Origin of the sequence: Flavobacterium tistrianum, from assembly GCF_003254545.1 — a bacterium.
GTDB classification, from domain to species: domain Bacteria; phylum Bacteroidota; class Bacteroidia; order Flavobacteriales; family Flavobacteriaceae; genus Flavobacterium; species Flavobacterium tistrianum.
The window spans coordinates 1-57671 of sequence record NZ_QJRH01000056.1 but is presented as its reverse complement, the minus strand read 5'-3'; the positions used below and the strand labels follow the sequence as shown (position 1 = coordinate 57671).

At 33.3% G+C, this 57671-nt stretch carries 41 protein-coding genes and 1 pseudogene (1 of these 42 running past the window's edge); 13 read left to right on the top strand and 29 right to left on the bottom strand.

Going from position 1 to position 57671, the window contains the following annotated elements; genetic code table 11:
- The 3 genes from DMB71_RS01790 to DMB71_RS01785 all read left to right on the top strand — a co-directional run.
- A protein-coding gene (locus DMB71_RS01790) for an alkaline phosphatase (RefSeq protein ID WP_111363144.1) crosses the window boundary here: on the top strand, window positions 1-708 show its end. 1110 nt of this gene lie to the left of the window's left edge; the window shows 708 of its 1818 coding nt (coding positions 1111-1818); its start codon lies beyond the left edge, outside the window; it ends in the stop codon at window positions 706-708.
- Between the two features lie 109 nt (window positions 709-817).
- Window positions 818-1237, top strand: a complete 420-nt coding sequence (locus tag DMB71_RS22070; RefSeq protein ID WP_204251757.1) for a helix-turn-helix domain-containing protein — start codon at window positions 818-820, stop codon at window positions 1235-1237.
- Window positions 1238-1251: 14 nt separating this feature from the next.
- Complete coding sequence (locus DMB71_RS01785; RefSeq protein WP_204251756.1) at window positions 1252-2103, top strand: IS3 family transposase; 852 nt, start codon at window positions 1252-1254, stop codon at window positions 2101-2103.
- Window positions 2104-2397: 294 nt separating this feature from the next.
- On the opposite strand, the gene DMB71_RS01780 is transcribed toward DMB71_RS01785, so the two are convergent.
- The 18 genes and pseudogenes from DMB71_RS01780 to DMB71_RS01695 form a co-directional block, all read right to left on the bottom strand.
- Window positions 2398-4002: a class I SAM-dependent methyltransferase gene (locus DMB71_RS01780; protein ID WP_111363143.1), complete on the bottom strand. Its 1605-nt coding sequence runs from the start codon at window positions 4000-4002 to the stop codon at window positions 2398-2400.
- A 154-nt stretch (window positions 4003-4156) separates the two neighbouring features.
- Window positions 4157-5791: a BspA family leucine-rich repeat surface protein gene (locus tag DMB71_RS01775; RefSeq protein ID WP_111363142.1), complete on the bottom strand. Its 1635-nt coding sequence runs from the start codon at window positions 5789-5791 to the stop codon at window positions 4157-4159.
- Window positions 5792-5793: 2 nt separating this feature from the next.
- Window positions 5794-6258: a hypothetical protein gene (locus tag DMB71_RS01770; protein WP_111363141.1), complete on the bottom strand. Its 465-nt coding sequence runs from the start codon at window positions 6256-6258 to the stop codon at window positions 5794-5796.
- A 99-nt stretch (window positions 6259-6357) separates the two neighbouring features.
- On the bottom strand, window positions 6358-7350 hold the full coding sequence (locus DMB71_RS01765) for a hypothetical protein (RefSeq protein WP_162614759.1): 993 nt from the start codon (window positions 7348-7350) through the stop codon (window positions 6358-6360).
- Window positions 7347-7922 carry a hypothetical protein gene (locus DMB71_RS01760; protein ID WP_111363138.1) on the bottom strand — a complete coding sequence of 192 codons (576 nt, stop codon included), beginning with the start codon at window positions 7920-7922 and terminating at the stop codon, window positions 7347-7349. The genes DMB71_RS01765 and DMB71_RS01760 overlap by 4 nt, the downstream gene beginning before the upstream one ends.
- Window positions 7923-8008: 86 nt before the next feature.
- Window positions 8009-8926, bottom strand: a complete 918-nt coding sequence (locus DMB71_RS01755) for a DUF5977 domain-containing protein (RefSeq protein ID WP_111363136.1) — start codon at window positions 8924-8926, stop codon at window positions 8009-8011.
- A 4-nt stretch (window positions 8927-8930) separates the two neighbouring features.
- Window positions 8931-9791, bottom strand: coding sequence for a DUF5977 domain-containing protein (locus tag DMB71_RS01750; RefSeq protein WP_111363135.1), 861 nt, complete (start codon window positions 9789-9791; stop codon window positions 8931-8933).
- 64 nt (window positions 9792-9855) lie between these two features.
- On the bottom strand, window positions 9856-10224 hold the full coding sequence (locus tag DMB71_RS01745; RefSeq protein ID WP_111363133.1) for a tail fiber assembly protein: 369 nt from the start codon (window positions 10222-10224) through the stop codon (window positions 9856-9858).
- 24 nt (window positions 10225-10248) lie between these two features.
- On the bottom strand, window positions 10249-11406 hold the full coding sequence (locus tag DMB71_RS01740) for a gp53-like domain-containing protein (RefSeq protein WP_162614758.1): 1158 nt from the start codon (window positions 11404-11406) through the stop codon (window positions 10249-10251).
- 87 nt (window positions 11407-11493) lie between these two features.
- A complete protein-coding gene (locus DMB71_RS01735; protein WP_111363130.1) occupies window positions 11494-17325 on the bottom strand; it encodes a vWA domain-containing protein in 5832 nt (1943 codons plus the stop codon).
- 15 nt (window positions 17326-17340) lie between these two features.
- Entirely contained in the window at window positions 17341-24747 is a 7407-nt protein-coding gene (locus tag DMB71_RS01730; RefSeq protein WP_111363128.1) for a hypothetical protein, read from the bottom strand.
- A gap of 464 nt (window positions 24748-25211) precedes the next feature.
- The gene (locus DMB71_RS01725; RefSeq protein ID WP_111363127.1) at window positions 25212-27041 is read right to left on the bottom strand and encodes a leucine-rich repeat domain-containing protein; all 1830 of its coding nucleotides are present in this window, start codon (window positions 27039-27041) and stop codon (window positions 25212-25214) included.
- 403 nt (window positions 27042-27444) lie between these two features.
- Window positions 27445-27969, bottom strand: coding sequence for a hypothetical protein (locus DMB71_RS01720; protein WP_111363125.1), 525 nt, complete (start codon window positions 27967-27969; stop codon window positions 27445-27447).
- 18 nt (window positions 27970-27987) lie between these two features.
- Complete coding sequence (locus DMB71_RS01715) at window positions 27988-28425, bottom strand: hypothetical protein (protein ID WP_111363124.1); 438 nt, start codon at window positions 28423-28425, stop codon at window positions 27988-27990.
- A gap of 85 nt (window positions 28426-28510) precedes the next feature.
- A complete protein-coding gene (locus DMB71_RS01710) occupies window positions 28511-29059 on the bottom strand; it encodes an REP-associated tyrosine transposase (protein WP_111363122.1) in 549 nt (182 codons plus the stop codon).
- A gap of 90 nt (window positions 29060-29149) precedes the next feature.
- A complete protein-coding gene (locus tag DMB71_RS01705) occupies window positions 29150-29611 on the bottom strand; it encodes a hypothetical protein (protein ID WP_111363120.1) in 462 nt (153 codons plus the stop codon).
- A gap of 4 nt (window positions 29612-29615) precedes the next feature.
- The gene (locus DMB71_RS01700) at window positions 29616-30056 is read right to left on the bottom strand and encodes a BPS1 family protein (RefSeq protein WP_162614757.1); all 441 of its coding nucleotides are present in this window, start codon (window positions 30054-30056) and stop codon (window positions 29616-29618) included.
- Window positions 30057-30066: 10 nt separating this feature from the next.
- A pseudogene (locus tag DMB71_RS01695) lies at window positions 30067-30616 on the bottom strand (REP-associated tyrosine transposase).
- Window positions 30617-30873: 257 nt separating this feature from the next.
- Here DMB71_RS01695 and DMB71_RS01690 point away from each other — a divergent pair.
- Window positions 30874-31686: a leucine-rich repeat domain-containing protein gene (locus DMB71_RS01690; RefSeq protein ID WP_111363117.1), complete on the top strand. Its 813-nt coding sequence runs from the start codon at window positions 30874-30876 to the stop codon at window positions 31684-31686.
- A gap of 36 nt (window positions 31687-31722) precedes the next feature.
- On the opposite strand, the gene DMB71_RS01685 is transcribed toward DMB71_RS01690, so the two are convergent.
- From DMB71_RS01685 to DMB71_RS21925, 10 genes are all read right to left on the bottom strand, one after another.
- Complete coding sequence (locus DMB71_RS01685) at window positions 31723-33540, bottom strand: hypothetical protein (protein WP_111363115.1); 1818 nt, start codon at window positions 33538-33540, stop codon at window positions 31723-31725.
- A complete protein-coding gene (locus tag DMB71_RS01680; protein WP_111363114.1) occupies window positions 33537-35738 on the bottom strand; it encodes a hypothetical protein in 2202 nt (733 codons plus the stop codon). The genes DMB71_RS01685 and DMB71_RS01680 overlap by 4 nt, the downstream gene beginning before the upstream one ends.
- A 25-nt stretch (window positions 35739-35763) precedes the next feature.
- Complete coding sequence (locus DMB71_RS01675) at window positions 35764-36264, bottom strand: hypothetical protein (RefSeq protein WP_111363112.1); 501 nt, start codon at window positions 36262-36264, stop codon at window positions 35764-35766.
- A gap of 28 nt (window positions 36265-36292) precedes the next feature.
- On the bottom strand, window positions 36293-36745 hold the full coding sequence (locus DMB71_RS01670; protein ID WP_111363111.1) for a CHAP domain-containing protein: 453 nt from the start codon (window positions 36743-36745) through the stop codon (window positions 36293-36295).
- Window positions 36742-37029 (bottom strand): methyl-accepting chemotaxis protein, encoded by a 288-nt coding sequence (locus tag DMB71_RS01665; protein ID WP_111363109.1) that lies wholly within the window; start codon window positions 37027-37029, stop codon window positions 36742-36744. The genes DMB71_RS01670 and DMB71_RS01665 overlap by 4 nt, the downstream gene beginning before the upstream one ends.
- Window positions 37030-37350: 321 nt before the next feature.
- Complete coding sequence (locus DMB71_RS01660; protein WP_111363107.1) at window positions 37351-37596, bottom strand: hypothetical protein; 246 nt, start codon at window positions 37594-37596, stop codon at window positions 37351-37353.
- A gap of 412 nt (window positions 37597-38008) precedes the next feature.
- On the bottom strand, window positions 38009-38209 hold the full coding sequence (locus tag DMB71_RS01655; RefSeq protein ID WP_111363106.1) for a hypothetical protein: 201 nt from the start codon (window positions 38207-38209) through the stop codon (window positions 38009-38011).
- Between the two features lie 122 nt (window positions 38210-38331).
- Complete coding sequence (locus tag DMB71_RS01650; protein ID WP_111363104.1) at window positions 38332-39048, bottom strand: DUF3164 family protein; 717 nt, start codon at window positions 39046-39048, stop codon at window positions 38332-38334.
- Window positions 39049-39060: 12 nt separating this feature from the next.
- Window positions 39061-39336 carry a hypothetical protein gene (locus DMB71_RS01645; protein ID WP_111363103.1) on the bottom strand — a complete coding sequence of 92 codons (276 nt, stop codon included), beginning with the start codon at window positions 39334-39336 and terminating at the stop codon, window positions 39061-39063.
- A complete protein-coding gene (locus tag DMB71_RS21925) occupies window positions 39329-39466 on the bottom strand; it encodes a hypothetical protein (protein ID WP_162614756.1) in 138 nt (45 codons plus the stop codon). Before DMB71_RS21925 ends, DMB71_RS01645 begins: the two co-directional genes overlap by 8 nt.
- A 305-nt stretch (window positions 39467-39771) precedes the next feature.
- Here DMB71_RS21925 and DMB71_RS01640 point away from each other — a divergent pair, with 305 nt between their 5' ends.
- The 9 genes from DMB71_RS01640 to DMB71_RS01600 all read left to right on the top strand — a co-directional run bounded on the left by DMB71_RS01640 (window position 39772) and on the right by DMB71_RS01600 (window position 56312).
- Entirely contained in the window at window positions 39772-40455 is a 684-nt protein-coding gene (locus tag DMB71_RS01640) for a S24 family peptidase (RefSeq protein WP_239452903.1), read from the top strand.
- Between the two features lie 337 nt (window positions 40456-40792).
- Window positions 40793-41803: a LacI family DNA-binding transcriptional regulator gene (locus tag DMB71_RS01635; protein WP_111363101.1), complete on the top strand. Its 1011-nt coding sequence runs from the start codon at window positions 40793-40795 to the stop codon at window positions 41801-41803.
- Between the two features lie 198 nt (window positions 41804-42001).
- Complete coding sequence (locus tag DMB71_RS01630; protein WP_111363100.1) at window positions 42002-45094, top strand: SusC/RagA family TonB-linked outer membrane protein; 3093 nt, start codon at window positions 42002-42004, stop codon at window positions 45092-45094.
- A gap of 12 nt (window positions 45095-45106) precedes the next feature.
- Window positions 45107-46621 (top strand): SusD/RagB family nutrient-binding outer membrane lipoprotein, encoded by a 1515-nt coding sequence (locus DMB71_RS01625; RefSeq protein WP_111363098.1) that lies wholly within the window; start codon window positions 45107-45109, stop codon window positions 46619-46621.
- Window positions 46622-47100: 479 nt separating this feature from the next.
- Window positions 47101-49047, top strand: coding sequence for a beta-mannosidase (locus DMB71_RS01620; protein WP_239452902.1), 1947 nt, complete (start codon window positions 47101-47103; stop codon window positions 49045-49047).
- A gap of 99 nt (window positions 49048-49146) precedes the next feature.
- Window positions 49147-51408, top strand: coding sequence for a GH92 family glycosyl hydrolase (locus tag DMB71_RS01615; protein WP_111363094.1), 2262 nt, complete (start codon window positions 49147-49149; stop codon window positions 51406-51408).
- Window positions 51409-51609: 201 nt separating this feature from the next.
- Window positions 51610-53895, top strand: a complete 2286-nt coding sequence (locus DMB71_RS01610) for a GH92 family glycosyl hydrolase (RefSeq protein ID WP_111363093.1) — start codon at window positions 51610-51612, stop codon at window positions 53893-53895.
- 5 nt (window positions 53896-53900) lie between these two features.
- Window positions 53901-55364 (top strand): glycoside hydrolase family 125 protein, encoded by a 1464-nt coding sequence (locus tag DMB71_RS01605; protein WP_111363091.1) that lies wholly within the window; start codon window positions 53901-53903, stop codon window positions 55362-55364.
- Window positions 55365-55412: 48 nt separating this feature from the next.
- Window positions 55413-56312: an ROK family protein gene (locus DMB71_RS01600; protein ID WP_111363089.1), complete on the top strand. Its 900-nt coding sequence runs from the start codon at window positions 55413-55415 to the stop codon at window positions 56310-56312.
- A gap of 125 nt (window positions 56313-56437) precedes the next feature.
- Here the strand turns inward: DMB71_RS01600 and DMB71_RS01595 are convergent, their stop codons facing one another.
- The gene (locus tag DMB71_RS01595) at window positions 56438-57406 is read right to left on the bottom strand and encodes a hypothetical protein (RefSeq protein ID WP_111363088.1); all 969 of its coding nucleotides are present in this window, start codon (window positions 57404-57406) and stop codon (window positions 56438-56440) included.
- Window positions 57407-57671: the final 265 nt, after the last annotated feature.

Genomic DNA, 57671 nt, shown 5'->3' with positions numbered 1-57671 from the left:
ATTTCTGCCGGAAATATTACAGATGCAACTCCAGCGGCATTTTATGCACATCAGCCAGAAAGAAGTTTAAGCGAACCAATTGCTAATGATTTCCTTTCGAGTCCATCAGATATTTTAATTGGAGGAGGACAAAAAGAATTTATTTCCAGGAAAGATGGTAAAGATTTGTCTAAAACTCTAATCGAAAAAGGATATGTTTTCTCGGATAAATTCTCGAGTTTAGATACCATTAAAAATAGCAAATTTGTAGTTTTAGAAGATGCAGCTGTAGTTTCTATGAAAAATGGGAGAGGAGATTTTTTGACTAAATCTTTAGCGAAAGCGACAACTACTTTTTCAAAAACAAAGAATCCATTTTTTATTATGGCGGAAGGCGCTCAAATCGATTACGGCGGACACCAAAACAATGTAGAATATGTGGTAAGAGAGATGCTTGATTTTGACAAATTGGTTGGTCAAGCAATGGAATTTGTAGATAAAAACCCAGAAACTTTATTAATCGTAACCGCAGATCACGAAACAGGAGGATTATCTCTTATCGATGGAAGTATCGAAAAAGGCTACGTTCATGGAAGTTTCAGCACGAACGATCACACGGCAATTCCCGTTCCTGTTTTTGCTTACGGTCCAGGTTCTGAAAAATTTATGGGAGTTTACCAGAATACAGCGATTTATGACAAGATTATGGAGTTGATTGGAGGGAAATGATTTGTTTTCAATTGATATAAAATTCAAAAAGGAGCATCTGAAAAGACAGCTCCTTTTTCATTTCAGAAATTGTCTCGTCCTGAAATAGCGATACACAAAAAAGCATCGTATGGATAATTACACAAAACGCACCCAAAAAGATTACACACTTAGCTTTAAACTTGGTGTTGTTAAAGAGGTCGAATCTGGGATTTTCTCAGTAACCTCCGCTCAAAGACACTATGGAATCCAAGGCCGTTCCACGGTTGTAAATTGGCTCAGAAAATATGGTAACTTTGATTGGGAAAATCAAACGCCATCAAATATGCCAAAGACACCTGAACAAAGAATTATGGAGCTTGAGGCCAAGGTAAAACTTTTGGAAAAACAAAAAGCCCATCTTGAAAAACAAAACCATATCTCTGACTCTAAAGCTATTATTTTTGATATGATGATAGATCTGGCTGAAAAGGAATATAATATTGATATTCGAAAAAACTCACCACCCGAACAATCCAATCTTTCAGAGAAGAAAGGCAGTAAAGCATAAGCTTCATCTGTGGCTTGTTCGGGATAAACAGACAGGTTTATTATCGGATTATCAAACGTACCAAGTTTAGGAGAAACCTGGCAGAACAGGTTGTAGAACTTGTCAATGGACAGCGTGCGTTACAGCCTCGGCTTGGTACGCGCAAACTATACCATATTCTGAATCTAAAGTTAAAAACCTTAAAGGTAGGCAGGGATAAGTTCTTCAGTATTTTAAAAGCAAATCATTTGCTGATAAAGCCAAAAAGGAGCTATCATGTTACCACATGGTCGCATCATCGTTTTAGAAAACATCCTAATCTCATAAAAGAGTTAGATATAAAAAGACCTGAACAAGTATGGGTATCAGACATTACCTATATCGGCAAACGTGAGAAACCTTGCTATTTAAGTTTAATAACAGATGCTTATTCAAAAAAGATTATGGGCTATGAAGTGTCTGATTCTCTTAATACACAAGGATGCGTCAATGCTTTAAAAATGGCACAGAAGAACAGGGTGTTTAGAACCGAACCATTGATACATCACTCAGACAGGGGAATACAATACTGCTCAGATGAGTATCAGTATTTTTTAAAGAAATATAGCATAAAATGCAGTATGACACAAAATTCTGATCCTTATGAAAATGCCGTAGCTGAAAGAATAAATGGAATATTAAAACAGGAGTTTAGGATTAACTCTTATCATCTTGATCTATATTTAATGAAAAAAATGGTCGCTGAAACTATTAATAAATATAATCAAATTAGACCGCATTGGTCAAACTATATGCTGACTCCTAATCAAATGCATTTGCAAAGCACTATTAAAATGAAAACCTATAAAACAAAAAACAGAAGTAACTTGAAAGCTACTTCTGTCTAAAAAATGTATTTTTATTATTATTAATCCTGTATCGGTATTCTAGGACTAGTCAAATATATCGTTTCGCTGGAGCTTTTTAATGGTTGTCTTTGAATTTTTTTCTATAAATATATCGCTTTTCCACAGCTTGAAAACGTTTTTCAAATCCCAATGAAACATTATATTAACTTTAAATTGTGTCTTAGAAAAGTCCCAGAGGGACGAAATATTTATAGAAATAGAATTGCGGTTTAAGAAAGAGCCCCAGCGGGGTGAAATATATTATTTCGGCTAATTTTAAATGTTACATTTTATTTATTTTCCTTTCAACAAATTAATGCTAACAGTTGCTGTATTTGCATCTGGAAATCGTTTAAAAATAGATTTATCCGGAAATAATCCTGCTTCTGCCGCGATTGCATTAAAAACATCAATTTCAACAATATACTGGCCAGAAAAACCATGTGTGGCATCATAAGCTGTTGCTGGAGTTCTGCCTAAATTATTGGCCGTAAGGATAGGATTTATGGTATGAAGTTCAATCAGAAGGAGACCAAATTTCCGGACGTACGGAGACCATTTTTGAAGATGCTCCAAAAGATTATCTTCAACCAGATTATTGCTAATTCTTTTTCCTCTATAAGCAAACGCACCTGTTGAGGTGCTGACTCTGTTTGCGTTAATATGTTTCGGATCTTGCCATATTCTATTATGATCTAGAAATGTCCTCACATTTAGAAGATCTTTCAAATCGATATTATAATTTTCTTTCAAATCATTGGCTAGCAAATCAGGACGTCCTATATCGCCCCAAATTACTTTTGCCCAAATATCTGCATTTATCAGATTGGCTCGGGTTACTTTTAGGGCAGTTTGGTTATAATCAACTCCAACTATAAATAGCGGATATTCGTCGAGCATTTTTCCTCTTAAAGTTTGTCTGTCGATTACTTCAAAAATATGCTGTAAGAAAGCGCCATTTCCGCACCCCATGTCTAGAATTCCTTTAGGCTGTTCATCAATAGGAAGATTAAAAAGCTTGATCAGAATTTCGTCAACTACTTTAAAATAAGTGTCGTGAGCGCCACCGCTTCCCCAAACATTCATTTCACGATCCACATGAAGTTCGCTTTCGCCTTCAGCCGTTCTCAAAATATCTGGATTGCCAAAAATTAATTCTTCGATTTTAGCAAATGTCGGTAAATAAGAAACTGTAACGCCGTATGCGCTGGCTCTTTTGGCAAAAAACAAACCAGCTTCAGTAAACTGATAATTACCATTTTTTTCCAGAAACCACCCCAGATGAACAAAAAAGTCTAAAATCTTTTTAAAATTTTCTGGTGATTTATGAAACTCTTCGGGTCTGAAAGAAGTTTCCATAAAATATTTATGAAACATTCCATTCATTGCCAATCTAACAATTGTTGGACCGATCAGATAACCTTCAATATGTTTTAAAATCTGTTCCTGAATACTGTTTTTCAGAGGGTCTTCTGAAGGTTCAATTCCGTATCTTTTTTTATATTTTTCAAAAATAATATTGAGTTTTTCAAACGGCGTATCTTCAAATAAACGTGGATGAAAATGGATAGATAACTGAAGCAATTCAACAACATCTTCGTAGAGATAAAATAATGAAAATGCTGTTTTTGTTTTCTCGTTTACTGAAATTGTGATTTCCTGCTTTTGGTTATCAACTTCATAATCCAGAAATCCCTGAGAAGCCAAAACTCTCAGTGCGACATTCAAATAACCTTCGTTGGCTTTAAAAGCAGTAGTAAGCTCAGATAACGTGAGCTTTTCTTTGCTTAATATAAATTCTAAAACTGATTTATTTTTGAATGCTACTGCTACTGGAGCAGTTACTAATCCGTCAAGATGTCTGAAAATGGAACCTAAAAGCTGTGATTTATCGTTCATAATACAAGGGTGAAGGTTAGTTTAAAAATAGTGATTTTTTTGATTGATTGTTATATGCTGCTTTTAGCTTTAGAAAAAGAGTATAATTAGAATAAAATAAAACCTTCAACAAAGTTGAAGGTTTTATTCTTTGAAAAAAGTATTTTATCAGGGATTAAATTCCACCATCAGTAATAACCCAATTATTAGGAGAGCCAGTTAACAAAGCTCTTCCTGCGCTTGATGCTGATGTATATTTCGTTGCTCCAAATGTTATTGTAATAGGAGTTTTTACTGGTCTTGAACTCCATCCATTATAAATAGCATCTAAATTTGAAGCTGAGAATGTTGTTGAAGTTTTTCCTGACATGAAATTAGAGAAATTAGATACGTTAGATACATTCCAATTTCCTATATCTTGATTAAAATTTGTGGCACCAGTAAACATACTTGACATATTAGTAACTGCACCCACATTCCAATTTCCAATTGGTTGATTGAAATCTTCATTATTAGAAAACATACCAGTCATATTTGTAACTGCTGCGGTATTCCAATTACTAATATCTTGATTAAATTTGGCATAACTAAACATTTGTAACATAGTTGTAACTGCTGACACGTTCCAACTACTGATATTTTGATTAAACGGAGTACCAACAAATAAATTAGACATATCGACGGGACTATTTGTTTTTATTTGCCAATTTTGAATATCTGGACTTCCACCATTATTAAATGCTGAATAATTAAGCATACCGCCAAAATTAGTTACATTAGATACATTCCAATTTCCAATATTTTGATCAAAATTCGTAGCGCCACCAAACATATTAGACATATTTGTAACAGATGAAACATTCCATGTGCCTATATCTTGATTAAAATTGCGAGCTGTGTAAAACATAGTGGACATATTTGTAACTGCTGAAACATTCCAATTTCCAATTGGCTGATTAAATCCACTTGCACCATGAAACATGTTTCTCATATCAACAGAACCATTTGTTTTTATTTGCCAATTTTGAATATCTGGACTCCCACCATTATTAAATGTTGTAGCATTAACAAACATAAGTCCAAAAAATGCACAAGCAGATACATTCCATGCACCAATATTTTGATTGAAATTTGTAGCATTACTAAACATACTAGCCATATTTATAACTCTTGAAGTGTTCCAATTTCCTAAAGGTTGATTAAATAAAAGACAGCCACTAAACATTACACTCATATCAGTAACAGAAACAGTATTCCACGAATCTATTAATGAATTAAAGTTGCTACAGCCATTAAACATTTGCGACATATTTATAACCAATGAGGTATCCCATTCATTAATTCTGTTTATAGTTGTTAATGTTGTGCAACTAACAAAACATCCTACTAAATTTGTTGTTCCAGTTAAGTTTAAAACGTCTTTAACCAATGCTAAATTTAGGTTAGCACAACCATTAAATTGATTCGTAATATTTCCTAGTTTTAAAATGCCCCACGATTGAACAGATAATATTTTCAACCTATCTCCAGTATTATTAAACTGCCATCCTGTACAAGTTCCGTTTATTTTTATTGTATAATCTCCCGCTGTCGCATAAGTATGAGTAGCTTGGGTTTGATTCCAAGCAGTAATTTTATTAGAGCTTCCGTCACCCCAATCAACCGTGAAGTTGTATGTTCCTGATGCAACTAATGGAAGTTTTATCTGTGTAGAACTACTAGATCCAGTAGAGGTATTACTGGTTCTCCAAGTAGAAACAAAAGAGTTTTTGCTTCTCCCGAAAACTGTATTTTGAATTAAACTTCCCATAATTATACTCCTAATAATAAAATGCTATTTGTTGCTCCCCTTTTTGTAAAAGTAAAAATCTGTTTTTCGGCTGTTACAGATGGAGTTCCAAAAAGCCATGTATGGGGTGCTGTAATAACCCAAGTTACAATTACTCCTGGCAATGTAATCCCGTTAAAAATGAAACTTTGTGGCAATGAAGCAGGAACTGTAATTGTACAGTTGGCTGTAAAAAGTACAGTTTTGCCATGCCAGTTAGACGGAATGGTTTGGCTTGAACCGATTTCTAGTTGGTTCGAAACATCCTGCTTATTTGATAAGTCGATATCTCCGTTTCCAAGAATTGATTCTCCATTAATTGTTTTAAAATCTAAAGCAGATGTTATATCACTAAACTCCAGTGTACCACTGGAGTTTGTTATTAAAATTTTATCGCTTTGATTTGTTTCTAGATCAGCGACTTTTATTCTGTTGTGGTTTGTATCCATTTTCGTATTTTTTATCTAAAAAGTGTAAAAGTGTTTTTTTTTTTATTATGGATGAACAGGCTTACAGCACAGTTTACTATAATAATCTATTTTATGGTATTAAAATGAAGTCCCAGTCCAGCCTCTTGATTGTAAAACTGAAAGACCTGAATTATTGTTTGGAGGATTAGGAGTTTTTCCAATTGCGAGATTTCCATTTAATATTCCGTCATCAATGCAATAATTTATGATTTTATCTTTGATTATTGAGGTGAAGCTGTTAAGCCCTATGTTAACATTTTTAAACTTAGATGTGCCAGTTCTATTAATATTTAGCATTCCTCGATTATTCCATGCATTAAGGTTTTCTAATAAAGGACAATTATCAATTGTAATAATTGAGATGTCAATTTCATATATTTCTAAGTATGTTAGCATGGGACAATTTATTAGCATTAAATTATTAATGTTAGTTTTTACTTGTTTAATTGCAAATCTTGAAAGTTTTGTATGTGTAATAGGAAAAAGAAATTCAAATTTATCAAGAGGATTTCCTATATACAGTTCAGTTAAATTTTGGAAAGCAGTCAGTAAAAAATTAATATCTGTCACTTTGGTTCCAACAACATTTAATACCTTAAACTTATTTGTTGACTGAGTATCATTAGGAAGTAAATCACTGGTAAAATTTGAATTCCCAGAAAAGTTATATCCAACTGTATTTGTTAGAAGTTGTTTTTCTTTCCAAATGCATGTTCTAATATCATTATTGCTTAAATCGCAAACTGAACTCCAAGTTCCTCTAATTCTAGATAAATTTATCATTGTGATATTTTTACCTGGCAGATTTATATAAGTTGTTAGTAAATCTTTTACAGATAGGTAGTAGCCAATTTCTTCAGAAATGGTATTGTTTTCTAAATTAAAACTTTGTGTGTCAGTTTGCAATCCCTCATAATAAACCAAATTTGATGATAAGCCTATAAGTTTAACCCGTACTGAGCTTGCTGACATTATAGGTAAATATATTGTAAAAATGGGAGTATTTGATTTTGTTTTGAAGTAGAGATAATAGCTTCGTTTACGAGAAAAAATCGTTTTTCTTTGTCTCATAATCCATAAATTGAAATTTTATTACTATCATTAGCTCTTTGGACAAAAGAAAAAATACTATCTGAAGGAATTGGATTTCCAGTATATGTCCCATACCATCCCTTAGGTGCCATTATTACAGTGTTTATTGTAAAAGATGGATCCACGATGCCTTCAAAATTGAAACCAGTTCTTAATCCGGTTGGCGGAACAGTTATAGTTACATTAGCAGTGAAGATAACTAGTTTACCATGCCAAGAGTCCTGAACCAATCCAGATGCACTAACGAAAATTTGATTATTTAAATCCTGTTTGCCACTAATGTCCTGATTTACCTGCGCGCCATCTTCAATCCTTTCAAGCTTTGCTATTTCTGTAGCGGTGATTAAGCGTTCACCCTCAATTTTATCAACTTTGTTAGATAAGTCAATATCACCATTTCCAAGAATTGATTCTCCATTGACTGTTTTAAAATCTAATGTTGAAGCTATATCACCAAACTCCAATTCACCGTTAGAGTTTGTAATTAAAATTTTATTTTTCTGATTTGTTTCCAAATCAGAAACTTTTATTCTGTTGTGATTTGTGCTCATTTTTGTGGTATTTTTTATTATTTTTTTTCGGAAGGGAAATAATCTTTTGGGGTTTTATGCCCCAAAGATTATTAGTTGATGCAATTTTATAAGGAATTTATGGTTATAGAGACCTCCTTATAAGTAGATGCGTTGCCACTAGGGTCTATTGCGCGAAGTCTGTAGGTGTATGTTCCGTTCGATAAAACTTTATCACTATAAAAAGTGTCCGGATTTGTTTTCAAAACTACAAAAGAACCGTAGAAGCCACGGGAAAGCTCATAGTTTATGGGACTATTCTCATCTTCTGAAGGAGTCCATTCAAGATGCACATTATCTGAACCAACAGGAACACACCAGAAATTAGCAGGTACTGTTGGCGCAGTTGTATCTGCTGCCGCTGCATTTATAGTTGCAGTTATTGTATTAGATGTAGATGAATTTCCAGCAGTGTCTTTTGCTTTAACATAAAAATTATAACTTGTGTTTGAAGCTAATCCTGTTACATCGTACTGAAGAATACTGGTTGTAGTTGAGGTTAAAAAAACGTTATTTTGGTATATTTCATAACCAACAATCCCTAGATTGTCCGTCGCAGCAGTCCAAGATAATTTTAATGAATTTGAAGTGATTGAAGATGCCGTTAAAACACTAGCACTTGGAGGAATTGTATCAAGTATGCATGTTCCCATATTATTAGCATAAATATGTGCATTAGCATCTAACCAAGCAATTGCTTGATTATTTGCGTCTAATACACTTTCGCTTGAGACAAACTGATTTGGATAAGCTGTAAGTATGACATCACTACCTAAATATCCAGCCCCACAATTGTTTCTAGTTGCAGTCTTAGTTTGTATGGTATTATAGAAACGAGCACTTGGCGGACACTCTACTTCATCTTTAAATGGAGCAATATAATCTGGATCTGTTTTTACATTTGGTTTTGTGTCTCCTGTTGAAGTGCCATCATCTGTATAATAGCGCTCTAATGTTTCATAAAATTTATATCCTGTATTTCCCATATTTTTAATAATTTATTACAACATTTGCAGTTGAGAGGTTGCTAGAATAATTAATGTAGCCAATATTGCTAACTTGGTCTATAGTTAAGCGCTTTCCTTGTATTGAGACATTTTTTGAAAAATTCAACTGTTGAACTTGCTGTCCGTTGTTATTTACAATGTCCTTGCCTGCTTTCTCCATAGTTCCACCAAGGTAGGTTGTGATTTCTACATCGATGTTTCCAGTGTTTTTTGAATCCCACCAGACCCCAGCCATTCTTACTTGGATGTCATTTAAAGTAGAGTAATCCTCTTTTATTTTTTTGAAATTTATAAGACAGGTTTCAACACCAGTTTTATCCGTTTCATCCCCACCCCACATTACATAAGAATTTTGAGCCAAAGCACTTGCAGGAACTTCACTACCAAGTCCAAATCCGACCCATTTATTGTCTAAAGTATTGATGCCAGTATTTACAAAACCTGTAAAAGTATCTAGGTCAGTACCTGCACCAAATGCCCATTTGTATTTAATGATCATGTAATCGAATGGTGATAATGTTGTAGTTGGTTCTAATACACAAGAAGGATTTTCTCCTCGCCATGCAGTAGCTCTAATAGTGCAAGTTCCAATATTATTTGCATAAGCTTGCGCATTTGAGTTTAACCAAGATTCTGCTTGTTGGTCTGCATCTGCGACACTTATAGTTGAAATAAATTTATTAGCAGGAGATGTTAAAGTAACTAGGTTTCCAGATGTCCCATAGGAGCAATCATTCTTTTTTACAGCTAAAGTCTTTTCAGAATTATAGTAAACCAATGTTCCTTCTTCAGGAACATATTGGGCTATATAAGCAAAAGGTTTGTATGTTGAGTTTTCTTCCATATTTTTTTAATAAATAATAATTATTTGATTTTGCGCTCATTGAAGAGTCATAATTGAGTATTCATTACATAGGGCTTACCGGCCAAACAATTGTTGCTGTATCTTCTAAATCGGTTAAATCTCTTAACTCCTGTCTGTAATTCTTCCAAGCTTCTTTTTTTTCATCAGAAAGAGGTGAGTCTTCTACTTGGGTCCAATCACTTTCAGCTAATAGTCCATTTCTAGTAATTCTTAAGCTTGCTAAAAGATCTTCTTTGTTTTGGACAAAAGGAGAAAAAGCATGTTTGCCTTCAATTACTTTATATTTTTTTGACAACGCTTGCTGCCATTCTTCTTCAGTTAACTCAATATTAGGTTGAGGAATGTTTTCGTGAATTTCTTTAACATAAAAACCTGTATATTCTCCGTTTTCGTTATATGTTGCTTTATACATAATTTTAATTTTTTTAGTTTATGGTTAATATCCAATTGCGAACATGTAGCCTTCGTTGGCATCGATAAGGGCATAATAAGTGCTCTGTGTAACATTAGCTACGTGATTGTATCCTCTGCTTCCTGAATTTGTTCTTATAGTTGATACCATAACACTCAAAGCACCATGTGGCCAGGTTAAAGGGAAAGTGTATGTATTAGCATTACTCATTAAATGAGCCCATTGTAGTATTAATCCGTTGCTGAATTTTTGATAACCGCCAGTAAAAGGAATTACGCCAATAGAGTGTCCAGCATCATAATCAGAGCCAGGAGAGGTAGAAACGGAGCCATCTGCCATTAAAAACTGACTTGAAGTTCCGCCTGTTTTAATAAAGCTTTTACCTTCAACTGTTTCTGTAAAAGTTTTATTTCCGCCAATGGTTTGAGCTGTAGTTAAATCGACATATTTAGTGTTTAATTCCAAATCAGATAAAGTAACAGTGCTTTTGTACCAATAATCGACTTCGATGTTACGGTTGCTTATTACTGCCGAAAATGTAATAATACCATTGTTGTAATCCACAGCATAATCTTTGCCTTGACCTTCTCTAAGTAGTTGGCCATTTTTATAGATTCTGATGCTATCTTTTACAGGGATTTCTTTTAAAGTGATTTTGTCATTAGTGAAAGTATCCTCGTCAAAATTTTCTTTATAAGGAATAGATAAACTTCCAAGAATTGGATTAGAGCCACTTTCCTCAGAGTCAGTATCTGAATTTTTAGACCAATAATTTATTTCAATATTTCGACTAATTATTGGATCAGTAAAAGTTAGTACACCACTATCGTAGTTTAGATTATAATCATCAATTTCTTTTAATAGTTGTCCGTTTTTATAGACTTTGGCACTGTCTGCAATGGGAGAAGAATCCAGTTGAATTGATGATCCTGAAAAGTTATCCTGAAATTCTTTGAAGGGAATATAACAATTACCGGCAATAATTCCAGCATTTTGAAATGCTGCTTTTAAAAGTGCTGGAGTGATATAATGCTGATTATCTGTTCCTTTCTCGACCATTTGTAAATCGGCCTTGTCATCATTTCCGTGAACAAAATTGTCAAAAATTTCTACGAAGTCAAGGTGTGATGGAATATCTCCATCTTTGAATTTGTTGTAAAAGTCGTTTCTAAGTGTTGCCATTTTATTTAGTTTTATTTCTTTGCTTTTAAATGTTTTAATTAGCCTGAAATAAATACCAACGATTTGATTCATTGGTATTTATTAATTTTAAAGAGTTAGGATTTTTTCATCACTGCTTAACATTCCAGATGAGTTTTCTGAGATTACTTTAAAATGATGGTAGATTCTATTTCCATTTTCATTTTTGATAATCAATTCATCTGTCTTTAATTTTGTCTGCATAAGCGGTAAGGCAGGATTTTCGAGATTTGTTGAAATTTCATCAATTTTCTCCCAGCTACCTTGACTATTCATTTTATACAAATGATATTTTCCATTGTATACTTTTTTATTCCAGTTGAAAACAACAGGTTTTAAGATTTCTCCATTTGTTCCTGTTGGAGTTGCTGTTACTTCTAAAAGAGGAGACTCAGGTGAAACACTATCAACAATAACCGTTGCTGTAATTTTTGATGGCTGAGATGGTGCATAATCAGTATTTATAATTGGATTTTCTGTTGTCGATTCTGGATCTGCATACTCAATTTGTTTGGAAACCGTAATTCTATAGAAAAGACCATCTCCAAATGGAACTTCTTCCAAATCTTCTAAATCATCATAAACCGTCCAGACATTTTCAAAATCTGCAGATAAAGTATCTTCATCAATTACAATTTCTTTAGCTAGTTTCATCGTTCTGATAGACTGAGCATCAAGCATTGTTGTAGCGCGATAGACATTAATTTTTCTGATTTTATATTCTGGCTGATACGCATTTAATTCAATCTGAACAGCAGGCTTAATTCCTAATACTTCATTTTCAAGAATTGGCATAATTCTTTTAATTTCGGGAGTTTTAGGTGGAGTAGAAGCTACTAGTTTTACAGGTCCTAAAACATCACTGAATTCTCCAAAATTCATCTTAATGTCCATTTCGCGAACAGCGTAGAAATAGATGTTTTGAGAGTTTCCATCTAGATTAAAATCGGTAAATTGTACTCTGTTTTGGCTCTCATTTACAACTTTCATCATTGGAGCAATATCAAAATCAGCATCGGTTGGTTTTAAAGCATTTCCATTTTTATCTTTAATGGTTTGTTTTTTATTAACAGGCTTATAGTTATTGCCTTTAATGTATTCATAAATAACAGGCACTTCCGTTAAAGGAACAAAGGCATTATAAATGGCTTGTTCAATAAAATAAACAGCTAACATTGGTTCTTTAACTTTTTTTGAAATTAAAACCTTATTTAATGATGTAATAGAAGTTATTGTTTCCTCATCTGTATCTTGTGTTTGATTATGCCATTTGATAAAGTCATTGATTAGTTCTATTAATTCATCATTGTCAGGCATTGGAAACTGATAATTTTCTTCAGATTCATTTTTTGGAAAAACGTCATATTGGCCTCTTATGGTAAGCTCATTAAAATTTAAAAAGTCCACCCATCGTCTGTTGAAATCAATTTCATCATTTCCTCCCAATTTGTTCAATTCTTCACGAATTGTACTTACAGTTGTTGGCTTGTATAAAACATTCAGCAAATCTTCATCATTAGCTCTGTAATGCAATAGTCCATAAGGTTTTCGCTCTTCATTATATTTAGTCGTAAAAGTGAAAGTCGAACGATTGTAAAAATCTGGTCGAGTTGCATACAAACTACCTCCAATGATCTCTTCGGGCTTTTCAGTCTTTTCAACTTTGACCGCATACATTGGACAAGGAATGCTAATTTTTGATTTGTAACAGATAGCTGGCTTTGAATGTGTGCTGATTCCGAAACTAGAGTAGTGCGTACTTTCATTTTCTCTTGGCTGAATATTTTCTTTTGTAATTCCCGAAACAGGATCTGCATACAAATAAACCTTGTAACTAGGATAGTAGTTAACACACTGAGACACATAATCATTAGGGTAACTTGACGAGCCATTTTTTATGCGAGGGCCATCTTCTGCGCCTAAAATTTCATCATAGTCCTCAGCCATTGTTTGTGTGGCGTAATCACCAAGTTTAAAATCAGGATCATCAATATATAAGGCTAGATTTCCTGTTGTACCGATGTTCTCAGTTTTATAAACTTTAAACTCTTTTCTCGATTTTACTGGGACAGGATTTCCTTCTTTAAAAGCGCTTTTTGTAAACAATCTCACAATACCATTTGACCATTCTACAGAGTTTTCTTTCTCAGATTTAAATTGAGTATGCTGAGGTAAACTAAAGTTTCTGAAAATAATTTTATATAAACCTAAATGTTTTCTTTCAGTATTCAACGGAATCAGATTACCTTCTTCATCCAGTTTATACTCTCCTTTTCCATCCATTTCATATGAGTCCTCAAAAACTCTTTCAATTACAGCATTCTCCCAAACCCCTCTTGTTTTTTCGACTTGCAGGTTCTCTCCGTTTTCATTGGTGTGATCTATAACTTCACGATGAATAGCATTTAAGCTTTCAGGATATTGAACTGTAAAATCAATTTGAGGCTGGTGCCAATTAGAAATGGTCTGCATGTTTTGCACCAGTGTACATAATCTGCTTTCAGGATATTTAATGTCTAGAATTTGTTCCGAATCGATTGTTGCATCTCCATCAGCATGAAGTTTGTCGGTTACTTCTTTTTTCAGTACTTCAATTAGAGCATAATCAAAAACATCATTAGAATTTGCATCTTTTTTAAGTGTGACTTCGATATTTTGAATGATATAATTTTGATCTCCAATAGTCAAAATTCCCCCAGCAAATCTTGTTTTATTAGCATGATCTAATCCAATTTTAATCTCCTGGCCACTACTGATAATTTTATACTCTCTTATTTTTACAATTGCAGTAAGGTTATTGACAGTATCGTTGTCAATAATTTCAATTTCACCATATTCAACTTCCGGAAGTCCGTCTTTGTAGTACAGTTTAAAATGATCTGCAAGTATTTCTTCAGTATCAGGAAAAATAGAATTCTTATCGGTTTCTGCATCTTTAACCGATATTTCTTTTGGAACAGGATAGCTTAACAATTCTTGAGCAGAATAATAATCAAACATAATTCTGACTAATGTTTTGTCTGCTCCGGCAATCTTGCCTAATAATTGTTGCTCTGATTGAGAAGTAAACAATAACGGATTTTCTTCTGTAACCAAAAGAGCATTCATATTGCTCGGAGGCATTAAATTATTGGCTGGTTTAATGTCAGATTTAATGCTTATTTGACGTCCAGATGCTGCTCTCGAGAAAATATTAATTCCGTATCCTTGATAGATATAGGTGTTTTCACCTGTTTTTTCCTGAATAGCATTTAAAACTGATTTTCCAGATTCAGGAATATTAATTGGAACGGTTTCAAATTCGGATTCTTTTAGATTTTGATTGACACTATTATACTCGACATCATGCGATAGTTCTGGATTTTTCCATGTTGTTTCAGAGGCAATTTTATGATCAATCCCTAAATAAACAGGGAAGGTAAAAGTGCTTCCATCATACTCTAAAGAAGATTTGAAAAAGTCATTTTTTGAATTAGGATTGACAGTATCATAATCCATTACATCATCCATAAATAAACTCACAAATCGTTTCTTTCCATCAAAACTGTAACCTTCAGGATCTGTAATTCTGTTATTTGGATTTTCGTCCGAATCAACATTTAATCCAGGAACAATTTTACTTAACTGAACAGGAAGAGGCATACGTTCTGTATCTACAGAAGTTGGAACACTCATTGAAAGATGTTGCATTTCTTTTCCTTCTATGCCATCTTCTAAACTTCCAAAAGTGGTATATTCTGTTAAATAAACATATTCGCCATTGTAAACTTCGTCATCAAGATCTAAACAGCCCAAGCCCAACATACGCGCAACGTGATAATCGTTTGCGGCAATGTTTAAGATGTCCAGATATGATATTTCGGTTAAATTATCAGCGTATTGCTGTACTTCTCCATCTTTTGGATCATTGATAGGGATACGATCGCCAAAAGTAATTTCTTTTTCTGCTTTTGGATTTCCTGATTTACTTAACTCAATATATTCCAGTACAATATCTTTGATATTTTCATCCGTAATATCATTTGCAACAGTTGGCCTGTTCCATTTTGCTTTGTAATTTTTAATGTTTACATATTCGCCATCATTGTATTTTAACCATTTTCCGTGAACAGCATTTAACTTTGGTTCCAGTTGTTCGAAAACTTTAAAATCATCTGTGGCAAGACCATATTTTCCTTTTAGAATCCAGTCTCCGTTAGTATTAGCATTAGTAATGAAATCAGAATAGAACTCAAATTGAATGGAGTTTAAAAGGCAATAATTGGCTTTAAATCGAATACTTCTTCCATTTTCAGCAACTACGCGAATCTTATTGTTTAATTGCGCAGAAGTATATGTTTTACGAATGCTGACGTTTTTAGCAGCTGTGATTTTGTTTTCAGCAACCGATAAAGTTTCGAGTTTTACGCTTTTTGAAGTATTTGAAGATGAAAAATCTAGTTCGGCAGCAAAGAATAAATCGGTTTTGGTTTCAATCTCAATCAAAGCATTTCCATAAGCTTGCATAAAAGCAACTGGATTTGTCAACGGATCAATGCTGATTTTAATAGCTTTATATTTCTTGTCGTCTTTAAAATTAACATAAACAGATCTTTGCGGATTTGCCGTTTTATAAATCCAAAGCGCTTTTTTGTTGTCAACAACATTCGGACTTTGGGTCAAATCTACCATTTGGCTGATTTTTGTATAAGGTGCTCTGTAGACCTTTACAAAGTCATCAGTTTTATTAAAACTAGAGTTTGAATTTTGTCCAGTATATAAATTACCTTTAGGAAGATGATTTTCTCCTAACTTGCCATTCAGCATCCATCGAAGATGAATTCCTTTTGTACTGTCAAGACCTCTTGAACCAGCGGCAGCAATTTGTAAATAAGATGATTGCAGATTTGTTTTTTCTGAAGAAATATCAATAATTGATGATTCTCTGCCAACATTAAAATCAATTTTAATTCCTAAAGGATTAAAAATATTGCCCAGTGAAACAAGAGAAGAAAAATGACCAAGAGATACAGCTTTTCCTTCAATTCGAATTGGAACTTCAACTTCGGATTTTCCTTGAATAGTTACCGAGTTGTCAAGCTTAAAAATAAGTCCGTTTAGATTTTTTTCTTTATGGATTTTTGTTCCACCACTTAAAGTTAGTGGAACACGGCTTTTATTTTTTAGAATTAAAGTTCCACATGGTTTACTAATTCTAATGCCTTTTCTTAAAGCAGGATAAACTAAATTATCATCAATAACGCTGACGCTAGGAAAACAGCCAATTTGTAAATCTGATAAATTAGTAGCAAGTCTGTTTAATTCAATTCCTAAAGTACTGAAATCGGGAACTCTGATATAATCTGAATCTAATGCAGAAGTCTGATCATTTTTTAAAATTGGTGTTCTTCCTAAAAAGTTTGTCAGAGGTGTTGCTAGTTCTTCAATAGTATCAAAAGAGCTTGTCACTCCGTAGACAAAAACTTTCGAGCTAAGATTTAACTCAGTAAACAGATTTTTTAAAAACTCAGAATTATTAACTTGCAGACCGTCAGTAACTACAAAAACGATATCTGGAGTAACAGATAAATTTTTAGCAACATTTAAACCAGAAGCCCAATAATCTGATTGTATGCTTTCATTTCCAAGACCATATAAATCAATCCAATCAATAAAGTCCTGACTATTACTTGAAATTTTTTTCTGGATAACGTTATCGGGTCTAACAGCAGTATCGCTGTTAGACATTCCGATTAACGAAAGTGTAATATTACTTTGTGCCTGAGAATTGATAAATGAAGTTAGCCCGTCGCGGATTTGCTGTGCTTCGTTTCCATTGATCGAACCAGATTCGTCGACTACAATTGCTACATAAGTGGCACAGCCCGAGAGCTGGCTTTCCTGAAGATTTATAGAACTCATTTTTTTCTTATTTTTTTAAAGATTTGTATTGTATAATGGCAGTATCTGCGTATCAATTGTGTTTGTTAAAGGACCACTTCCTTCATTATTCCACATTTTGTATTTAAACCTGATTTTCAAGTTTTCTATTCCATAAATGATTTTGCTGCTGTGCATAATCAAAACTTGTGAGTAATCTTTTGAATGCAGTACACTGTATCCAGATATTGGATTTTCTAATTCATCTAAAACAGAAATAGTATCTTGAATTTCCTCTAAAGGCATTTTTGGAATATTAAATGGCTCTGGGTTTCGAACTAAAAGTGCTATTGTTGCTCCAGTATTCGTGTTAATAATTCTATTTACCTCAGTACCCTGTGCAGGATCAAGAGGAGAAAGTTTTAGGACTCCTTCGATCGCACGATCAAATAAATGCTGATATTTTGTAGCCATTGAATCGCTCAATGCATTTGTAGCATTATCAGTTTTAGGAGCGATTAAATAATGCAGAGCATCAATACGTTCCTGATCCAGATTAACATTCACATCATATAAGGCTTCTTTAGTTTTTTCTTCATCAACAAAATAACTTTGAACCTGTTCTTTAAAATCTTTGTAGCGTGAAGTTTGGAATCCAAATTGATGCACTAGGATATTTTTGCTTTCGCTTGAAATTCCTATTTGAGCACCATCAAAGAAGTTATTTACCAGAACGGTGTACAGTTTAGAAGGTTTTAAATTGGTTAAAGTTGTTTTGTATTTTAATGATTTTGGTTTTAAAGGCTTTCCTAACTCCAGAGTGCATCGGGTTTTAGAAGGATCTTCAATAAAATTATTTAACATTCTTACGCCTAATGGAATTCTAGGATCATTATCATCAGTCCATTCTTGGCTATTATCTTTTTGTATTGATTGTGGATAAGCGATTTCTTCTTCACCTTCTTCCAATGGTTTTATCGGATATTCAATAAGCAGATCAGTCAGCGGGTCTTTGATGAAAAGATTTAGTTTTCCTTCAATTTCAGGTTTTCCAGTTCCATAAGGAGCCCAATCTTTAAACATGTGAGAAGTATAAGTACTCGTAAAGAATAAAGAAATGTCACACTGTTCATTGCCATAGAATGAAGGTTTAGATTGTAGCAAGCTTCCATCTGCATTCGGATAAGAACGGTTATAATCTAGATAACTTCTTAATGATGTCAGCGGAGATTTAGACAATGCTGTCAATTCATTTTTCGCCGGCGGATTTTGAGGATCAATTGCTTCAGGATCCTTAACTGGGAAGTGTCCAATCGGGCCAAGGGTTTTAAAACCGTAATAATATTTAAATTCTGCAGGACTCTTTTTACTATCATCAACTGTATCTGTTAAAGTAAAATCTAAACAATATGTTGTATTTGGCCTCCAGATTGGCTGCACTGTTGTCTCAATCGCATTTTTCATCGCTTGTAATTGCTCAGCTACGGCAGGAATATCCAAAATCGTTTTATTATGATAATACTCTTCTTTGCTAAACCAGTCTATACGTTGAATATAAGTGGAGTAATCAAGTTCTGGATCTTCAGAATTCTCTAGATTTGAACAAATAACAGCATCAGTTGTAATTATGTTTGATTTTTTAATACTTCTTCTAAAATCTAATCCGTTGATTAAATCCAATATTGTATAATTGACACTTCCATTTGTCAAAACAGCTGTCGATGAAGTAACAGAAACTTGCTCAGCAGAATGTAAAGAACAGTTATTAAACGCATCGCTAAACAATGAAAAATAAACGCCCTTTTCTTTTGGTTTGCTAGAAAGCATCAAGATTTCATTTACAGACGGTTCGTTTTGAATTTGAATGATTGAAGCATCAGCAACATTTGTTTCTCTTTTAATTAATCTTGCTTGTGTTAGAGCTTCATTAAAAACAAACAGATAATGTGTATTGTATGCGATAATTGAATGATCATTTAAGGTTTGATTTGACAAATAAATTGACGAATCAAAAATGGTGTCGTTTTTTACCAAGACAATAGTGTTTCCATCAATTTGCGCAAAAGCATATTTACCATTCGATAGTTTTACTGAAAGCAACGTCTTATTATTCGCAATTATGGCATCGACAATTTCAACTATTTCATTTGTAGGAATTACTTTTGTATCCGTTACAGAAATTACTTTTGATACATTGTTGACGCTTAAATGAATAACTTTTTTATCCTTAGTAATTAAACTAAATTCATTCTCATTATGCTGTAGAACTTTAACTGCTTCTCCGTTAACTTTAGAACGATACATCACAGTTCGGTCACTTCCTTTTATCCAGCTCATTTGAGTTTCATTGGATAATGTATTAATCCAAAGAAGATCATTATTGGCTAATGGCAGAACTTTGTTATAGCCTAAAGAGTAAGTATTCAAATATTGCGTTCCTAGAATCGGATTTAGTTCTTCATCCATTTCAACAATTGCTGTTGCAGCAATAGGAGAGGTACATCCTACAATAAAATCAAGATCGATTGTTGCTTCTCCAATTCCTTTGCATTGTTCTGCATTCAAAGCTTGGGTTACAACTAAGTTGCCATTTACAACCTGAAGAGAAGTTACAATTCCGCTAATTAAACGCTCTCTGATAATAGTTCCATCAGAATTGACTTGTAATAGAATAGTAGTTTTAGCATCCTCTTTTGGATGGAATGTTATTACGTACGAATCATTAAATTTAATTACCTGATCAAAATCGTATAAAGCTTTTCCATTATAACCATAATAATGAGTAAAAGTCAATGCATTTGGATTACTTTCGGCATTAGGATTTTCATTACCAGCATCCAATTTGAGATTTGCCAATTCAGCCATAAGAGAAGTGTATTTGGCAATCTTTACAGGGTCTGTTAATGTAATTTCAGTATTTCCGGTTAATTCGCCATATGTATCGTCAAATAATGCTGCAATTTCATTTCTGATTTCTTTAATACGTTTTGCATTTGCTGAAACGGGACTAATTACAATTTTATCTATTTTTTTCTTCTGACCATCAATTTCCTCAGTATATAAGGTTATTGCATTTGAAAATTCCGCTTTCGAATAAGTTTGTTCTGGTGAAAATACATCTGTCTTGGTTTTGTTAAATCCTACAGGCATATATGATACTAATTTGTCGCCATCATTAAACTTGGCAGTATAAGCTGTAATTTTTACTTCTTTTGCCTGAGTTGTAAGCCTTAATTCAGGATCGATAGCAGATTCTGGGAAAATAATTTCTAATTCGTTTTCGTTTTTAAACGCTAAAGATCTGCGGTATCCAAAATTATTTTGATCAGCAGTAATACTCATAAAATCACCGCCTTCCATAGTGTAGTTGCCAACAATTAAAGGAAGTTCTCCAATAAGTCTAAAAAACAATCCGTTAATTTTGTCAGCTTCATATTGCATAGGCACATAGTAACGCTTTCCAATTTGTTTGTTAAGGAAATCCATATGCTGTTTGTCAATTTCTGTTGAAGCACAGAACAATTTTGTAGATGTAATTCCCAATTGTTCAGGAATATGCCATCCAGGTTCTGCCGCACTTAAAAACGAGAACGGGTTTGTCGCCAATACTCGGATAGAATCATACTGATCAATAGCTTTCTGCCAATGTGCCCAAGGCAAATCTTTTACCTGATTACGAGTTTCTTCTTTGTTTTCTACAACAGCTTCAAAAGGGTTGTAATCTACCCATGCAGCGCCATTCCATGATTTTAAGTTGATCGATTTAATTCCGTATTCATGCTTAACCTGACGTATTTTTCTACCCGCTTTTGTAGTTCCTTCAGGAGGCATCATATCAGTATAATTTTTAGCTTCACCCGTATACCCTCCGACTTTTTTATTTAATTCGGTGCTAGGAACCAGTCCTTTAGCCATTTTAATGTCGATATAAGTATCTAAAGGAATAATTGAAGTAATGAGCTCTTGTTTAGGCATTCCTTGATTATCAAATTTTGTTGGGTCATAATCTTTTTCTCCAGCAGATTTGAAATAATCCAAAGCAAATGCTTGATTGGTTAGCATATGAACTCCTTTGACATTTTCTAATGTTCTATTATCTTCACCATCTCCAGCAGTTCCTTTTGGAAGAGGGCTGTACGGCGTACGATCAACAACTCTGTTAATGTCCCATTGAAGTTCAACTGTAAAGTTTTTACGTACTTTAATCATGGCAATTCTTACACGAACGCTTAATTCTAATTTGGCATAAATCAAGAACGGTTTAAATGACTCTACAGAGAATATCGTGTCTAAAGCAATTTCAACATTAATAATCCAAAGTTTAATTTGGATTCCTCCACCAGCGCTAATGTAACCACCCATTTGAGGGCGTTTGAATGAGATTTTCCCACCCATTTCTAAGTAAGCCCATAATTTAACTTTGGCTGGACCAAAACTCTGCTGTAATTTAAAATCTAATCTTGCTCCAGCTTCGATACCTTGCGCAGAAATCATGATAAAAGATTTTGCTGTAAATAAGGTTAAAACTTCTGCTGTAATTGGATCTTTTTTAGAACCCAGATTTACATACCAAGGCTTCTGATTCTTAAAGAAGAATCCGGCTTCTAACAACGCATGAAGTTTTATAATTTGTCCGCTGTCTTTCGGAATGCTGAAATCTGCTCCAGCTGCTAATTCTAATGAATCGTCTCCAAAGGCAACCATGGCAAAGAATGGCGGATTGCTAGGATCATCTTCAATTAATCCTAATCTTGAAGAAATAACATTTAGTCCCGCCTCAATATAAAAGAGAGTAGGCAGAGACAATAAAAGCATGGCTCTCAACGACAATACATGCCCACCATCTGCAACTGTTCCAAAAGTGGCTCCAGCTCCAATAGAAAACGGAGAATTGTACTGCATAGAGTCTGGAGGCCCGCTGAATTTTTTAATATTGATACCCGGTTTCGGATGTTTGTAATATTTATACCATGAATCGTCTTTTGTTAATCCTACAGCTTGTTTGGTGGCCACATATCTAAATCCTAATAAACCTCTAAAGGCATTAATGGCTAAAAATCCAAGAGGAATAGGAACGGGAAGATCAATACTGGCATCAATTAAAAATGCAGGATATTTGGGCATAAAACGCATGCCAACACTTCCTGAAATTTTAGCTTTTGGCAATTTTAATGAAACTTCACCCACAAACTCTTTATTAATACCAGGTTGAGGAAGCGAAAGCATTCCGTTAATAATTGCCAGTACGGGTTTGTCAGTTGTTGCGGGAATGATTAAATCGACTTCGATAGTTTGTATTCTTAAAAAGGAATCTTTTTTAAGACCGTTTTCGGAGTTCTGATCAGTAGAGTAATAAAATTTAACCCCTTCACCACGGGCATCAAGCGCAAGCGGATTAATACTGATTGCACCATCAAATCCCCAGAAATTATATTTACGCCCGTTAATTTGGGTAGAACCAAAGTTGATGTTCGTAACCGCCATTTGAACTGGACCTAAATTAACCGAAAGACTAACAGGGATAGGAATAGACCCTCCCTCAACTTCAATATTTCCATCGCTGTATACACGCAGTTTTTCAACTTCAAATCCTTTTCCTTTTAATAAACTTCCCATTAAAGTTCCTTTAGGAAAAGAAATATAACAAGACGTTCCTAAATAGTAATCTTCATCCTGTTTTCCGAGTTCGAAACTGTTAAAATCGATATTTACAAGGTCAAATAGATTTGCCTTTAGTTTATTATCTTTTGGGAAAGAGGCAGTAAGGTTAAAATCTCCGTCATCATTTAGGTGTCCTTCAAGGTTAACTTTTAATGGATCTCCATTTTTTTCTTTAAGTTTCGGAATTTCTAAAGCACCTTTAATGTTAGAGTTCGTAACTTTATTTTGTTTGAAAGTAATATCAAATTTATTAAAGCCTACTTTGAATCCTTTTTTCTCAGAACCAATAGTTTTCCAAAGCGTATTATCGTAAAGTTCTGCCAGAAAGCTTTGATAATCTTTAGCATCAGTAAAAACATAAGTGGTCGAGTCATTAATAGTTGTTAACGATAACGGATAATCAAATGCATAAGGCAAATTTTTACTGTTCAATTCTTGCAAAAAGACAAGTAAAGAAGAATAATCAGCAATTTCTTTTTTATTGGCCACACCATTTTGTTCGTTTTTTTCGAACATGGTGATTGGATAATTAAAATTGAATTTGTCGTTGAAATAACTAAAAGCACCATCTGTACTCGGAACTGTTTCCAGATAGATATTTCCAGAAAGCCCACCTGTACCAATTAACAAATCTGAAGCACCAATTTGTAATGTAGGAGCTGTGCTTCCTGGAGTTTTAGGAATCTCATTAAACCATTTTGAAGGAAGGGTTACAGAAACAGCACGAGCATAAACTCCAACGAAATCATTTGGGCGTCCGTCAGCATCGGCTTCTGGGATATTGGTTTTCTTGCTTAAATCGACTTTTAAAGTGTCTAATTGAAGAAGTAAACCCGTATTGCCAATCATGGCAGTTTTAGGCTCAAGCGATCCTCCCATTTCTAACTGATAGCCAATGCCTTCTTCAGTATCAGCATACAATTGCGCTTGACCAAATAAAAACATTGATTTTTCAGTTCCAGTACCATAATTAGAACCATTAGGTTCGACAGGTTTTAAGATATTTCTAGGAAACTCAATACCGGCACTTAAAGCTAAAGTTGCTTTCGCCTTTGGAGTAATAATTCTTTTAATGTGAGCTTCGATTCCATCTGGAGCTACAATGTTGTAGAAATCTTGTAATTTTTGCTTGATTTCGTCTAAAGTAAAACCTTCTTTAGCGATATAAGTTCCGAATAGTAATAGCGGAATCGATTTTGTAATTACAGCACTGTTTTTGATGAGGTCAATAATACCGCCAATAGATTGTTCTACATTTGTTGGAAATTCTAGATTAGTATTTTGAAGCGCATTAATATCTTCTAAAAGCTGTTCGTATTTTGTTTTTCCTTCTTGAGCTTCAACAAACATATTCATCATATGGGCTATAACCTGTTCTTCGCTGATGCGGAAAACCTGAAGACCCACAGCATAAAAATCCTCCATAGAAAAAGAGAAACTGCTTGAACTGAATGTTTTTAAGAAAGCCAGAATTTCCCACTGATATTCTAATGTAATGGGAAATGATGATATAGAAGAATCATCGTCTTTTAGATTTGGATTTAATACCAAACCCATACCAAAAGGAAGAGGCAAAGCCAGTTTTTTGCTCGATATAATATCAAGACTATAAAAGGCAGAATCACCACGATATCCTTTTGAATATTGTAAGTTTTTGTAGTGAATTTTATCAAAAATGGAATTCAAACCATCTTCGACAAACGATAAGAATTCTGGTAAATCGTCTACAGTAATTATCTCGGACAATCTCGGATAATATCTCGCTGTAGGAATTGGAACCGCAGGAATTGGATTAGTTGGCATATTCTTATTTTGTTTTTGACTTTAATTTTGTTCGTATTCAGAATGATTAAATTGTAGTTAGATTGAACCAATCTTTGGGGTGCAAACGCATAATTTTTTCAGGGATTTTTCTAAGCAGTTGGAACAATTTATTCGGTTAGTATTTTTTTCAAAAGACTTTGTTTATAAGAGGTTTTTATTCTCTTTTTTTCTTTTGACAGTGTAAAGATGAGCTTAAAAATGGAGCTTAAAAAAGAGCTGCTTAGTGGTTTGACATGGATGTTCTGGGGCTTTACAGATGTGTAAAGTGAGAAGACAAAATTTTCAAATTTGCTTAGAGTAAGAAGTAACCAAAAACTTGGTTTTTTCGGTTTTCGTGTCCTTAAAAAGTGAAGAAAAATAATATAAGATTACTCATATAATAATATTAAAACATATATGAGTAATCAGAATTTTAGATTAAGTTTTTTAAACTAGAAAAGTTTTTAAAGAGAATATGGAGTTTTAAGAGTTGTCCAATTTAATTCTTTTAAAAGAGATTCTGTCTTAGTTCCATTAATAGATCCCGCAGTATTACCAGCATACAAAATTCCGTTTTCATATCTACTTTCACACCAATCAATATTAGTGTTCCATGAAGTTGTAGTAGTAGGATTGTTTTCAAGACTTAAAACAACTAATTCACTTGGTAACCATTCTGGTTTGAAATTAACAATTTTGTTATTACTAAGAATCAATTCACTTAAATTATCATTCAAGTTTTTTGGATTAAAATTGATAATCTTATTATTTTGTAACATTAAAACCTTTAGATATTCTGCAAAATGTAAAGGATCAAAAATTTCTATATTGTTATCATTTAATTCTAATCTTTTTAGTCTTACTGGTAAAGATTGTGGGTCAAAATCACTCATTCCGTTGTGAGACAATTTTAAAACTTCAATTTCATCTGGTAAACCATACATTGGATCAAATCTTGAATATTCATTATTTGAAAGATCTAATAAACGAAGGTTTTTGTGTTGAACCGCATCGGTTTCAAAATCCGATAGTTTATTCCCAGATAGAAGCAATGTTTCTAAGTTTTCAGGAATGTCTATCTGGAATTTACCTAACAAATTGTTGTTCAGGTTAAGCGTTTTTAAATTTAATGGCATGTGCACATTATCTTCGATTAATTCGATGGAATTTCCTTCTAAATTCAAGTCTGTAATTGAATCTGGAAGATCATAATTAGGTAAAAATTCTGTTAATTGATTACCATTGAGATATAATTTTTTTAATGAGTTTGGTAACGGTTTTGATAGATTGAATGCATTAATATTGTTATTACTCAAAATCAAATCATTCAAGATTTGAGAAAGGTTGCTTGTGTCAAAATGAGTTAAATTGTTATCAGACAGGTCAAGTTCAGTAAGGTATTCCAGATCATACATATAGAAATTTTCAAGTTGTGTATTGGATAATCTAATTTCAGTAATAAATTTGTTATCGATACCGTAAAATGCAGCACTATTATGATCAATTTGAACGCTTTTAAAAATTGCCGAATTTTTAGATTCAAAATATGAATTCCAATCTACAATACTATTTTTATCATTAATGCCTAATGATGCTGTAGCTTCATCTAGATCAGAAAAAGATAGATACATACATCCTGGAGTATTTCTGACAACTGCAACGAAAGAAATTCCAGTAGCACCACCTAAAGGTGTGCTATAGTAATCTCCAACTTTCAAATTTGAGGCCATTGCAAGAGCATTATTTTCAAACTCTCCTTTTAATTCAATATCAGATTTTCCAAAACCAATTTTACTTCTAATACCTCCATGAGTTTCCCATAATTGACCATTTGAATCACGTTCAATCGCTCCATTTTGAGGTATGGTTGTTAGTGTGCCATTTGGTATAATTAAAGAAGGGCTTGTCGTAGTAGCTGGAGCGAAATTAACCTTATTAGTAAAATTCCAAGCTCCAGAAATAGTTTGAGTTTGAGATTTAATCCATTGCCACCAATTAAAAAGCTTAGCACGGCTAATTACTTTACTGTCTTCAGAAACAGCAGTGTTAATCTGCGTTTCTGCATCAGACGCAAGATTTACAGTTTTATTATCAATCATATCCTTCAATACTTTCCCTTGTCTGGCATCTAAAGATTTTCCTTCTGTTGTACAATCTAAGGCATTATAATTTTCTTCTTGAAGATTGTTTACATCACTAAATTCTAATTCACCATTCTGATTTGTTTTTAAAATTTTGTTTGGCTGATTTGTTTCTAAGTCCGCCACTCTGATTCTGTTGTGATTTGTACTCATTTTTAATTAATTTTTACGGGTTTTTAAATAATTTATAGACTTTTAATCGGGCTTATAGGGGATTACCGTAATTCATTCAGATATATAAGACACTTACAAACAGTTGTTGATTTTGGATGATTGCAAGTAATCTGAATGTTTAAAAATTGTGTTAGTGGCGTCACAATAGGGTTTTGTTTTACAGAGCTGTAAAACAAAGAAATAAGTTTTGCATTGGCTTAGATATAGCCGATAGTAGAGCAGGGAAACTAATAATTTTAAGTTTCCAGAGTTTTTAAAATGTATTTTTTTCTTGATTTTAAGAGATATGGTTTTCTCTTTTGATTTTAAAACAACTCAAAGTTTTTTGGTCTTTGAGTTGTTGTTATTTTTTGTAAATCTATTTTAGTATAAGACAGGGGGACTAAAATTCACTTTTTAATTGAGCAACGTATTGACTTTCTGTTAAATTGAAATCATTAGGTTCCAAGACCAAAGTAAATGTTATATTATTCAAGGTAATTAAATAGTATATATCTGATGTTGGCCATCTTTTATATTGTAGTGGATTGGCTTTTATTGCGGTAAATGCCTGACCAATTATGGTTTTATAATTATCCCCTGCATGACATTGTTCTTTAAAATTCTTTAGCTCTATTAAAAAATCTCTCAAGCCTAAGGTAGACACTTCGTATCTTTCTACTTTGTCAAAGTCTCCGTACCGAGATATTGTAGTATCTGAAGATACATAAAATAAATCTGTACCCCAATTCAAATAATCTAACTGTCCTGCAATAACCGCATTTAATTCGTCTAAAGTTTCTGTTATATGGTTTAAATTCATATCTGATAAAGCTGATGCCTGATTTAAATCTGAAGTACTTACTCCAATCATTACTGCTCTATTTATTGAATATTTTGTTACGAGTATCTGATATTCATAAATCATAATATATTGTTTAAATGTTTAATTATTTTTTGGAATTACTGTTCCGTAAGGTAATGCTCGACTAGGCATTATTGTTGGGGGATTTATTAGTTCTAAACCTATACAAATATGAAGTTCTACTCCTTCACTACTCCAGCCTTGCCATGTATTTGAAGGTCTTCCAGGACTACGATGTGGAATCCAGTCACTCAAAGTTAAATTGTGTCTGGCATACGTTATTTCAACAAGAACCTTATCTTCATTCATCCCCGTAAAAATAGTTGTTTTATTCGAATTAGATTTTTTAACCCATGTTTTTATAGGGTTTCCATTAGTATCTAGATAAAGGCTTTCTACACCATCTACTTTTTTTGTAACATAACCCCACATCCATACTTCACAATCTTTTACTCCTACGCCTGGAATTTCTGTTCCATCTTTTATGGCTGTTTGTATATTTGCATTTACAGTAGGCAAAGGGCCAGGATAGTATTTTTTACCCCCAGGTAATGTAGCTTCCCCCTGCTAGCGCGAGCGTCTCGCTCGTGCACACACAGGAAAGTCAATTAATATCAATTTCTAAAACAGTTTGATCGTTATCTCCATAATTTCTGGCAGAGCTGTATTTCCAATCTACAGGATTAGTTACAAAACCAGTTTCGAGAGGGTTATTATGAATATAGTTTAACTTTTGCTCAAAAACTTTTAAAGACCAGATTTCAATAGGTTTGTTGTTTTGCTGCCAAAACTGCCTGAATTTTACATTGCTGTTTTTCTTTCCAGCTCTTTCAAACATCCAGAGCATCCATTCTTTTCTGCTTTCTTGCGGATTCTCTTCAATTGCTTTGAGCATTTTTCTAGAGGTAAAACCTTTAAAATCTCTAATAAGGCCAGAAGGATCTCCATTTTCAGATCTGAAAATTAAATGAACGTGACTTGGCATTATGCAATAACCATAAATCTCCATTCCCTTGTTCTTTCTGCAGTAGTCTAATGATTCTACAATGCTCCCAAAATACTCTTCTCTTGTAAAAACATCTATCCAGTATACCGTAGCAAAACTTATAAAGTAAGCTCCAGTTTTATCTCCAAATTTGTATTTTCTGCTCATTTATTATTTTTGAGCTAATGTAAGAAATACTTTGCGTTCACGAGCGAGACGCTCGCGCCAGCGGGGAGCGCGATCGGGTTAATTCATATTTTAATACTTATAATTAACATCCATATCATAATTATTTGATGCCCATGTACCTTGTAACATTTGAATTAAAACCTCTATTATTTTAATTAATTCTGCTACAGGAAACGGATTTCTACTGTATAAATGCTTAAAATCTTTATCGTTAGTTTGAATTGATTGTAATTCAGAAACTGATATAAAAGCCCCTTTATTCTGTAAAGTTATTTTAACATTTTGCAAAATTTGAATCATCGTCTGTTCTTCTTCTGTACTTACTAAAATTCTTTTCCAAGGAAGAGTTAAATAACCACTTGAAATACCATTAATTATACCTTCATGTCCCATAATAAATAAATTTTTATTTATAAAAGCGTATTGAGGTTTTTCAAGTTCTTTATGAATATAGTATATCATTAATTGCATAAATTCTTCTGCAATATTGAAACCTTTATCATTTTGGTATTGAATAAATGCTGATGCCATATTATTAGTAGTTTAATTTTATTAATTTATCAATGTATTGATTATGATTTTGTATAATAAACTGATCTATTTGATTTTTTAAAAAATTTGGATTAGAATTCACTGCTAATGAAATTTGATCAAAATATTTATAATCTATTACTACATAATCTAAGGGCGGAGTTTTATTAATCTTATTAAAGTGTACAGTAATTGACTTTTTAAATTCTTCAAACCAATAGTTCACAGAATCTATTCCATTCTTTGTCCAAGGAATAATTACATTTTGACCTATTCCCATTGTATCATAACTAAGACCAGTAATATCATCAATTAAGTCTCCTGCTTCATGTTTCAAAGAAGCTCTAAGTTTTTTATTTAATTTTAATTCAAGTTCAATATAATTATCAACTTCATTTAATCTAATATAATTCCCCCTGCTAGCGCGAGCGTCTCGCTCGTGCACACACAGGAAGTCAATTAATATCAATTTCTAAAACAGTTTGATCGTTATCGCCATAATTTCTAGCAGAGCTGTATTTCCAATCTACAGGATTAGTTACAAAACCAGTTTCGAGAGGGTTATTATGAATATAGTTTAACTTTTGCTCACAAACTTTTAAAAGACCAGATTTCAATAGGTTTGTTGTTTTGCTGCCAAAATTGCCTGAATTTTACATTGCTGTTTTTCTTTCCGGCTCTTTCAAACATCCAGAGCATCCATTCTTTTCTGCTTTCTTGCGGATTTTCTTCAATTGCTTTGAGTATTTTTCGAGAAGTAAAACCTTTAAAATCTCTTATTAGACCAGAAGGGTCTCCATTTTCAGATCTGAAAATTAAATGGATGTGGCTTGGCATTATGCAGTAGCCATAAATCTCCATTCCCTTGTTCTTTCTGCAATAGTCTAATGATTCTACAATGCACCCAAAATACTCTTCTCTTGTAAAAACATCTATCCAATATACCGTAGCAAAACTTATAAAGTAAGCTCCAGTTTTATCTCCAAATTTGTATTTTCTGCTCATTTATTATTTTTGAGCTAATGTAAGAAAAACTTTGCGTTCACGAGCGGGACGCTCGCGCCAGCAGGGGACATTTTTTCAAATAATACTCACCAATCTTTGCGGGCACGGATTGCAAATCCGCGCTATCGTTGCTGAGATAAATCTGCGCGATCGGGTATAAGGTAATTTATATTTTCTTGAAAAAACTTACAAATATGTTGTTCTAAAATGATTTAATTTATAAACTTGCATACAATAATTAAGATCTTAAAGAAATAATGGTAAAAAATATATTTACAGCCCAAAAGAAGGCTAATAAAGTTTTAACGCGGATAATAATCTTTTCTGTATTGGTTGTAATAAGTAATATGAGTTATAGTTGTTTTAAAAAAAATGACCCACCTCCAGTATACGCCGAAATACCAGATGCAAATTTTAAAGCTTATTTAAAGACAATAGCTCCATTGGCTTTTACTCCTGATGGTAAATTCATTTCAAATCATTCTTCTGTTGCTTCTTATGATGGAACAATAAGTGTTAGAAGAAGGAATATTACATCTTTATCGGGAATCGAATATTTTACATCTTTGAGTACATTGGATTGCTTTGATAATAAAATTGCAACTTTAAATCTGAGTAAAAATAAGGCTTTGACAAAAATTTATTGTACTCATAATAAATTAACGCAACTAGATTTAAGTAAGAATACAAATTTAACAGAATTAAATTGCAGTAATAATCAACTGAAAACTCTTGATCTAAGTAAAAACTATAATTTGACTGATCTTATTTGCTATAATAATTTAATCACAACTCTTAAGTTTGAGAATAATGAAGTTTTGAGGAACATTCACTGTGCCTATAATAAACTTGCTGTTTTAGATGTAACTAAAAATAAAGCATTAATTGAGCTTAATTGTATTAATAACTTACGTAATACTATTGTTATTATTAACCCTAATAAATTATCGAGACTTTATATAGATAGTTTCATCATATGTAATCATCCTAGTATTAAGATTTTCAAAGACCGAGGCGGTAATTTATTTGGTACTTTTTCTGAAATACTCCCTTCATTTACTTGCCAATAAAACTAAAAAATGATGAGTTAGTAGCATTTTTACTTTTTAATTTATTTGTAAATTTTGATTTTTTAGATATTTGTATCGGTTAAATTCTTTTTCTATTTGATCAATATGTTCACTCATAATATTAAATGCGTCAATATTATCATTTGGAAATTGAACAGACATAAAAGATCTAAAATCATCTCTAACGCCCTTTAGTGAAAGTATGTTCTCGAATTCAGTAAGAACTTTAATTTTGTTTTTTATAGTTTTTGCTTCTGAAATAGCATTTTTTATTCCATTTGCCCCATATATAGATGATAGCAAATTATAATAACTTAAAAGCTCTTGCCCTAATCTATATGGATGATCTGATGTTGATTTTGATTCGTCATATTTTTTGATTTGATCCTGAAGTCCAGCACCTAATGTATTATTAATTATTGTAAAACCTAATCCTAAGGACTCATAAATAATCTCGCTTAAAAAAACAGCTTGATAAAGTTTTAAAATAGGGAATATAACTCCTGCCATTGTGGCTCCTCTTTCCAGGAGATTAATTATATTTTGTGTATCTTCATTTTGATCTATTAACCATTTAAGGGCAAAGGCCGGTATAGGCATAATATCCCCATAGGGTAAATTTAGGCCATTAAATTCTTGGTTAATTATAGCAGGTGATACATAAATAACATCATCATAATTTAAAATGGCTCCATTAGTCCCTACGCTATTTGCATGGCGTTTATATTCTATTCTGTTCCAATATGGGTCATGTCGATATTGCACCGCTGATTTTACATTTATTGAAAATTCTTCTGTTATTTCAATACTATATTTACTTCCTAATCGAAAAGGACCTGTGCCTTTTTCTTTATTTTCGTTAAGGTCATAATAAGTAAAGTATCTCATTTCCCATGTTCCTTTTTCATAAAGACCAATAGGAAATAATAAATTTTCTTCAAAGCTATTTTTAAGTTCCGAAAGGTCTTTCGTCCAATAAAATGAACTAATTAATGCTTTTAGTAATATATCATAAAGTTTGCTAGGTAGTTTTTCTTTATAAATTTGCAGATTAGTTTTTCCTGATGAAGACTCTCTTGTAAACATGTAATGATATAAATTAACACCATCTTCTTTACTTATATTAGTAACAAGAAAAGCAAAAAGTTCATATTCATCAACTTTATTTGTTCCTTCAATACCGTCGATAATAATTGGCCAGTATAAGGAATAAACCATATAATCTAAGATTTTTTTTCTATCTTCAAAAGAAAGTTCATATTGATATATTCTAGGATCGTATAAACTCAGCCAATAAAAATTACCTAAAATAGCTTGATCTTTAGCCGTATTGAATCTTACTTTCCATTGAGACGATGATTCATTTAAAAAGCTGTTAAAAGCAGGAACACTAAATTCATCTACTATAATATTCATGGAGTAGCTACGTGTATCTCTTTTATCAACATCCATTGAAGCATCACTATACCATTCTGAATATTTTTGATGATTATAGTGCGAAGGAAAAACATATCTTTTATAATTTTGTCCGTCTTTTATATAGTCATTAATGATTGCAGGAGTCATCAATCCATTTGGATCGTCAATGAGCTCAAAATTTGAAGAATTAGAATTCGGTTTTTTATAAAAATAAAGTTGAAGTGTTTTTTGTTTTAAGTTGGAACTATAGCTTTTGGCATAATCAACTATAATGCTTTCAAATTTAAAACTATAGTTACCTGATAATTGGACATATTCATTTTCAATTTCTTTATCTTGATCAATATCAGCGTTAATATTAAAATAGATTGCTGATTTTCGTAGCGTAAAATATTTTATAAGTTCTAGCTGTCTTGCTATTTTCTTTGCATTCATATTATATCTGTTGTATTAATGATACTGCCTGTAATAGATTTTTCTTCATATTCAGTGTAGCTTGCGGTAGTTAAGAAATTATGGCTTATTCCATATACATAGATTGGAACGGAAGGCATCATGACAGATAGTTTTCCGTTGTTATTTTCAAAAACAACTCCAAGAGAATATTTGAGATAATTTGTATTCATTTCTAAACTAGAAGCTGAATTTTCAGTATTTTCTTTTAAATAGAAGTTAATGTTTGATGAATTATATGGTACAATTTCCCTTAAGATATTTAATTCTTCCTTGGTTAAACCTAAATTATAATAATCGAAATCTAGATCTTCTTTAAGATTTAAGGACAATATTTTAATATCTGTGTCCAAATCATTAATAATGTAATGTTTTAAGTTGTAATCTTTAGAACCATATAATGAAGAAAAGTAATTTGAATAATCCGTTAAACTAGAGTCAATATCTGCTTTTTTAGCAAATACTCCTTGTGCAAATACTTCTGTTTTATGTATAGAGAATTCATCCAAAGTTTCAATTTTCTTAGCAATAAATAATACTTTTTCTTTACTAAAAGTTTCTATGCTAGAGTCAGAATTTGCAACATCTTTTTTTCCCTCCTGAAAAACTACGAGACCATTTAATACAGATTCATTCATATAATTAGAGAACCCTTTATAATTGATTAAAGATTCTCTATTAAAAGAAGCTGTTAAGAAGTTTTGACTATTATTAAAAACAGGTACAATCGTTAAGTTTGGAAAAATATTATTGTATAAAGAATGTCTTTTTTTATCGCTCCAAATAGTATAGTTATTTGCAGAAGAAAAATCCAATTCTTTTCCAATATATGTAAATCTGATTAAGGAACTAATATTCTTTTTTTGTCCGCCTTCATTACTATTAGGGACTTTAAACGATATTGTTTTAGTAAAAGTTGAATCTAAACTATTATTTTCTAAATCTAAAAGATTTTCTTTAATTACAAAGTCTCTTTCGGATTCAGTACTAATAGAACCCGTTAAAATATATAACGAAATTTCTTCATAACTTAGAGAGGCAGTTAATGCTATAGATATGTCGTTATAATCATTTGAGTTTAACTGATTGTTGTCAAAAACTAAAATTGGCCAGTTTAAATTTCCATAATTTGTTTCAATTAAATTATCACATGTTCCTATTTTAATATTGCTATAATTTGTTTCTGATAATTTATAATTATTGTAAAAGTTATAAGAGCGATGTCTGTTGCTTTGAATGTATACATAAACTTTATTTTTATTAAAGAAATTAAAAAGTAAATCAGTATAAATTGCTGTTCCAGCTTTTGAAATAATTTCGTTTGAAGAAATAGTTGTTTCAACTTTGCCTTCATTAGCGAATAATCCATAAAAAGCTGCAATATCAATAAATTGAGTGCTTTGCTCACGTTGTAATTTTTTAATAAAATCTGTTGAACCATCTACTGTAATTTCTGCAAAAGGTTTACGGGCATATTCTAAATTGAAAGTAAATTCAGTATTGTCAAAATCATGTTTGTAATCGCCGTAATTTAGAACAACATCAATTCCGCATATGCCTTCAGCGAAATTTCCTAATGATTTTCCAATATCGATTAGAGGTAATTCGAAATCGTCTTTTTCATCAAAAGTATCGCCAGCGGCAACAAATTTTGATTCTTTGAAAAAGAAGTCAGAAAGAGGTATTAATAAAGTTCCATTAGTGGCATCATCCTCTTTTTCTTTCTCATAGCCAATAAATTTAGCTGTGAAAGGAGGAACAGGAATAGGTGTTGTTGTTTCTCCTTCTTTTTTTACACGATCTTTATGAAAAGCGTTGAAATCCTCGTTTATCTTATTAATAAAATCAGAAGTTGAACTGCTTTTAGCAATAATTAATGGCTCGGAATCAGTTGTGAAAAAATCGCTTTTCTGTAAACCTCTGTAAACAAAATATTTGATGTTCAGTCCAGGAAAAGGCTGGTTGTAAGGACGAAGAAATAGATTCACTTTATCAGGATTGCCAGTTTGAGGCTGAACCAAAACAACTCCTTTGCAGATCGAAAAGGCCTTTTTAGGTGCGTCTAAAGAAAATCTAGAAGTCAGGTTAAAAACAGTTTCAGATTGAGGTCCAAAGCCCTGAGCTGACAACTGTGCGGGAAAACCTCCCGACTCTATAAAAAAATGGGATTTTGCGGACATATTTTAAGTATTAGTAATAAAAGTTTTATTTAAACCATTCAGATTTATAGATTTTGGAGATGAATCTTCCAAGTAAAAAGAGGAGGATGAGAAGCAGTAATCTTCCTAACCATATTTGTACTTTTTGCCAAAAAGTGAGATAGTTGGTAAATTGGGTAATTGTGATTGTTTTTTCTTGAACATCTTTAACCTGTTTCGATTTCCAATGTGCATAGAGTTCTTGTTCTTTGAGGTTGCAGTCTACTTGAAGTTTATTGTTATCAAGTCGAACCTTTGGGCTTTTTAATGTACGCCCTGGCTCGGCCTGAATAACATTTTTAAGAATTACTTTTCCATTAAGGCATTCTAATAATGCATTGTAGGAGCTGCTGTCTTTTGCGATTTTAAAGATGGTATCGTGTAAAGTTTCTGTAATGGTTATAGTCTGAATCTTGTTTTCATTTTGCACTGGTTTTGGACTTCGGCACGAAATCATGATCAGGATAATGAAAGGTGAAAAAACAAGATATTTTAGTTTTTTTGTCATAATTAAAATTGGTTTTTAAGTTTTGGTTTTAGAGGCGTAAAAAGCCTTTAACTGTTTTTATGTCACGTTTTCTTCTGGCTACTTTATAGCCTTCGCGTCCGCCAGAATCATTGGTGTTTCCTTCGATGGTATAAATCGTATTTCCGGCAATCTTTTCGACAAATCCAGCGTGACCTGTGCCGTTATTAAAGTCTAGAATGAAAACATCTCCAGGCTGAGGTGTCTTTTTTACCAAAAGCGGTCTTGAGTTGTATTGATCCAAAACGCCCCCAGTTTTCTTTAAAGGGTTCTTAGCGTTCATTTGGGCGGCGGCGTTCTGTGTGCACCAATAAATAAAAGCCATGCACCAGGCGTATCCTTTACCAAGTCCGACACTTCGTAGATAAATTTCGACTTCAGGGCCTGAATTGCTGTTTCTTGGTATTTCTTCGACACCAATCTGTGCCGTTGCGATTTCGATCGTTTTTTGAGCTAGTGTCATGAGCTTTTTCCGTTTAATTGTTTAAAATTTTGTAGTTCGTCAACCAATTGTTGGTTGATTAGCATGAGTTCTTTATGCTGTATTTCCATTTTTTTTATGGTTTCTGTCGCAGCGGTAAGTCGTGCGGTAATGTCGTCTAGAAGATCACGGTAATATTTTACAGCGCTTACGGCATTGTCGAGTTCGGCCGCGCGGTCTTCTGCCAATGATTTTCGCATAGAGAAAAACCAAGTAATAAAAGCGGCAAAAAATGCGGTTAGAGTGGGGTATAAAAACTGCTCCATTGAATGTGTTTAAAGTTGAAATGTTGGGTTTAAAAATTGTTTTTTGAAAGACAACTTGAGAGTTGTTTTAGAAAGGAATTTTATCTGGATTTTTTTCCAGTTTCGGGGTTCATTTATTTCCTTTTTCGATTGCAAAGATTGGGTGAAAAAAGCCCTAAAAAAAATGAATGCAAGGTCTGCGAACATTTGTATTCTAGGGCTTTACAGAGTTGTAAGGAAAGCGAACAGAAGTCGGTTTAGATGATGTAAATGTTACATCTTTGCATCACAAAAAGGATGTTTTTGAAGATAAAAAAAGAATGATTTTTTCTTTTATATGTATTAAAAAGACCTTTCCTGATTGCTCATAAGTTCTTCGATTTTTTTTAGTTCAGAAGTGATAGGTGTACATAGAATTTCATACAAAGTAGTTCTCGAAATCGGGTAAACCGGATATACGTATTTACGCCACACAACAGTGGTCGGAATATCTTCCGTTTTGTGTTTTTGATATAGTTCTTTAATGAGTTTGTAACGCATTAATTTATTTTTTTGAATTCCGAGACTTCTGTTTGAAGATATAGGCATGAGAGATAATATTTTGAATGATAGAAAAAAGAAAAGTTTTAAGAAGAACGAAGTTTTAAAAGAGTTACTAATAAGTTGGATTTTTACAATGACATGATATTTAAGACAGCCAAACCATTTGATCATTTTTTAATGAATGGTTTTACTTCCCGATGCCATTTTTATATTGTACCTCGTTCTGAGGTTGTATTTGTTAAAGGTTTTATTTAACAATTTAGGTCAGCAAACCCCGCATGACAATCCTGTTTCCAAAACCTTTTAGGTCTGGATTCCAATAGAAAGAATGAGTTTTGGCTGTTTATTATAAGGGCAGAAATCGCCCGTTTATCGGTTCCTGATTCTCTTCATATAGAAGAAGAAACAGGAACCATTTTTATTTAGCTGCTTTTTCGGTTGCAGTTTGGAGGTCGTTTTAGCCTTTGTAAGTGGCTGTTGTGTGTTTTTTGAATCTCGGATTTTTGATTACAGTACTTTCGTACTGATTAAAAGCCAGACGCTCTTTGTGAGATAAGTCATTGTTGCAGTTCCAGTTTCCGAGACCGTCTTTAAAGATGGTATGTTCGTTTACTTTGTAGCTTTCATGATCTGTAATTGGCTTTATTTTTACGCTCATTTAAATATTGTTTAAAAGTTGTTTTTAATTTGAAATAAAACCATTCTCTAAATAAAAGAATAGGCTTTAAATTGGTCAGAATTAACAAAATAGTTAATAATAGCGAAAGATAAACGTCGAGATTAAGCTGCATGATTTTGTTCGTTTTGCTGGTTAAAGAAATCAAAAGCATATCCTTGTAAAAAATCTACAGAAGACATGGATAACGGAATATTGGTTCTTACACCATTTTCGTCAATTCGGCAAGCTTCAATAAACCAGCTCGAACGGACAGGTTTAAAAGCCGAAGCAATAATCTCTACACCATCTGTAAATTCTTCATTATTAAACTCCTTTGTCAGTTTTTGAAGTTCTAAAACTCTAGAACCTTTTAGATTTCCTTTGGCATCTTTTTTTAAGAGATTGAAAACAATTTTGACTAACGAAGCAGTTTCTTTACTAGTAGAAAGAGACGAAATATAATTCTGTACTTTTTCGATTCCAATAGTTACTGTGTCGTCCCAACCTTCATTAATGCGGTATCCTATCGTGATTTCTTCTTTGTCATTAGAAAAAGTGTGTGACATTTGTTTCTCTTTAAAACCATAAACTTGATTTTTTAAATCCAGAATAGTTTCAAACAGCCTGAAAGTTTCAGTTTTGGCATTTTGCATCATTTCAGAAGTTTCCTGTAATCTCGAAAGTGCTTTTGGAATTGTCTCCGCAACAAGTTTTTTATAAGCATCTCTTTCTTCGTTTTTCTTGTTTTCAACTCGTTGAAGCGCTTCTTTTAATTGTTGAGCAGAAAATTGAGTTAAATCCATAACAGGTTTAAAATGATTTGCAGTTGTAGTGTTCATAATAATTGGCTTTTAGTAAATTAATATTTCTTCTTTAAATGGATCTGCGTAATAAGGTTTGAAATTGTGGTATAAAGCAAGTTTCGAAACCTCTTTTATTTTATTTTCAATATTTGGCGAAACAGGACGTGGAGAAGCAGTTTCGTCTTCCAAAATGTGCATGAGTTGAAAGCGTTCCTGATTGATGCAGATTCTCTCGCCAGCTGTAAAAGTTTTGGTTCTTTCTGAACAATACTGAAGTGTCAGATATAATAATGCAATACGTTCTTCGATTTGTGTTTTATTCATGATTTTTCTTTAATTGATTTTTTAATTTATTAATGTCAGATTCTATTAAATTCCTCTCGGAACTGTTGGGATTTTCGATTAGCCAATTTTCCAGTTCCCGAATTTTTTCCTTGATTTGATTTGCTTCCATATTTTATAGTTTTTAAGTAGGGATTACTAGTTTTTTTATTTTAATGATTAATATTACATTTTAATCGTAGTTTTATTCCTATTAGTCGTAGTGACTAGTTTTTTGCTTTTTTTACTACTTAATAAGTGTGTAACTTTTTGTTATTCAATGATTTGTTGTTGTATTGTGATTTGTTGTTCAAAAGCTTGATTCTTAAAATTGTTAAAATTTCTGTTGTTTTTAAAATTTATTTTTCTTTACTTTGCAAATATAATGTAAAATAATACATTAAAACAAATTTTTAACGTAAAAAAATACGTCTTTTTATGGGGTCAACTGAAAGAATGCGCGAATACCTTGATTATAAAGGGATAAGTAAATATAAGTTCTGTAATGATTTAGGCTTTTCTAATAAGTTTTTAGATAATAGCAGTAATATGGGAACAGATAAGGCATGTAAAATTTTACACTACTATCCAGAAATAAATTCTGAATGGCTTTTAACAGGAAATGGACCTATGATTAAAGAGGACAATACGAGTGTCATGATCATGAAAAATGATAGAAAAACGGCCGATACAATTCATGTAAATCAAGAGATTCCACTGTATGATTTAGAAGCTGTTGCTGGATTAAGAGAGCTTTTTAATAGTGGTGAACCGCAAAGAGTTTTGGATACCATAAAAATTCCAAATCTGCCAAAATGTGATGGAGCAATTTCGGTTACAGGAGATAGTATGTATCCATTATTGAAATCAGGAGATATTGTTTTGTACAAAGAAACTGAATTCGAGAATATCTTTTTTGGAGAAATGTATCTTTTGAGCGTAAAATTGAATGATTGGGAGGAATATATTACGGTAAAATATGTCCAGAAATCTGATCAAGGTTCGGAATATGTAAAATTGGTAAGCCAGAATTCGCATCATCAGTCAAAAGATATCCATATTTCAAAAATATCAGCATTGGCACTTATAAAAGCCAGTATCAGGATTAATACAATGATGTAAACTGTTTTAGTTTTTAAAATAAAAAAAAAGGGTCTTTAAATTTGATATTTAGAGGCTTTTTTTGGTTTTTTTTTGAATTGTTTTCTCTGTAAGCGAGATTAAAAATCTTTAAAAACTCCATCAAAATTCAGCTAAAAGCGCATAAAAACCATAAAATTTACATTAAAAGTCAGAATGACAATAACTAGGTAAAATATAGTATTTACTGAATTTTTCATTTTATTTTGGCATTAAAAAAGAGATTTATTGAAAAAAAATTTTACTAAAACGTTTTTGTAAGCTTCAGTTGCATATATTTGCGATGTACTTAAATATTCAACAATAAATTTTTTGCTAGATGAAAAAGATTACAATTAGAGATATTGCTAAACAAGCAGAAGTTTCTATTTCTACTGTGTCTTTTGTAATCAATGGAAAAGGCGAAAAAATGGCTATTAGTCCAACGGTAATCAAAAAGGTTCAAGATGTAGCACAAAAACTGCAATATAAGCCGAGTATGATTGCAAGCAGTTTGCGAACAGGAAAAACAAGATCAATCGGACTTATTGTAGAAGATATTTCCAATCAGTTTTTTGCAGATTTGGCTAGAGTTATAGAAGACGAAGCAAAAAATATAGATTACAGAGTTTTTTATTGCAGTACAGGCGATGATAATAATCGTTCAGAAGAATTGGTGCAAAGTCTTTTGCAGGCAAATGTTGAAGGTTTTATAATTACACCAACTCGAAATTTAGAGAAAACAATTGGTCAGCTTTTAAAACTTCAAAAGCCAGTGGTTTTAATCGATAGATATTTCGCCAATCAAAAAGTAAGTCACGTTCTAATGGACAATTATGAAGGATCTTACTCGGCTACTAAATTTTTAATTGGCAAAGGAAAAAAGAATATTGCCGTTGTGAATAATGAGTCTGGAATGGTTCAGATGAAGTTAAGAGAAAAAGGATATGTAGATGCATTAAAAGAAGAAGGAATCTATAACGAAAATTATACACTTCATTTAGATTATCATATAAGTGAACAAAATAGAATCGATGCTATTATAAACTTTTTCAAAAAAAATAAAGAAATAGATGCGGTTCTTTTTTCGGCCAACTATCTTGGACTTGCAGGACTTCAAGCTTTCAGGGCCCTGAAATATAAAATTCCTGAAGACGTTTCTGTTATAAGCTTTGATGATCATGACAGCTTCAAATTGCATACGCCTACAATCTCAGTCATTGCGCAGCCCATTGAAGAAATTGCTGTCAAATCGATACAGCTGTTAATGAGTCAGATGACAAACTTTGAAGATTTCAAAATTGAAAAAGTTCTCAAGAGAGGAACTTTAATTATCAGGGAATCTGTTTAAAAATTGAATTAAAAAGTTGAGGCTTTTTTTTAGCCATTTCACTAAAACGATTTAGTAAGAATAAAAATACAGTAGTAATTCAAAAAGCTACTTACCGAGATATTGCAAACAGAGTACAATTTTTTATTAATTATTTAAAAACAAACAACAGATCAAATCAACAAAACAAAATCAAAACCAATAACCAAAAAAACGCTTATGAGACGAATATTAGCAGTGTTAGGAGTGATATTGCTTAGCAGTTTGAGTGCTGCCGCGCAAAATCGATTAATAACCGGAATAATTACAGATGCAGAAAACAAGGGAATTGTCGGTGCATCAATCGAAGTTCAGGGAAAACCATTTAGTTCTATTACAGACGCTGAAGGTCGATTTAGAATGAATGTTCCTGAAGGTAAAGTTACCCTTAAAGTATCTTCTATAGGGTTTCAGTCACAATCAGTGGCAGTTCAAGAAAAAGATACAAGAGTTGCAGTTACGTTAGTTGAAACTACGCAGGAATTAAAAGATGTTGTTGTAACTTCATTTGGAGTTAAAAAACAAAAGAAAAGTTTAGGTTACGCAGTTGGAGAACTAAAAGGCGAGGATCTGACAAAAAATAAAGAAATTAACTTAGGAAACGCTCTTCAAGGCAAAATTGCTGGGGTAAACGTTTCGGCGCCAGTTACAGGGCCTTCAGGTTCTAGCCGTGTGGTAATTCGTGGAGCAACTTCTGCATCAGGATTAAATCAGCCGTTGTATGTTGTTGACGGAATTCCGATTGACAATACGCAACAGGGAAATGCCGGAATGTGGGGTGGTGCTGATAAAGGAGACGGTATGTCGTCTTTTAACCCAGACGATATCGCCTCTATGTCAGTTCTTAAAGGTAGTGCTGCTTCTGCTCTTTATGGGTACAGAGGATCAAATGGTGTTATCTTAATTACAACTAAAAAAGGTAAAAACGGAACAGGAATTGGAGTAGATTTCAATACAAATTCTTCTTTTAATACGCCTGCAAGCCTTTTAAAATGGCAGGATCAATATGGTGCCGGAGCTCCAAATGCTAGCGGTGTGCCAACCAGATTTACCAATTTACAGGAACTTAGAGATTCATATTATTTTTCTTGGGGAGATAAATACGACGGAACACCATCTTTATCTCTTGATGGTAAGACAAGACCTTATCAGCCTTACGGAAAAAATAATGTTGAGAATTTCTACAGAACTGGATATTCTTTCAGCAATACTTTAGCAATTTCTGGAGGAAATGAATCAACAAATTTCAGATTGTCTTTCGGAAATACTAAAGACGAATCTATTATGCCAGAAACTACTTTCGGAAGAAACAACGTGGCTTTGAGCTTAAACTCGGCTCCAAATAAAAGAATTAGCATTGAGAGTAACGCTCAGTACATTTCAGAGAAAAGCCATAACCGTCCATACTTAAATGACTCGCCAAGAAACCCGTCTTTCCCGACTACTTTCATGACTACAGGTTCAGATATCAGATGGTTAAGCAATCCTTATGATGCTAACGGAGGAGAAGAAGACTTTTTGGGAGCAAACGTATATCACACAAATCCTTATTTTGCGACAAAATCTCCTTTAAATGATGACCTTAGAAAGCGTTTTATCGGTTCGGCAAAAGTAAACTATAACATTACAGACAAAATTTATGCTAAAGCTGTTATTGGTATTGATGATGTTAATTATGAATATACTGAAATTGAGCCTACTGGAATAAATTATAACCCAGGCGGATCTATCGAAAACAGAATCGAAACTCGTTCTGAAGTAAATGCTTCTGGTTTCTTAGGCTACAAAGGAGATATTGCTAAAGATTTTTCATTGGACGCTTTTATTGGAGCAAACCGTCAGCATAACAGATACAGCGGAATCAAAATGAAAGGAAACAACTTTATTGTTCCGTTCAAATATTTCTACGGAAATACACAACCTGATAAAACTGAAAAATTATTCTCAGAAAGCGAAGTAAATTCTCTTTTCTATTCTGCAGATATTGGATACAAAGATTTTTTATTCTTGAGTTTAACAGGTCGTGAAGACTGGTTCTCAACATTAGATCCTGCAAACAACAGTACTTTCTATCCTTCTGTAAGTTCAAGTTTCATTTATTCTGAAGTTATCGGTCTTCCTGAGTGGATGTCATATGGTAAGGTTAGAGTAGGTTGGGGTAACGTTGGAGGAGCATTGCCAGAAGCTTATGCTTTAGCATTGACTTACACTACTCCAGACGGACAGACAGATTCGTTAGGGCAGCCAATTTTGGGTGTAAATGGAGAAACAATTCCAAACAGAACTTTGAAGCCTTATAATGTAAGTACAATTGAGTTTGGTTTCGAAAATACATTCTTCAATAACAGAGTAAGTACAGATTTGACTTTCTACAGCAAAAAAACTACAAATGATATTACAGATGCTGACGTTTCTCAAGCTTCAGGATATAGAACTACAAAAATCAACGTTGGAGAAATCCTAAACAAAGGGGTGGAGTTTGCGGTTAATGTGAAAGCAGTTAAAACACCAAGTTTTTCTTGGAACGTAGGTTACAATTTTGCTTATAACCATAGTGAAGTGTTGAATCTTTCTGATAAAATTACGACGAAAACATTAGAAGGAAATAGAGATGGAAGAGCTAATGTAGTTTTAGAAAAAGGACAGCCTTTTGGAGTGATCAAAGCTTATGATTATTTAAGAGATGCTAATGGAAATATAGTGCTTGGTACGGACGGAAAATTTTTAAGAGGAAATTTAATCATTGCAGGACAAGGTGTTGCGCCAACATCAATGGGACTTTCAAATGATTTCTCTTATAAAAACTTTACACTTTCTGTTTTTGTTGATGCTAAATTTGGAGGAGAAATTTATTCGGCTACAAATCAGTTAGGAACACGTTACGGATTATCTGAAATTACACTTCCAGGTCGTGAAGGCGGTGTTCAAGTAAGCGGGACAGACGTTAACGGAAATCCAGTTAATACAAACGTTTCGGCTTACAATTACTGGAGAAGTTACAGTGATGTAACCTCAAACTTTGTCTACGACGCTGATTTTGTTAAGCTTAGAGCAATCTCATTTGCTTATAATTTCCCAAAAGCATACTTGCAAAAAACACCATTCCAGTCTGTTAGTTTAGCATTTTCTGCTCATAATTTATGGACTATTTATGACAAAGTTCCAAACATCGATCCTGAGTCAAATTACTCAAACAGTAATGCTCAAGGTATGGAGAGAGCTTCTATGCCATTGACAAGAAACTATGGTTTTTCGCTTAATGTCAAATTCTAATTCTTAAAAAAGATGAAAAATAGATATATCAAAATATTTTGTGTCGCAATTGTTGGTGCTTTGACATTAGCTTCATGCGATAAAGGATTCGAAGAAATGAATAAGAATCCAAATGCTTTAACAGATCCAGCTGTAAAATCAATGTTTACGCTTGCTGAGATTTATGTAGACGGGCAAGATTTTTCTAATACAAGAGGAAACAACTTATACGCAGCGCAAATCGTGCAGCAGTTTTCTTCACTTGGAGGTCCAGGTTCAAAATACACGTATTCTTCTGAATATTCAGCAGCACTTTTTGGTGAAACATACGGAAAAGGATTAAATCAGATTTTCCAGTTATTATCTGTAGTAGAGAATACACCAGAGAATTCAAATATGATTCAAGCTTGTAGAATCATGAAAGTTTTCTTGTTCCAAAAATTAACGGATACTTATGGTGAAGTTCCTTATTTTGAAGCTGGAAAAGGATACAACGGAAACGTGTTTTCTCCAAAATATGATACGCAAGAAGCCATCTACAATGATCTTCTAAAAGAATTGGACGAAGCTGGAACTGCACTTGATGCAGGAAAACCATTTGTTGGAAACGCCGATTTGTATTACCAAAGTGATGTTACAAGATGGAAGAAATTGGCAAACTCTTTAATGCTAAGAGTAGCAATGCGTTTGTCTAAAGTAAATCCTGCAAAAGCAAAAGAATTTGTAGAAAAAGCATATGCAAAAGGAGTTTTTACTTCAAATGATGACAGTTTGGTTTTAAAACATGATGCAGGTCCTGCAGGAGTTAAAACCAATCCGATTACGTCTTCATGGGTTAGAAACGATTTGAATGGAGGAGAATCTAACATTAAATTCAGTAAAACGTTTATCGATATGTTGAAAAACACAAACGATCCTCGTTTAAGAATTTATGCAAAACTTGAAGCTACAGGAGACAACAACCCAGCAAGTCAGCAAGGTTTGGCAAATGATGCAAAAGAATTTCCTGGAGGAGACAAAAAAAAGTTCTCAGACCCAAATACATCTACAGTATTGCGTTTAGATGCACCAACATTAATTATGTCTTATGCTGAGGTTCAGTTTTTATTGGCAGAAGCTGCAGTAAAAGGATGGAACGTTGGCGGATCGGCTCAAACGTATTATGAAAATGGAGTAAGAGCGGCTATGAATATTTTAACGATTTTTGGAGATAAAGTGCCTGCGGTTACCCCAGCAGAATACAACACTTATATTACAACGTATCCATTTAAATCTGCAGGAACAGAAGCGCAAAAAATCGAACAGATTATCACTCAAAAATGGATTGTATTGTTATTCAACGGTTTTGAAGCATTCTCAGAATACAGAAGAACAGGTTATCCAGTTTTAGTTCCTGTTAATGATCCAACTGGAGAAACACAAGGAACAATTCCGAGAAGATTAATTTATGATCAGTCAGAACTTATCACAAATGAGGCTAATTATAAAGCAGCAATTCAACGTCAAGGTTTAGATTTAATGACCACAAGAATCTGGTGGGATAAATAATTTTTAAATTGGTTGGTTAGTTAAGATAAGTCGGGTACTGAGCATACCCGGCTTATTTTTAAAATCAGTTAATTGATGGTCTGAAAAGCAAATATTTGAAAAGTTATTTTACAGATTCAAATACCCTTTTTTTCGCATAAAACAAATTTTGGTTCTGCTGAAAAAGATGGATTTTATTTTCTGTATTTTAAAAATTTCAAAAATACTATACTTAAAGTTTATTTCAATTATTTGAGTTTAAAAACAATCCATACCAAAATCAAATAAAGTATAAGGCAGTGGTAAAGAAGATATTTCTAGTTGTATTTTAGAGTTACTGACAAAGAATAAATTCTCAAGAGAAGGAATGGTGCGGTCAGTTCTTTCCTTCTCTAAAACTGCCCAATTACTTACCTTTTTTAGTAATTTTAGAAGGTATTAATATAGTACTCCGTAAAATGAATTATCAAAAAAAACTTCATTGGCTAATATGTCTACTTGTGGCAACTTTTACGTCAACAGCTTTTGCACAAAGTGTTGATTTAAAAAATAATTGGACCTATCGTGAAGAAAAAACACAAAAATGGTATTCGGCTACTGTACCAGGAGAAATTCATACCGATTTGTTAAATAGCAAATTAATACCAGATCCATTTTACAGAGATAACGAGAAAAAACTGCAATGGATTGAACGCAAAAACTGGGAATATAAAACTGCTTTTCAGGTTTCGGCTAATATGCTGAAAAAGAAAAATACAGAATTGGTTTTTGACGGATTAGATACTTATGCATCAGTTTATGTAAACAATAAGCTGGTTTTAAAAGCCGATAATATGTTCCGTCAATGGCGAGTTGACGTTAAAAAAGTTTTGAAATCAGGAAATAACGATTTGCGAATCGTATTTCAATCAGCACAAAATGTAGTCGATTCATTGGCAAAAAAAGATTATCCATTTGTAATTCCAGACAATCCTCGCGCTTATGTACGTAAAGCGCAATACCATTTTGGATGGGATTGGGGACCAAAATTCACCACTTGCGGAATTTGGAAAACGCCAAGATTTGAAGCTTATGATGAAAAAGAACCTGAGAAACCTTATGTTTTAAATCGAAAAATTGAATTAATACAAGATAAAGACAGTCTTGGGCGCTCTTTTTATTTTAAAATTGACGGAAAACCGGTTTACATGAAAGGTGCAAATTATATTCCATCAGATGCTTTTCTTTCGAGAGTAACCAAAAAAGAATACGAGAAAATAGTTTTATCTGCCAAAGAAGCCAATATGAATATGCTTCGCGTTTGGGGCGGAGGCATTTATGAAGACGATTATTTCTACGATTTATGCGATAAATACGGTATAAATGTCTGGCAGGATTTTATGTTCGCTGGTACAATGGTTCCGGGAGACGATGCTTTTTTTGATAATGTTAAAAAAGAAGTCCAGTATCAGGTAAAGAGATTGCGTCATCATTCAAGCATTGTTTTATGGTGTGGAAATAATGAATCTGACGAAGCTTTTAAAAATTGGGGCTGGATGAAAAGTTTCAAAATTTCAAAACAAGATTCAATCCGTTTGTGGAAAGATTACACGCGTTTATTTCACGATAGTATTCCAAAATGGGTAAAAGAAGTCGATGGCAAACGTCCGTATCTGAGCTCTTCACCATTATACCATTGGTCAAAAGCAAAAAGCGTAACCGAAGGAGATAGCCATTATTGGGGAATTTGGTGGGGATTAGAAGATATTGAAGCCGTTCAGAAAAAGACAGGACGTTTTGTGAGCGAATACGGAATGCTGTCTTTACCAAATTATAATTCAATTGAAAGTTTCACTTCGCCAGAAGATCGACAATTATATTCAGATATACTAAAAGTACATTTAAAAGCAGGCAAAGGTTTTGAAAAATTAGATTACTATCTCGCCAAATATTTTATCGATGAATCTAAAATAAAAAAGATGAATTTGGAAGATTATGCCTATTTGAGCCAGTGTCTGCATTATTATTCCATAAAAAATATTGTCGGCACACATCGTGCTAAAGCGCCTTATAATATGGGGACTTTAGTTTGGCAGTTAAATGACTGTTGGCCCGTAGCTAGTTGGAGCATTACAGATTACAATAATCGACAGCCAAAAGCTGCTTGGTATGCCATAAAAGAAGCATACAGAGACGACATAAAACCAGAAATTGATTTTACGCATCCGAAAGATTTGCCATTAGAAGACCCAAAAATCAGTTGGGAAATAAAAGGTAATCAAGTAATTGTAAAAGCTCAGAAAACGGCAAAATATGTTTGCATTTCGATGAAAGGCTATAGCGGAAAATGGAGTGATAATTATTTTGATCTAAAAGCGGGAGAAGAAAAAACAATTTCGTTTGAAGGGAAAATAGCGAAGCCAGAGATTAAGATTTATTCCTTGTATGAGGTTTTGGAAAGGCACTAAGGTTCTAAGGTGCTGAGGTTCTAAGTTGCAAAGGGACAAAGGTTTTTCGTAGAGACGCACTTTAGTGCGTCTAACACACAGAATAAAAAATTAAAATATATGAGAATAGCATTTAGCGGTTTTTTGGCTTTAGGTTTACTTTTTGCCAATCCAGCAATTTCACAGCAAAAAAAGGGAAAACAAATAGATGTAAATTACATGCAATATGTAGATCCGCTTATTGGTTCGGCGGGACACGGCCACGTATTTGTGGGCGCGAATGTTCCTTTTGGGGCCGTACAGTTGGGACCGGTAAATATTTTTGAAGGCTGGGACTGGTGTAGCGGTTACAATTATGCCAGCAATACTATTTTAGGATTTACGCACACTCATTTGAGCGGAACAGGAATTGGAGATTTGAATGATATTCTTGTACTTCCTGTCAGCGGAAAAGTAGGTTTGACCAAAGGAACAAAAGAAGATATGGTAAACGGTTACGGTTCCTATTTCTCTCATAAAAATGAAGTTGTAAAACCTGGATATTACAGCGTTTTATTGGATAAATATAAAATCAAAGCTGAATTAACGGCCAGCGAAAGAGTTGGTTTTCATAAATATACTTTTGAAAACACCAATGATTCACACATTTTGATTGATCTTGCAGACGGAATCGGTTGGGACAGACCGGTAAAAACTTTCATTAAAAAAGTAAGCGAAAACAAAATTGAAGGTTATCGCTATTCTGCAGGCTGGGCAGCAGATCAGCGCATTTATTTTGCAATGGAATTCTCTGAACCAATCGCAAATATGATGGTTTATGACAGTACAACCGTAGTTAAAGGAACAGAAGGAGAAGGCTTAAAAATAAAAGCTGTTTTAGATTTTAAAACTTTAAAAAATAAACAAATTCTAGTAAAAGTCGGAATTTCGCCAGTTAGCACAGAAAATGCATCCGCCAATATAAAAGCAGAAATTCCGAATTGGGATTTTAATGCAGTTGTGAAATTAGCAAATTCAAAATGGAACAAGGAACTAAATAAAGTTCAAATAAAAGCAGACGACAAAACAATGAAGGTTTTCTATACTTCATTGTATCACACGATGTTTGCACCTTCCATTTTTAATGATGCTAACGGAGATTATTTAGGAACAGATAAAAAGGTTTACGAAAAAGCCAATTTTACCAATTACACGACTTTTTCACTTTGGGATACCTACCGCGGACTGCATCCATTATACACCATTACGCAGCCAGAAAAAATCAATGATATTGTAAAATCGTTTTTAGCTATTTACGAACAACAAGGCAGATTACCAGTTTGGCATTTAATGGGTAACGAAACCAATACAATGAATGGGAATCATTCTATTGCCGTTATTGTCGATGCATATTTAAAAGGATATCGAGATTATGATACCAATTTAGCATACGAAGCGATAAAAAAAACGGCAATGCAAACCCGCGACGGAATGGATTATGTTCAGAAACTAGAATATATCCCAGCTGATAAATTATTAGAATCTGTTGGAAATGCTTTAGAATATGCAATCGATGATTACTGTATCGCTTTAATGGCAAAAGCTTTAAACAAAACAGAAGATTATAATTACTTTACCAAAAGAGCCAATTTATACAAACAGTATTTTGATAAAGAAACCACTTTTATGCGCGGTAAATTGACAAATGGAAATTGGAGAACGCCATTTAATCCGCTTTCTTCAGCGCATCGTAAAGACGATTATGTTGAAGGAAATGCTTGGCAATACACTTGGCTGGTTCCGCAAGATCCGTACGGTTTGATCGATTTATTTGGAAGCGAAGATAAATTTATCGCAAAACTGGATTCGCTGTTCTTACTGACTGACAAAGTAGAAGGAGAAGATGTTTCGCCAGACATCAGCGGTTTAATAGGCCAGTACGCTCATGGAAATGAGCCAAATCATCATATTCCATATTTGTATGCGTATGTTGGACAGCCTTGGAAAACAGCAAAATTAATTCGAGAAATCGACGAGAAATTCTATTCAACAAAACCTGACGGATTGTGCGGTAATGAAGATTTAGGACAAATGTCGGCTTGGTACGTTTTATCTTCTATGGGATTCTATTCGGTTAATCCAGCAAACGGAATTTATGTTTTAGGAAGTCCATTGGTAAACAATGCTGTGATTCATTATAAAAAAGGAATTTCATTTACTATAAATGCCATTAATAACAGTGCTTCAAATATTTATATTCAAAAAGCAGAATATAACGGAAAACCCTATGCAAAATCATACATCACACAAGAAATGATTGTAAAAGGCGGAGAACTAAAATTGTATATGGGAAGTAAGCCATCAGCGACGTTTGGAGTGAAAAAAGAAGATAGACCTCAATAATTTAAGATTTAAGAGTTCTGATTTTAGATTTCCTAACAGGTTTTTAAAACCTGTTAGGTATAATTTAAAGTTTAAGATTTATGGTCACTTTGTCAAAGTTTTAAACTTTGACAAAGTTTAGACAGTTAGAGATTCGAATTTTATAAAAAAAAATAAATACCTAACAGGTTTTAAAAACCTGTTAGGATAGCAACATAGAGTATGAAAATAAAAAGTTTAATTTTTTTAGGAATAGTACAGTCCTGTCTTTTTCTAAATGCACAGGTAAAAGCCTTAGATCCTGTAGAATATGTAAACCCATTAATGGGAACGCAATCTTTGCATAATCTTTCAGACGGAAATACGTATCCCGCAATCTGCAGACCATGGGGAATGAATTTCTGGACGCCGCAAACAGGTAAAATGGGAGACGGATGGGCGTACACTTACACCGCAGAAAAAATTAAAGGATTTAAACAAACACATCAACCATCGCCTTGGATGAACGATTACGGACAGTTTTCGATTATGCCGGTTACAGGTAAATTGGCTTTCGCCGAAGATGAAAGAGCAAGCTGGTTCAGCCATAAAGCTGAGGTTTCAAAACCCTATTATTACAGCGTTTATCTTGCTGATCATGATGTGACAACCGAAATTACAACAACAGAAAGGGCAGCTCATTTTCAGATTACATTTCCTGAAAATGATAAATCTTCTATCGTAATCGACGCATTCGATAAAGGTTCTTACATCAAAATAATTCCTTCAGAAAATAAAATAATAGGTTATACAACGCGCAACAGTGGCGGAGTTCCTGAAAATTTCAAGAACTATTTTGTGCTAATTTTTGATAAACCATTCGCAGTAAATTCAACTTGGATTGATAAAGTTCTGACGGCTGATAAATTAGAAGCAAATGGAAATCATGTAGGAGCTGTTGTTGGATTTAAAACCAAAAAAGGAGAAAAAGTAAATGTTAGAGTAGCATCTTCTTTTATAAGTCAGGAGCAAGCTGAATTAAATCTGAAAACCGAATTAGGCACATCAACTTTTGAAGAAACCGTTTCACAATCTAAAGCAGAATGGAATAAAGTTTTAGGAAAAATTGCCGTTGAAGACACTAATACAGATCAGCTAAAGACCTTTTATTCCTGTTTATACCGTACAGTTTGTTTTCCTCAAAAACAATATGAAATTGATAAAGATGGAAAAGTTGTGCACTATAGTCCGTACAATGGGAAGATTCTTCCGGGATATATGTACGCAGGAACAGGATTTTGGGATACTTTCCGAGCCTTATATCCTTTGCTAAATTTGGTTTATCCGTCTATTAATAAAGAAATGCAGGAAGGATTGATAAATGATTATAAAGAAGGCGGATTTCTACCAGAATGGTCAAGTCCAGGTTTTAGAAATGTAATGGTCGGAAATAATTCGGCTTCTGTAGTTTCAGATGCCTATGCAAAGGGATTACGCGGATATGACATCAATATTTTATACGAAGCTTTATTGCATGGTGCGAACAACGAAGGTCCGATGGATGCTGTTGGAAGAAAAGGAGTTCAGTATTATAATACTTTAGGATATGTTCCGTATGATGTGAAAATCAACGAAAATGCAGCGCGAACACTAGAATATGCTTACGATGATTTTGCGATTTGGAAATTGGCAAAAGCATTAAATCGTCCGAAAAAAGAAATCAGTCTATATGAAAAACGAATGCTGAATTACAAAAAGCTTTACAATCCAGAAATACGATTGATGAGCGGACGAAATAAAGACGGCAGTTTTCCAGCCAATTTTAATCCGTTTAAATGGGGAGATGCTTTTACTGAAGGAAATAGCTGGCATTACAGCTGGAGCGTTTTTCACGACATTCAAGGTTTAATTGATTTAATGGGCGGAGAAAAGAATTTCACAGCAAAATTAGATGCCGTATTCACAATGCCTCCGGTTTTTGATGACAGTTATTATGGAACCGTTATTCATGAAATCCGTGAAATGCAGATTATGAATATGGGACAATATGCTCATGGAAATCAGCCGATTCAACACATGATTTATTTGTATAATTATGCAGGTGAGCCTTGGAAAACGCAATATTGGTCAAGAGAAGTGATGAACCGTTTGTACAAACCAACTCCAGATGGTTATTGCGGAGACGAAGATAACGGACAAACTTCTGCATGGTATATTTTTTCAGCAATGGGATTTTATCCAGTTTGTCCAGCGACAGACGAATATGTTTTGGGAGCGCCTTTGTTTAAGAAAACAACTTTACAGTTAGAAAACGGAAAACAGCTTATTATCGATGCACCGAATAATTCAGAAACAAACAAATATGTAAACGAATTGAAATGGGATAATGCTTCTCATTCTAAAAATTACATCAACCATTTTGATGTATTAAAAGGAGGTGAACTAAATTTCGATATGACAAGTTCTCCAAATTTTAAAAGAGGCACAACAAAAGAAGCATACCCATATTCTTATTCAACTTCAAAATAAAATATATGCAGTCACGTAGAAAATTTATAAAAAACGCAGGTATTTTTTCGGCAGGATTATTGGCACTTCAAACGGAAGCTTTCGGATTTAAATCAGATGCTTTTCCGTTTCCGCTAAAAGATTTTGTTTCTAAAAGACCTCCTTTTGCGGAAAGAAAATTTACTAGTAAAGCAATTGAAGCGGCTATTGTACGCATTAAAAAACAAATTGCCAATCCAGAATTGGCATGGATATTCGAAAATTGTTTTCCAAATACACTAGATACAACAGTAGATTTTGAAATTATTGACGGAAAACCAGATACGTATGTAATTACAGGAGACATTGATGCCATGTGGCTTAGAGACAGTACAGCACAGATTTGGCCGTATATTCCGTTTGTAAAAGAAGATCCAAAACTGGCAGAATTGGTAAAAGGTGTTATTAATCGTCAAGCGAAATGTATTCTGCTAGACCCGTATGCAAATGCTTTTTATAAAGATTTTACAAAGGAAAGTGAATGGAAACACGACCTTACCAAAATGCAGCCCGGAATTCATGAAAGAAAATGGGAAATTGACAGTTTGTGTTATCCCGTTCGATTAGCGCACGGATATTGGAAAGAAACAGGAGATATCAGTTTATTTGATGCCAAATGGAAAGAAGCCATGCTTTTAATCCTGCAGACTTTTAAAGAACAGCAGCGAATGGATGGCAAGGGCGGCCCTTATAGTTTTCAACGTCAGACGGCTTGGGCGACAGATGGTGTTCCTTTAGGCGGTTATGGCTATCCAGTAAAGCCTTGCGGATTAATCGTTTCGACTTTCCGACCAAGCGATGATTCTACTTTATTCGGTTATCTGATTCCGAGTAATATGTTCGCTATTGAAATATTAGGCTATCTGATCGAGATTTTTTCTCTTCCAGCTTTAAAAGATAATGATTTGGTTGCTAAAGCCACAAAATTAAGAGATGAGGTTCAAAAGGGATTAGAAGATCACGGAATTATCAATCATCCTAAATTCGGAAAAATTATAGCTTTTGAAGTAAACGGATACGGAAGTTTTCACATGATGGACGATGCCAATGTACCGTCTCTGTTATCATTGCCATATTTAGGCGCGATTGCTCCAAACGATCCGCTATATCTTAACACCAGAAAAGTAGTGCTGTCAGAGAATAATCCATTTTTCTATAAAGGAAAAGCGGGAGAAGGTATCGGAGGTCCGCATACGGGAGTTGATACTATTTGGCCTATGAGTATTGTTTTGAGAGCCATTACAAGTGTAGACGAAAAAGAAATAAAAGCCTGTATAAGCAATTTAATTAAAACCAATGCCGATACAGGATTTATGCACGAATCGTTCCATAAAGACGATGTGAATAAATTTACCCGCAAATGGTTTGCTTGGGCAAATACACTATTTGGTGAAATGATCGTACACACCAGTATGCATTATCCGCAAATTTTAAAAGATAAAAATATCTAGTACTAATCTTGAGGATGAGATTGCCTCGTTCCTCGCAATGACTTAAAAATGAATACATCACACGCCATTGGGCTAGATATAGGAGGAACACATATTACAGCTGCGGTTATTAATAAAACAGAAATGAAAGTTCTTGACTTTTCGCTCTGTAAAGAATCTTTCGATTCGAATTTACCAGCAGATCAGGTTATGAATATTTGGAAAAAAGTGATCTGCACTTCAATTGAAAATTCTAAGATTAAAGATATTACAGGAATAGCGATTTGCATGCCTGGACCATTTGATTATAAAAACGGCATCTGCTGGATTAAAGATCAGTCTAAATACGAACATTTTTACGGATTGAACATTAGAGAATTGCTTTTAGAAACTCTCGGTTTTCCATTAGATTTTCCGGTTCTTTTTGAAAATGACGCTGTTTGTTTTGGAAAAGGAGAGGTTTTTAAACAGCAAGAAAACCTTTCTAAAAAAGTAATGGCCGTAACATTAGGAACAGGTTTAGGAGCTTGCTTTATTGATAAAGGAACTTCAATCAGTTCAGGAAATTCTGTTCCAGCTGATGGAGAAATTTACAATCTGCCTTATAAAGATGGAATAGCTGAAGATTATGTTTCTGCTAGAGGCCTTTTATCACATTACAAATCTCTAAATGGTAGAGATCTTAGCACTGGCTTAGAACTTTATAATTTAGCAAAAAACGGAGATCAGTTAGCAATTCATGTATTTGAAAGAATGGGAGAGTACTTAGCAGAAGTTGTTATTCCGTGGATAAAAAACTTTACAACAGATCATATTATTATCGGTGGAAAAATAGCGAATGCGAGCGATTTGTTTTTGTCCTCATTCAATAAAACAATTCAAGAATCTGATTTAAAAGTTGAGGTTTCCATTTCAAATGATAATGAAATTGCTGCCTTATTAGGAGCGGTCAGTTTTCTTTGTGATTAAAAGTAAAAACGGATGAGAATTATGCTCATCCGTTTTTATTTTAGTGGTATTTCAGTTCTTTGCCTAGAGTCATTAAAAACCCTGTTCATTTGAGCAGGGTTTTCTTTTGTATAAGAGACTCCTAATTATAAAACGTAAGTAGAGGCTCCTCTATTTGGCCATGCAGTATTTGCATTTGGCAAAAACGATGCATCAACATGAATAGGAGGTCTTTTTGTATTTCCTGTAAAATCTTGGATATTAACTAAAGTATTTGCGCCATTCTTTATGCTTAAATCAGTAAGAGTAGTAATAGAAAATGCCCAGATTGATTTTATTTTCGGATTAGAGTTGAAATTTAATGTTACCCACTTATTAGATGATACATTCATTTGCTCGATATTCACATAAGGTGCAAAATTGAATGAAGTAAGTTGATTTCCTTGAATAAACAATTGTGTAATACCAATGTTATTGTTTAGATTCAAAGTTGCAAGCTGATTGCTATAACACCATACACCAAACAAAGAAGGCGAATTAGGAAGAACTAAGCTAGTTAATTGATTAAGCTGACACCAAACTTGCTGTAAATTAGTATTCGCAGCTAAATTTAAAGTTGTCAATTGGTTCTGCTGACATTCAAGCCATTGTAAATTTGCTAATCCCGAAACATTTAAAGTTGTTAAATTGTTTCCTGAAACTATTAACTGCTTTAAACCTGTAAATCCATTTATTCCAGTTAAATCATTAATGCCTAAACCTGAAAGGTATAAACCTCCTCTTGTAGTATCTACTTCCATATACTGATCTGATGGATTAGCATCTTGTGCAGCTCCTAAATTAAATAGCGCTGTTCTTAAAATTGGATCAGGAATGTACGTACTAACAAAAGCTGCAGTTTTTGCGGTACTGCTTGATAAAGGAGACTCTTTTAATGACTCTATTGAAGCCATAAAGTCTGGGTGTTTTGCATTCAGATAATCTTGCGGAGTAGGGTTAGGATTAAAAGTTTCTCCTTTTACTGTTGCGATTGTAGAGTTTGAGATTTCCGAGCTGTCATCAGTCGAACAAGCCACAAAGTTTAGCGCTAACGCAATTAATAGTAATTTTTTCATGTATTTGGAAATTTTATTAAGTTATTTCCCAAAAGTATAAATAAAAAGTTATTGTTTAGTAAAAAATATAGGAATTTACATAAAAATAATAATTATCCATTAAAAAGTTAAAAGTATAAATAAACTTACATTTTTTCTGGTTAATTTTCCTCAATTCTTGGAAAAAATAGAAAGATGAACTATCGGGTAACTATTATTTGGTAAAATATGTGTTTTTGAGAAGTCTGTAAAAAGAAAAACCCTTAACAAAGTTAAGGGTTTTAAT

Excerpts from the sequence above, each read along its gene's own strand:
- DMB71_RS22070 (WP_204251757.1), top strand. The coding sequence starts at position 818 with ATGGATAATTACACAAAACGCACCCAAAAAGATTACACACTTAGCTTT.
- DMB71_RS01780 (WP_111363143.1), bottom strand. The coding sequence starts at position 4,002 with ATGAACGATAAATCACAGCTTTTAGGTTCCATTTTCAGACATCTTGAC.
- DMB71_RS01775 (WP_111363142.1), bottom strand. The coding sequence starts at position 5,791 with ATGGGAAGTTTAATTCAAAATACAGTTTTCGGGAGAAGCAAAAACTCT.
- DMB71_RS01770 (WP_111363141.1), bottom strand. The coding sequence starts at position 6,258 with ATGGATACAAACCACAACAGAATAAAAGTCGCTGATCTAGAAACAAAT.
- DMB71_RS01765 (WP_162614759.1), bottom strand. The coding sequence starts at position 7,350 with ATGAGACAAAGAAAAACGATTTTTTCTCGTAAACGAAGCTATTATCTC.
- DMB71_RS01760 (WP_111363138.1), bottom strand. The coding sequence starts at position 7,922 with ATGAGCACAAATCACAACAGAATAAAAGTTTCTGATTTGGAAACAAAT.
- DMB71_RS01755 (WP_111363136.1), bottom strand. The coding sequence starts at position 8,926 with ATGGGAAATACAGGATATAAATTTTATGAAACATTAGAGCGCTATTAT.
- DMB71_RS01750 (WP_111363135.1), bottom strand. The coding sequence starts at position 9,791 with ATGGAAGAAAACTCAACATACAAACCTTTTGCTTATATAGCCCAATAT.
- DMB71_RS01745 (WP_111363133.1), bottom strand. The coding sequence starts at position 10,224 with ATGTATAAAGCAACATATAACGAAAACGGAGAATATACAGGTTTTTAT.
- DMB71_RS01740 (WP_162614758.1), bottom strand. The coding sequence starts at position 11,406 with ATGGCAACACTTAGAAACGACTTTTACAACAAATTCAAAGATGGAGAT.
- DMB71_RS01735 (WP_111363130.1), bottom strand. The coding sequence starts at position 17,325 with ATGAGTTCTATAAATCTTCAGGAAAGCCAGCTCTCGGGCTGTGCCACT.
- DMB71_RS01730 (WP_111363128.1), bottom strand. The coding sequence starts at position 24,747 with ATGCCAACTAATCCAATTCCTGCGGTTCCAATTCCTACAGCGAGATAT.
- DMB71_RS01725 (WP_111363127.1), bottom strand. The coding sequence starts at position 27,041 with ATGAGTACAAATCACAACAGAATCAGAGTGGCGGACTTAGAAACAAAT.
- DMB71_RS01720 (WP_111363125.1), bottom strand. The coding sequence starts at position 27,969 with ATGATTTATGAATATCAGATACTCGTAACAAAATATTCAATAAATAGA.
- DMB71_RS01710 (WP_111363122.1), bottom strand. The coding sequence starts at position 29,059 with ATGAGCAGAAAATACAAATTTGGAGATAAAACTGGAGCTTACTTTATA.
- DMB71_RS01705 (WP_111363120.1), bottom strand. The coding sequence starts at position 29,611 with ATGGCATCAGCATTTATTCAATACCAAAATGATAAAGGTTTCAATATT.
- DMB71_RS01690 (WP_111363117.1), top strand. The coding sequence starts at position 30,874 with ATGGTAAAAAATATATTTACAGCCCAAAAGAAGGCTAATAAAGTTTTA.
- DMB71_RS01685 (WP_111363115.1), bottom strand. The coding sequence starts at position 33,540 with ATGAATGCAAAGAAAATAGCAAGACAGCTAGAACTTATAAAATATTTT.
- DMB71_RS01680 (WP_111363114.1), bottom strand. The coding sequence starts at position 35,738 with ATGTCCGCAAAATCCCATTTTTTTATAGAGTCGGGAGGTTTTCCCGCA.
- DMB71_RS01675 (WP_111363112.1), bottom strand. The coding sequence starts at position 36,264 with ATGACAAAAAAACTAAAATATCTTGTTTTTTCACCTTTCATTATCCTG.
- DMB71_RS01670 (WP_111363111.1), bottom strand. The coding sequence starts at position 36,745 with ATGACACTAGCTCAAAAAACGATCGAAATCGCAACGGCACAGATTGGT.
- DMB71_RS01665 (WP_111363109.1), bottom strand. The coding sequence starts at position 37,029 with ATGGAGCAGTTTTTATACCCCACTCTAACCGCATTTTTTGCCGCTTTT.
- DMB71_RS01660 (WP_111363107.1), bottom strand. The coding sequence starts at position 37,596 with ATGCCTATATCTTCAAACAGAAGTCTCGGAATTCAAAAAAATAAATTA.
- DMB71_RS01655 (WP_111363106.1), bottom strand. The coding sequence starts at position 38,209 with ATGAGCGTAAAAATAAAGCCAATTACAGATCATGAAAGCTACAAAGTA.
- DMB71_RS01650 (WP_111363104.1), bottom strand. The coding sequence starts at position 39,048 with ATGAACACTACAACTGCAAATCATTTTAAACCTGTTATGGATTTAACT.
- DMB71_RS01645 (WP_111363103.1), bottom strand. The coding sequence starts at position 39,336 with ATGAATAAAACACAAATCGAAGAACGTATTGCATTATTATATCTGACA.
- DMB71_RS21925 (WP_162614756.1), bottom strand. The coding sequence starts at position 39,466 with ATGGAAGCAAATCAAATCAAGGAAAAAATTCGGGAACTGGAAAATTGG.
- DMB71_RS01640 (WP_239452903.1), top strand. The coding sequence starts at position 39,772 with ATGGGGTCAACTGAAAGAATGCGCGAATACCTTGATTATAAAGGGATA.
- DMB71_RS01635 (WP_111363101.1), top strand. The coding sequence starts at position 40,793 with ATGAAAAAGATTACAATTAGAGATATTGCTAAACAAGCAGAAGTTTCT.
- DMB71_RS01630 (WP_111363100.1), top strand. The coding sequence starts at position 42,002 with ATGAGACGAATATTAGCAGTGTTAGGAGTGATATTGCTTAGCAGTTTG.
- DMB71_RS01625 (WP_111363098.1), top strand. The coding sequence starts at position 45,107 with ATGAAAAATAGATATATCAAAATATTTTGTGTCGCAATTGTTGGTGCT.
- DMB71_RS01615 (WP_111363094.1), top strand. The coding sequence starts at position 49,147 with ATGAGAATAGCATTTAGCGGTTTTTTGGCTTTAGGTTTACTTTTTGCC.
- DMB71_RS01610 (WP_111363093.1), top strand. The coding sequence starts at position 51,610 with ATGAAAATAAAAAGTTTAATTTTTTTAGGAATAGTACAGTCCTGTCTT.
- DMB71_RS01605 (WP_111363091.1), top strand. The coding sequence starts at position 53,901 with ATGCAGTCACGTAGAAAATTTATAAAAAACGCAGGTATTTTTTCGGCA.
- DMB71_RS01600 (WP_111363089.1), top strand. The coding sequence starts at position 55,413 with ATGAATACATCACACGCCATTGGGCTAGATATAGGAGGAACACATATT.
- DMB71_RS01595 (WP_111363088.1), bottom strand. The coding sequence starts at position 57,406 with ATGAAAAAATTACTATTAATTGCGTTAGCGCTAAACTTTGTGGCTTGT.